Genomic DNA, 45,394 nt, shown 5'->3' with positions numbered 1-45,394 from the left:
CTCGATCTACGCCACACCACAAACCTCAAACTGTTCCCTCTCCGGCACCCCCCCAACCCCGGCACGGCTATTGCTACTCCGCTGGCACCACACCGTTTTTATGACGGTCAGCCACGCGAGAGAGCACGATGCCCCAGGCCGCCCACTTTTCCCGAGTCCCTGATCCGCAGGGGCGTACCCCGGTCGAACAGGAGAGTCGACAGGGGCTGGAGCAGGCGTTTGCCCTGTTCAATCAGGTTTCCACTCAGCTCAACCAGTCCTACAGCATGCTCGAAGCCCGCGTCAGCGAGCTCAAGGGCGAGCTGGCAGTGGTCGGTGCGCAGCGCATGGCCGAGTTGAACGAAAAGGAGCGCCTGGCCAACCGCCTGCAGAACCTGCTCGACCTGCTGCCGGGCGGGGTGATCGTGATCGACGACCAAGGCCTGGTGCGCGAGGCCAATCCGGCAGCCTGCGAAATGCTCGGCGAGCCTGTGGTCGGCCAGCTGTGGCGCCAAGTGATCGCGCGCAGCTTCGCCCCGCGCAAGGACGACGGCCATGAGGTCTCGCTGCGCGATGGTCGGCGGTTGTCGATCGCCACGCGTTCGCTGGATGCCGAACCAGGTCAGCTGGTATTGCTCAACGACCTGACTGAAACCCGTCGTTTGCAAGACCAGTTGGCCCGGCATGAGCGCTTGTCTTCGCTGGGGCGCATGGTCGCCTCGCTGGCGCACCAGATCCGTACGCCGCTGTCGGCCGCCATGCTCTATGCCAGCCACTTGGCCGACGGTGAGCGCGAGCTCGCGCCAGAAACCCGCCAGCGCTTCGCCGGCAGCCTGAAAGAGCGCCTGCACGAGCTGGAGCACCAGGTGCGCGACATGCTGGTGTTCGCCCGTGGCGAGCTGCCGCTGGGGGATCGGCTGACCCCCAAAGCCCTGTTCCAGGCCCTGCAGCAAGCGGCTCAGCCCCATGTGCAAGGGCACGCCGTGCGCTGGCAGTGCGACAGCCACCTGGGTGAGTTGCTGTGCAATCGCGACACCCTGGTCGGTGCCTTGCTCAACCTGATCGAGAACGCCTTGCAGGCCAGCGACAGCCCGGCGCGGCTCAAGGTGCACCTGTTCCGCCGTGAGCGCACCTTGCACCTGAACATCAGCGATGCCGGCAGTGGCATCGATGCCGAGTTGCTGGGGCGCCTGGGCGAACCGTTCCTCACTACCAAGGCCACCGGCACCGGGCTCGGGCTGGCGGTGGTCATGGCCGTGGTGCGTGCGCACCAGGGCAAGTTGCAGCTGCGCTCGAAGGTCGGGCGTGGCACCTGTGTAAAAGTTGAGCTGCCGTTGATCGACGGGCAGGCAACGGAGGTCGTGTGATGGCAATCAAGGTGCTGCTGGTCGAAGATGACCGCGTATTGCGCCAGGCGCTGGGCGATACCCTGGAGATCGGTGGCTTCGCCTTCGATGCCGTCGGCAGTGCCGAAGAGGCGCTGCAGGCAGTGGCAGGCGAGGCTTACAGCCTGGTGGTCAGTGACGTGAACATGCCGGGGATGGATGGTCATGAGCTGCTGGCGCAGCTACGCCGTCATCATCCCCAGTTGCCGGTGTTGCTGATGACCGCCCACGCGGCCGTCGAGCGTGCGGTGGAGGCCATGCGCCAAGGGGCTGCGGATTACCTGGTCAAGCCGTTCGAGCCCAAAGCCTTGTTGAGCCTGGTCGAGCGCCACGCCGCCGGGCGCCTGACGGCCACTGACAATGAAGGGCCGGTAGCCTGTGAGGCCGCCAGTCGACAGCTGTTGGAGCTGGCTGCACGCGTGGCTCGCAGCGATTCGACCGTACTCATTTCCGGTGAGTCGGGCACCGGCAAGGAAGTGCTGGCGCGCTATATTCACCAGCAATCGCCGCGGGCGGCGCAGCCGTTCGTTGCGATCAACTGCGCGGCGATCCCGGACAACATGCTCGAGGCCACGCTGTTCGGCCACGAGAAGGGGGCCTTCACCGGCGCCATCGCCGCCCAGGCCGGCAAGTTCGAGCAGGCCGAGGGTGGCACCTTGCTGCTCGACGAGATTTCCGAGATGCCCCTGGGGCTGCAGGCCAAGCTGCTGCGCGTGCTGCAGGAGCGCGAGGTGGAGCGGGTCGGTGGGCGCAAGCCGATCGCTCTGGATATTCGTGTGCTGGCCACCAGCAACCGCGACATGGCGGGCGAAGTGGCGGCGGGGCGCTTCCGCGAAGACCTGTACTACCGGCTTTCGGTTTTCCCGCTGGCCTGGCAGCCACTGCGCGAGCGCGCTGGCGATATCCTGCCGCTGGCCGAGCGCCTGCTGGCGCGCCACGTGGCGAAGATGAAGCACGCGCCAGTGCGGCTGTCTGCCCAGGCCTGCGCCTGCCTGCAGGCGCATGCCTGGCCGGGCAACGTGCGTGAGCTGGACAACGCCTTGCAACGGGCGCTGATCCTGCAGCAGGGCGGGGTGATCGAGGCGGCGGATTTTTGTCTGGCGGGCGCCATTCCATTGTCAGTCGGGGCGGCGGCCACTGTATCGCCACTATCCGCGGAAGCGGTGGGCGACTCCGGAGGCCTGGGCGACGATATGCGTCGTCATGAATTCCAGATGATCATCGATACCCTGCGCACCGAGCGCGGGCGGCGCAAGGAAGCTGCCGAAAAGCTGGGCATCAGCCCACGTACCCTGCGCTACAAGCTGGCGCAGATGCGTGATGCCGGGCTCGACGTGGAAGCCAGCCTGTTCGGCTGAAGCATTCATTTGTATGTTTGCGCAGGGCTGGCACACGTGTTGCTAGTTCAGGGCTATCCGCCGCATGAGTGTCAAAAAAATGCGGCCGCCGGAGAGAGAAGGTCATGAGCCAAGGTGTTGAATTCAATCGTCTGATGCTGGACATGCGTGCCATGCAGGCCGATGCCATGTCGTTGCCCAAAGCCACCGCCGCCCCCGAGCTGGCGCCTGGCCAAAGCACCTTTGCCGACATGCTCGGCCAGGCCATCGGCAAGGTCAACGAGACCCAGCAGGCGTCGACCCAGCTGTCCAATGCCTTCGAGATCGGCAAGAGCGGCGTTGACCTGACCGACGTGATGATCGCCTCGCAGAAAGCCAGCGTGTCCATGCAGGCGTTGACCCAGGTACGCAACAAGCTGGTCCAGGCGTACCAAGACATCATGCAGATGCCGGTTTGAGGACGGAAGTAAGTCATGGCTGATGCAGTTGTCGATAACGCCCCTGCCAAGAGCAGCGCGCCAGGTTCCAAGCCGCCGCTGTTGAACATGGCGTTTCTGGAAAACATCTCGCAGATGCCCATGCTGCGTCAGGTCGGCCTGCTGGTCGGGTTGGCGGCCAGCGTGGCGATCGGCTTCGCCGTGGTGCTGTGGTCGCAGCAGCCGGATTACCGTCCGCTGTACGGCAGCCTGGCCGGCATGGACACCAAGCAGGTCATGGATACCCTGGCCTCCGCAGACATTCCCTATCATGTCGAGCCCAACTCCGGTGCTCTGCTGGTCAAGGCCGACGACCTCTCCCGTGCGCGCCTGAAACTGGCGGCGGCCGGCGTGGCGCCGAGCGATGGCAATGTCGGCTTCGAGCTGCTCGACAAAGAGCAAGGGCTGGGTACCAGCCAGTTCATGGAAGCCACCCGCTATCGCCGCAGCCTGGAAGGTGAGTTGGCGCGTACCGTTTCCAGCCTGAACAACGTCAAGGCCGCCCGCGTGCACCTGGCTATTCCGAAAAGCTCGGTTTTCGTGCGTGACGAGCGCAAGCCAAGCGCTTCGGTGCTGGTCGAACTGTACCCGGGCCGTTCGCTGGAAGCGGGCCAGGTGATGGCGATCGTCAACCTGGTCGCCACCAGTGTGCCGGAGCTGGACAAGTCGCAAGTCACCGTGGTCGACCAGCGCGGCAACCTGCTCTCCGAGCAGTTGCAGGACACCGCGCTGACCATGGCCGGCAAGCAGTTCGACTACAGCCGCCGCATGGAAGGCATGCTCACCCAGCGTGTGCACAACATCCTGCAGCCAGTGCTGGGCAATGACCGCTACAAGGCCGAGGTTTCCGCCGACCTGGACTTCAGTGCGGTCGAATCGACGTCCGAACAGTTCAACCCGGACCAGCCGGCGCTGCGCAGCGAGCAGGCGGTCAACGAGCAGCGCGCGAGCAGCCAGGGCCCGCAGGGCGTACCCGGCGCGCTGAGCAACCAGCCGCCAGGCCCGGCGTCGGCACCGCAAACCACCGGTGGCGCTGCCGCGCCGGCCGCTGCAATCCAGCCTGGCCAGCCGCTGGTGGATGCCAACGGCCAGCAGATCATGGACCCGGCCACCGGCCAGCCGATGCTCGCCCCGTACCCGTCGGACAAGCGTGAGCAGACTACCAAGAACTTCGAGTTGGACCGCTCGATCAGCCACACCCGCCAGCAGCAGGGTCGCCTGACCCGCCTGTCGGTGGCGGTGGTGGTCGACGACCAGGTCAAGGTTGGCGCCAATGGCGAGAGCACCCGTGCCCCATGGGGCGCTGAAGACCTGGCGCGCTTCACCCGCCTGGTGCAGGACGCGGTGGGCTTCGATGCCAGTCGCGGTGACAGCGTGACGGTGATCAACGTGCCGTTCGCCGCCGACCGTGGCGAGGAGATCGCTGATATCGCGTTCTACCAGCAGCCGTGGTTCTGGGACATCGTCAAGCAGGTGCTGGGCGTACTGTTCATCCTGGTGCTGGTGTTCGGCGTGCTGCGTCCGGTCCTGAACAACATCACCGGTGGCGGCAAGCAGGCTGCTGCGGACAGCGACATGGAACTGGGCGGGATGATCGGTCTGGATGGCGAACTGGCCAACGACCGTGTCAGCCTCGGTGGCCCGTCAAGCATTCTGTTGCCGAGCCCGAGCGAGGGTTACGAAGCACAGCTCAACGCAATCAAAGGCCTGGTGGCCGAAGACCCGGGCCGCGTGGCCCAGGTCGTGAAAGAGTGGATCAACGCCGATGAGTGACAATCGAGCCATTACCGCCAAGCTGAGCCGCGTCGACAAGGCTGCGATCCTGCTGCTGTCGCTCGGTGAGACCGATGCTGCGCAAGTCCTGCGTCACATGGGCCCGAAAGAAGTGCAGCGGGTCGGTGTGGCCATGGCGCAGATGGGCAACGTGCACCGTGAGCAGGTCGAGCAGGTGATGAGCGAGTTCGTCGAGATCGTCGGCGACCAGACCAGCCTGGGCGTGGGCTCCGATGGCTACATCCGCAAGATGCTCAACCAGGCCCTCGGCGAGGACAAGGCCAATGGCCTGATCGACCGTATCCTGCTCGGTGGCAACACCAGCGGCCTGGACAGCCTCAAGTGGATGGAGCCGCGCGCCGTGGCCGATGTGATCCGCTACGAGCACCCGCAGATCCAGGCCATCGTGGTCGCTTACCTCGACCCTGACCAGGCCGGTGAAGTGCTGAGCAACTTCGACCACAAGGTGCGCCTGGACATCATCCTGCGCGTTTCCTCGCTGAACACCGTGCAACCGGCAGCGTTGAAGGAGCTGAACCAGATTCTCGAGAAACAGTTCTCGGGCAACTCCAATGCCGCGCGCACCACCCTGGGTGGCATCAAGCGTGCCGCCGACATCATGAACTTCCTCGACAGCTCCGTGGAAGGTGCGCTGATGGACTCGATCCGCGAGATCGACAACGACCTGTCGGAGCAGATCGAAGACCTGATGTTCGTCTTCAACAACCTGGCCGATGTCGACGACCGCGGTATCCAGGCGCTGCTGCGCGAAGTGTCGTCCGACGTGCTGGTGGTGTCGCTCAAGGGCGCCGACGAGCGGGTCAAGGACAAGATTTTCAAGAATATGTCCAAGCGTGCCTCGGAACTGCTGCGCGACGACCTCGAGGCCAAGGGCCCGGTGCGCGTCAGCGACGTGGAAACGGCGCAGAAGGAAATCCTCACCATCGCCCGTCGCATGGCCGAGGCCGGCGAGATCGTGCTCGGCGGCAAGGGTGCCGAGGAAATGATCTGATCCATCAGGTGACACGACCCCCCTGTGGGGGCGGCCTTGCCGGGACGCCGGACCGGTCGGAAAGGGCTGCGAAGCAGCCCCAGCAATTTATGCGACAACGCTGAAATCCTGGGGCTGCCTCGCAGCCCTTTCGCGACACAAGGCCGCTCCTACAAGGATCGTGTCGCTCGCAGATGAGTAGCCGAGAACATGCCCACCAAAGAATCCCACCCCAGCGACCTGATCCGTGCCCGCGACCTCGAGGGCGTCGACGTCTGGGCGCTGCCCAGCTTCGACCCGGAGCCTGAGCCGGAACCTGAGCCTGCGCCGGAAGTGGTCGAGGAAGAAGTCGAGGAAGTGCCGCTGGAAGAAGTCCAGCCACTGACCCTCGAAGAGCTCGAAGCGATCCGCCAGGAGGCCTACAACGAAGGCTTTGCCACCGGTGAGCGTGAGGGATTCCACAGCACGCAGCTGAAGGTGCGCCAGGAGGCCGAGGAAGCGCTCGCCGCCAAGCTGGCCAGCCTGGAGCAGCTGATGGGGCACCTGCTCGACCCGATCGCCGAGCAGGACACGCAGATCGAACGCAGCGTGGTGCACCTGGTCGCGCACATGGCGCGCCAGGTCATCGGCCGGGAACTGCGCAGCGACTCCAGCCAGATCACCCAAGTGTTGCGCGAAGCGTTGAAGCTGTTGCCGATGGGGGCCGATAACATCCGCATCCACCTCAACCCGCAGGATTTCGAGCTGGCCAAGGCCCTGCGCGAGCGCCATGAAGAAAGCTGGAAGCTGCTCGAAGATGAGGCCCTGCTGCCAGGTGGCTGCCGGATCGAGACCCTGCACAGTCGCATCGACGCGACCATGGAAACCCGCATCGAGAAAGCCGTGGCGCAGTTGTTCGACCAGCTGCACGATCAGGCCTTGCACCCGGCGGCGGCGGACATGTCGGTCGAACTGGACGCCAGCGATGCGCCTTGACCGCACCAGCTTCGGCAAACGCCTGGGCGGCTACGCCGACGCGATCGGGCTGCCGGTGCAACCGGTGGTCGAAGGCCGCCTGCTGCGCATGGTCGGCCTCACCCTTGAAGCCGAAGGCCTGCGCGCCGCGGTAGGCGGACGTTGCCTGGTCATCAACGACGACAGCTACCACCCGGTGCAGGTCGAGGCCGAGGTGATGGGCTTTGCCGGCAACAAGGTGTTCCTGATGCCCGTGGGCAGCATTGCCGGCATCGCGCCGGGCGCGCGCGTGGTGCCGCTGGACGACAGTGGTCGCCTGCCCATGGGCATGAGCATGCTGGGCCGAGTGCTCGACGGCGCCGGGCGCGCCCTCGACGGCAAGGGCGGCATGCGTGCCGAGGATTGGGTGCCGATGGATGGGCCGATCATCAACCCGCTCAACCGTGACCCGATCAGCAAGCCGCTGGACGTGGGGATCCGCAGCATCAACGGCCTGCTCACCGTCGGCCGTGGCCAGCGCCTGGGCCTGTTCGCCGGTACCGGCGTCGGTAAATCGGTGCTGCTGGGCATGATGACCCGCTTCACCGAAGCGGACATCATCGTGGTCGGCCTGATCGGTGAGCGGGGCCGCGAGGTCAAGGAGTTCATCGAGCACATCCTCGGTGAAGAGGGGCTCAAGCGCTCGGTGGTCGTGGCATCGCCTGCTGACGACGCACCGCTGATGCGTTTGCGCGCGGCCATGTATTGCACGCGCATTGCCGAGTACTTCCGCGACAAGGGTAAGAACGTCCTGCTGCTGATGGACTCACTGACCCGGTTCGCCCAGGCACAGCGCGAAATCGCCCTGGCCATCGGCGAGCCACCTGCCACCCGCGGCTACCCGCCGTCGGTGTTCGCCAAGCTGCCCAAGCTGGTGGAGCGCGCCGGTAACGGCGAGCCCGGTGGCGGCTCGATTACCGCCTTCTACACGGTGTTGTCCGAGGGTGACGACCAGCAGGACCCGATCGCCGACTCGGCGCGGGGTGTGCTCGACGGCCACTTCGTGCTGTCCCGGCGATTGGCCGAAGAGGGCCATTATCCGGCCATCGACATCGAAGCCTCGATCAGCCGGGTCATGCCGCAGGTGGTGGATCCCGACCACTTGCGCCAGGCACAGAAATTCAAGCAACTGTGGTCGCGGCTGTCGCAGAGCCGTGACCTGATCAGCGTCGGCGCCTACGTGGCCGGTGGTGACCCGGAAACCGACCTGGCGATCGCCTTGCAGCCGCGGCTGGTGGACTTCCTGCGCCAGGGGCTGGACGAAAATGTCGGCATGGGCCAGAGCCGCGACGAGCTGGGGGCGATCTTCACGCCGCCGGCGAAGGGTTGATAGGCCATGAGCCTGCCCGGTCGCGCTGCCCGCCTGGCCCCTGTGGTCAACATGGCCGAAGAGGCTGAACGCAAGGCCGCCCAGCGCGTGGGGCACTTCCAGCAGCAGATGGTTCAGGCCCAGGCCAAGCTGGCTGAGCTGGAGTCGTTCCGCGAAGGTTATCAGGCCCAGTGGATCAGCCGTGGCGGGCAGGGCGTGAATGGCAGTTGGCTGCTCAATTACCAGCGCTTCCTGGCTCAGTTGGAAACGGCCATGACCCAGCAACGGCAGAGCCTGGCCTGGCATGAGAACAACCTGAAGAACGCCCGCGGCACCTGGCAGCAGGCCTATGCCCGGGTGGAGGGGCTGCGCAAGCTGGTGCAGCGCTATCTGGAGGAGGCGCGACGGGCGGAAGACAAGCGCGAGCAGCGTTTGCTGGACGAACTGTCGCAGCGCTTGCCCAGGCAAGGTCATCTGTAACCTGTGCCGGCCTCTTCGCGGGTAAACTCGCTCCCACGGGAACAGCGCAAGGCCCGGGAGCAGTGCGGTCGCTGTGGGAGTGGGCTTGTCGGGGGGGCCGAGCCGCCGCGAAGGGGCCTGTGCCGGCTTGCCTTGATAGTCCAGCCGCGGGCTGCTAAACCTTGAAGAGTTGCATTCGCCATCATCGAAGGAATCGCTAGCATGGCAGTCGAGACTGATTTTTCGCAGGACGGGAAAAAACTCACGATCAAGGTCAAGGGGCGCTTCGATTTCGGCAAGCATCAGGAATTTCGTGATGCCTATGAGCGCCACCCTAAAAAGCCCGACTCGGTGGTGGTCGACCTGAAGGACGCCACCTACCTGGACAGCTCCGCGCTGGGCATGCTGCTGTTGCTGCGTGACCATGCCGGCGGTGACGACTCGGACGTGCGCGTGGTACATGCCAGTTCTGACGTGCGCAAGATCCTGGCCATTTCCAATTTCGAAAAACTGTTCGATATCAGTTGAGTGCCCAGATGCCGGCCGAGCAGGCGTTGACCGTACTGGTGGCTGAGGACGGGGCGGTCGACCGCCTGCTGCTGGCGCAGATCGTCCGTCGCCAGGGTCACCAGGTATTCACGGCGGAAAATGGCGAACAGGCCGTCGCGTTGTTTGCCGAGAAGCGCCCGCAGCTGGTCTTGCTCGACGCCTTGATGCCGGTGATGGATGGTTTCGAGGCCGCGCGCCAGATCAAGGCATTGGCCGGCGAGGCGCTGGTGCCGATCATCTTCCTGACCTCGCTGAGCGAGGAGGATGCCCTGGTGCGTTGCCTGGAGGCTGGGGGTGACGACTTCATGGCCAAGCCCTACAGTGCGGTGATCCTCGGTGCCAAGATCCGCGCCATGGACCGCCTGCGTCGCTTGCAGGCGACCGTGCTCGAGCAGCGTGACCAGATCACCCGCCACCATCACCACCTGCTCAACGAGCAGCGGGTGGCCAAGGCGGTGTTCGACAAGGTCGCCCACTCCGGTTGCATCACTGCGCCGAACATCCGCTACCTGCAGTCGCCCTATGCCCTGTTCAATGGTGACCTGCTGCTGGCTGCGTTCACCCCGGCCGGGGACATGCGCGTGCTGCTCGGCGATTTCACCGGCCATGGTTTACCTGCTGCAGTCGGTGCGATGCCGCTGGCGGAAGTGTTCTACGGCATGACTGCCAAAGGCTACGGCATGCCACAGATGCTGCGCGAGATGAATGCCAAGCTCAAGCGCATCCTGCCGGTGGACATGTTCTGCTGCGCACTGCTGCTAAACATGAGCGTGCAGCGCGGTGCCGTGGAAGTGTGGAATGGCGGCATGCCGGATGGCTACCGACTGTCGGCTGGCGGGCAAGTGCTGGGTTGCCTGGGGTCGCGGCACCTGCCGCTTGGCATTCTGGCGCCAGAGCGCTTCGACGACAGCACCGAAGTGCTGCCACTGGCGGCGGGGGAGCGGCTGTTGTTGCTGTCCGATGGCGTGGTCGATACCGCAGACGAGCAGGAGCGCCTGTTCGGTGTCGAGCGCTTGCGCGAGGTGCTGGCTGCCAATCGCGACCCGGCGCGGCTGTTCGATGAGGTCATGCAGGCCCTGGAGCGTTTCGGCGGGCGCCCGCGGGATGACATCAGCCTGTGTGACATTCGTATGTTCAGTGGCGATGACCGGGTACCTGCTCCGACCCTGTATTCCGATAGCGGGCGCTCCAGCCCGCTGGACTGGTCACTGGGGTTTGAATTGCGTGGCGAAAGCCTCAAGCGTTTCAACCCGGTGCCCTACCTGGTGCAGTTGTTGCAGGAGATCCATGGCTTGCGGCCGCGCACCGGCGCCTTGCACAGTGTGCTCAGCGAGTTGTATTCCAATGCCCTGGAGCATGGTGTGCTGGGCCTGGATTCGCAGCTCAAGCGTGATGTGCAGGGGTTTGCCGACTACTATCAGGAGCGGGCCCGGCGCCTGCTGGCGTTGGCCGAAGGTTTCGTGCGCATCGACCTGAAGGTGGAACCGTCAGGGGCGGGCGGGCGTCTTACCATCGAGGTCCGCGACAGTGGCGCGGGGTTCGATGTGTGCGGCGTGTTGTCGCGCCCGTCCCTTGAGCAGGACTTGAGCGGTCGCGGGCTGAAGCTGGTGCAGCGGCTGGGCAGCCGCGCCGAATGGCGCGAAGGTGGCCGTTGCGCCCACGTTCAGTTCGATTGGTGATGCGCCTGGAGGGCCGCAGGGCGGCTCAGGCATAATCCGGCTTGATCAAGGAGTGAGCAAGTGACTGACATGCATATTGACCACAAGGTACTCAGCGATTTGCAGGAGGTCATGGAAGATGGCTACCTGCAGCTGCTGGAAACCTTTCTGGAAGACTCCGAGCGGCGTTTGAGCCAGCTCCATGAGGCCAAAAGCGCCGATGAACTCGGCATGGCCGCGCACAGCTTCAAGGGCAGCAGCAGCAACATGGGGGCTGTTGGCCTCGCCCGGTTGTGCGAGCAACTGGAAGAGCGGGTAAAGGTGCGACCGATGTATGGCATCGAAGACCTGATCAACCGGATCGACGAGGAATATCTGGAAGTGCAGTGCTTCTATCGCGGCGAGCGTGAGCGCGTCTCAGCGAGCTGATGGCAAGTTGGCGCGACTTTTGCCTCTCTGTGGCCAGATGATATTCCAGTTTCTGGCGCGGAGACCGCTCAATGCCTGTCGCACCCAACCCTTTGATGCAAGCCAACACCGTGAGCAAGGTGTCGAACGCAGGTTCCTCGCGGGCGGACAAGCCGCTGCAGGCGGCGGGCGGGCTGGGCGGCGGCTTCGATAAGGTCATGGCCGGGCAGGGGCGTGACAAGGTGCCTGCGGGCAACGACAAGGTTGCTCAGCCCGGCCCGAAAGACAAACCCGACATTGCCCAAGGCGGCAAGAAGCAGGACGCCGATAAACCGGCGGTTGCCGATGACGGCAACAAATTGCCAGCAGACGATGCAGCGCCGGATACTGCCGATGCTGCAGCGCCCAGCGATTCGGGGTCGCTTGATGCCAACCTGGTTGCTGGCCAGGTGACCGATGCACAGCCCGGCGCGCAGTTACTGCAGGCTCAGGCCGAGGCAGTCGCGCCGGTGTTGCAGGCCGCGATGCAGCAGCCGGTGGCCGAGGTTGCCGCGCCGTTGCCGGCAGCGCCCGAGGCCGATGCTGATGCCTTCGACCCGGATGCCGATCCTTTGGCCAACCTGCCGACCTTGCGCCTGGCCTTGGAGCAGACTGCTCAGGCCAAAGGTACGACCTCGGCGCATGCTGCCGACGCCTCCAAGGCGCAGCCCGAAGATGGTCAGGCGGCCGTCAATCCGTTGGCGACCCTGATCGACAAGGTCGAGGGCCAGGCAGGCAAATCCGAGACCGGCGACAAGGCCTTCGGCGCCTTGCTCGAAGACGGGCTCAAGGACACCAAGAGCGCCAGCAGCGATACCCGGGTCGATGACTTTGCCAACCGCCTGGCCAGCCTGACCCAGGCAGTTACCGCGAAGACCGCCAATGCCCTGCCGGTAAGCGCCAACCCTTTGCATCAGCCCTTGCAGATGAACCAGGGAGCGTGGGCCGAAGGCCTGGTCAACCGGGTCATGTACCTGTCCAGCCAGAACCTCAAGTCGGCGGATATCCAGCTGGAGCCGGCCGAGCTGGGTCGCCTCGATATCCGCGTCAATGTCGCGACTGACCAGTCCACCCAGATCACCTTCGTCAGCGGCCATGCTGGCGTACGAGATGCATTGGACAGCCAGGTGTATCGCCTGCGCGAGCTGTTTGCTCAGCAGGGGCTGGCGCAGCCGGACGTCAATGTCGCCGATCAGTCCCGCCAGCAACAGCAGCAGGCGCAACAGGATGGCTCGCAGTTGTCCGGGGTCGCCGCCCGGCGGGCGCAGGGTGGCGGGGGCGAGCAGGGTGAGCCGGCTGAAGTTTCCCGGCCAGTGGAGCAGCAGGTGGTGATTGGCGACAGTGCGGTCGATTATTACGCTTGATGGGTTTGGCTTTGGATATGCAGCGGCTGTGAGATCGAGCGCCGCCCGCGCGGCGCATCGCGGATGAATCCGCTCCTACATTTGTTGCAACGTGCCGAACCTGTCACGCCATGGTCGCCTGCCTTGGCGCATGTCTTGAGCCTTGCAAACAAGGCTGACAACCATGGCCTTTCAGGCATGGCCACGTTGCAACAGATGTAGGAGCGGATTCATCCGCGATGCGCCGCGCGGGCGGCGCTCGATCTCGCAGGCGCCACACCTCTCAAGCCAAACCCCTCACAATCCAAATCTGGCATAACACTTGCTCAAGCCACGTCATCCTCCTTTGAAACCCCGATGGACGACGGATTATTGGCATGGCGAAGAGCGACGCAGTGAAAGACCCCGCCGCAAAAGGCAAACTCAAGCTGATCCTGCTGCTGGTGCTGGCGCTGCTGCTGGCGGTCGGCCTGTCGGTGGGCGCCACCTGGTTCATCATGCACAAGAGTGAATCGGCACCCGCCCCTGAAGCGGCCGCTACCAACGTCAAGGCCGCCGCGATCTACGTGCCGCTGGCGCCCGCCTTCGTGGTCAACTTCAACCAGAACGGCCGCCAGCGCTACATGCAGCTGAGCATCACCATGCAGGGCCGTAATCAGGCCGACCTGGACGCACTCTCGGTGCACATGCCGGTCATCCGCAACAACCTGGTGATGATGTTCTCCGGGCAGGGCTTCGATACCCTCGCGGCCAGTTCGGTGGGCCAGGAGATGCTGCGTCAGAAAGCCACCGCAGTGGTTCAGGAAGTGGCGCAGAAAGAAGTCGGCAGGCCGGTGGTCGACCAGTTGCTGTTCACCAATTTCGTATTGCAGTAGGAGTCCGCAATGGCCGTACAGGACCTGCTGTCCCAGGATGAGATCGATGCCCTCTTGCATGGCGTCGACGATGGGCTGGTACAGACCGAGAGCGTTGCCGAGCCTGGCAGCATCAAAAGCTACGACCTGACCAGCCAGGATCGGATCGTGCGTGGTCGCATGCCGACCCTGGAAATGATCAACGAGCGTTTCGCCCGCTACACCCGCATCAGCATGTTCAACCTCCTGCGGCGTTCGGCCGACGTGGCGGTGGGCGGCGTGCAGGTGATGAAGTTCGGCGAGTACGTGCATTCGCTGTACGTGCCGACCAGCCTCAACCTGGTCAAGATCAAGCCGCTGCGCGGCACCGCGCTGTTCATTCTCGACGCCAAGCTGGTGTTCAAGCTGGTGGACAACTTCTTCGGGGGTGACGGCCGTCACGCCAAGATCGAGGGCCGTGAATTCACCCCCACCGAGCTGCGCGTGGTGCGCATGGTGCTGGACCAGTGCTTCGTCGACCTCAAGGAAGCCTGGCAAGCGATCATGCCGGTCAACTTCGAGTACATGAACTCCGAGGTCAACCCGGCCATGGCCAACATCGTCGGCCCGAGCGAGGCAGTGGTAGTGTCGACCTTCCATATCGAACTGGACGGCGGTGGCGGCGACCTGCATGTGACCATGCCCTATTCGATGATCGAGCCGGTGCGCGAAATGCTCGATGCCGGCTTCCAGTCCGACCTCGATGACCAGGACGAGCGCTGGGTCAAGGCCCTGCGCGAGGACGTGCTGGACGTTTCGGTGCCGCTGACCGCCACGGTTGCTCGCCGCCAGCTGAAACTGCGCGACATCCTGCACATGCAGGCTGGCGACGTGATCCCGGTGGAGCTGCCCGAGCACCTGGTACTGCGCGCCAATGGCGTGCCGTCGTTCAAGGCGCGCCTGGGCTCGCACAAGGGCAACCTGGCCCTGCAGATCATTGACCCGATCGAACGCCGCTGACTGCGTGCCGGTCGCTCTTTACGAATTGAATGCCTGTCGAGGACATCATGGCTAACGAAAACGAGATCACTTCCGCGGAAGACCAGGCCCTGGCCGATGAGTGGGCCGCGGCCCTGGAAGAAACCGGTGATGCCGGCCAGTCCGACATCGACGCACTGCTCGCCGGTGACGGCGGCAAACCCGGTGCCGGCCGCCTGCCGATGGAAGAGTTCGCCAGCTCCCCGCGGCCGAACGAAAACGTCAGCCTCGAAGGCCCGAACCTGGATGTGATCCTGGACATTCCGGTGAACATCTCCATGGAAGTGGGCAGCACCGAAATCAACATCCGCAACCTGCTGCAGCTCAACCAGGGCTCGGTGATCGAGCTCGACCGCCTGGCCGGTGAGCCGCTCGATGTGCTGGTCAACGGCACGCTGATCGCCCATGGCGAAGTGGTTGTGGTCAACGAGAAGTTCGGCATCCGCCTGACCGACGTGATCAGCCCAAGCGAACGCATCAAGAAGCTGCGCTGAGTGAAAGGCACGATGCGGGCCATGATGGCCCTGGCCGCGCTATTGGCCAGTGAAATGGCCATCGCCGCCGCCACGCCTGCTGCCAGCCCGGTTGCAGCGCCGGCCGCTGCGCCCGGCAGCCTGGGTGGGCAGCTGGCGCAGATGGTGTTCGGCCTGCTGCTGGTGGTGGGGCTGATCTTCTTCCTGGCCTGGGCGTTGCGCCGCATGCAGGGCGCCGCGCCCAAGGGTGGGCAGGTGATCGAGGTCGTCGGCAGCCGTGCCATCGGCCCGCGTGACCGGCTGTTGCTGGTGCAGGTTGGCAAGGAGCAGATCCTTATCGGCCACACCCCGGGCAGCATCGAGGCGTTGCATGTGCTGGCCGAACCCGTCGAAGTACCTGCCAGCGCGCGCCAGGCGACGCCGGAGTTTGCCCAGCGGCTGATGGAGCTGATGGGCAAGGATCAGAAGGACAAGAAGTGATGACCCGCGCCTTGCGCCTGCTGTTGAAAAGAACCTTGAGCACAATGTTGCCACTTGCGCTGCTGCTGGCTGCGCCGCTGGCCCTGGCGGCAGACCCGTTGTCGATTCCGGCCATTACCCTGTCCAACACCGCGGACGGGCAGCAGGAGTATTCGGTCAGCCTGCAGATCCTGCTGATCATGACGGCGCTCAGCTTCATCCCGGCGTTCGTCATCCTGATGACCAGCTTCACCCGCATCATCATCGTGTTCTCGATCCTGCGTCAGGCCCTGGGCCTGCAGCAGACGCCGTCGAACCAGGTGCTGACCGGCATGGCACTGTTCCTCACCCTGTTCATCATGGCGCCGGTGTTCGACCGGGTGAACCAGGATGCCCTGCAGCCGTACCTGAGCGAGCAGATGACAGCCCAGCAGGCCATCGAAAAGGCCCAGGGGCCGCTCAAGGACTTCATGCTGGCACAGACCCGGCAGAGTGACCTCGACCTGTTCATGCGCCTGTCCAAGCGCACCGACATCGCCGGCCCTGATCAAGTGCCGCTGACTATCCTGGTGCCGGCGTTCGTCACCTCGGAGCTGAAGACCGCATTTCAGATCGGCTTCATGATCTTCATCCCGTTCCTGATCATCGACATGGTGGTGGCCAGTGTGCTGATGGCCATGGGTATGATGATGTTGTCGCCGCTGATCATCTCGCTGCCGTTCAAGATCATGCTGTTCGTTCTGGTCGATGGCTGGGCGCTGATCATGGGTACCTTGGCCGGCAGTTTCGGCGGCGTCTGACGCCGCCTAGGAGAGCCCCGCATGACACCTGAAGTAGCTGTCGACCTGTTTCGTGACGCGCTGTGGCTGACCACCCTGATGGTTGCCGTGCTGGTGGTGCCGAGCCTGCTGGTCGGCCTGATCGTGGCCATGTTCCAGGCCGCCACGCAGATCAACGAACAGACCTTGAGCTTTCTCCCGCGTCTGCTGGTGATGCTGGTCACGCTGATCGTCGCCGGGCCCTGGCTGGTGCAGAAGTTCATGGAGTACATCACCGGCCTGTACACCAGCATCCCGCAGCTGATCGGTTGAGCCTGCCATGCTGGAGTTGACCGACGCGCAGATCGGCACCTGGGTCGCCACCTTCATCCTGCCGCTGTTCCGGGTGACTGCGGTGCTGATGACCATGCCGATCTTCGGTACGCGCATGCTGCCGGCGCGCATCCGCCTGTACGTGGCGGTGGCCATCACCGTGGTCATCGTACCGGCGCTGCCGCCGCTGCCGGAGTTCGACCCGCTGAGCCTGCGCGGCCTGCTGCTGTGTGGCGAGCAGGTCATCGTCGGCGCGTTGTTCGGGTTCTCCCTGCAGTTGCTGTTCCAGGCCTTCGTCATCGCCGGGCAGATCATCGCCGTGCAGATGGGCATGGCCTTCGCCTCGATGGTCGACCCGGCCAACGGGGTCAACGTTGCCGTGGTCAGCCAGTTCATGACCATGCTGGTGAGCGTGTTGTTCTTGCTGATGAACGGGCACCTGGTGGTGTTCGAGGTCATGACCGAGAGCTTCACCACCTTGCCGGTGGGCCATGCCCTGGTAGTCAGCCATTACTGGGAAATGGCCGGCCGCCTGGGGTGGGTGTTCGGTGCCGGCCTGCTGCTGATCCTGCCGGCGATCACCGCGCTGCTGGTAGTGAACATCGCCTTCGGCGTGATGACCCGTGCCGCGCCACAGCTGAACATCTTTTCCATCGGTTTCCCGCTGACCTTGGTGCTGGGCATGGGGATCTTCTGGATCGGCCTGGCCGATGTGCTTTCGCACTACCAGACGTTGGCCAGCGAAGCGCTGCAATGGCTGCGTGAACTGGCGAGGGCGCCCTGAACATGGCAGAGAGCGAGAGCGGCCAGGACAAGACAGAAGACCCCACCGACAAGCGCAAGCGCGACGCGCGCGAAAAAGGTGAGATCGCCCGATCCAAGGAGCTCAATACCGTTGCCTCGACCCTTGCCGGCGCCGGTGCGCTGCTGGCATTCGGCGGCAATCTGGCGGAAACGTTGATGACGCTGATGCGGATGAACTTTTCCCTGACCCGCGAGGTGCTGACCGACGAGCGCTCGATGGGCATGTTCCTGCTGGCCTCGGGCAAGATGGCGATCTGGGCAGTGCAGCCCATTCTCATGCTGCTGTTCGTCATCGCCTTCGTTTCACCCATCGCCCTCGGCGGGTTCATTTTCTCGGGTAGCCTGTTGCAGCCCAAGTTCAGCCGGATGAACCCATTGTCGGGTATCAAGCGGATGTTTTCGCTGAACTCGCTTACCGAGTTGCTCAAGGCCATGGCCAAGTTCATGGTCATCCTGATCGTCGCGCTGGTGGTGTTGAGCAATGACCGCCAGGCGCTACTGGCCATTGCCAACGAGCCGCTGGAGCAGGCGATCATCCACAGTGTTCAGGTGGTTGGCTGGAGTGCCCTGTGGATGGCTGCCGGCCTGCTGCTGATCGCGGCGGCGGACGTGCCGTTCCAGCTGTGGCAGACCCACAAGAAGCTGAAGATGACCAAGCAGGAGATCAAGGACGAGTACAAGGACAGCGAAGGCAAGCCCGAGGTCAAGCAGCGCATCCGTCAGCTGCAGCGCGAGGTGTCGCAGCGGCGCATGATGGCTGCCGTGCCCGAGGCTGATGTGATCATCACCAACCCGACGCACTATGCCGTGGCCCTGCAGTACGACCCGGAGAAGGGTGGGGTGGCGCCGTTGCTGGTGGCCAAGGGCACCGACTTCATTGCCTTGAAGATTCGCGAGATCGGCGTCGAGCACAAGGTGCAGATCCTCGAATCGCCGGCCCTTGCGCGGGCGATCTACTACTCCACCGAGGTCGAAGGGGAAATTCCGGCGGGGCTGTACCTGGCGGTAGCGCAGGTGCTGGCCTATGTGTTCCAGATTCGACAGTACCGCTCCGGCAAGGGCAAGCGGCCTGAGCCGCTCAAGGAAGACCTGCCGATTCCGCCAGACCTGCGGCGTGATAGCTGACAGGTATTCGCCTTGGTGCTTTTGGCGCCTGTGAGATCGAGCGCCGCCCGCGCGGCGCATCGCGGATAAATCCGCTCCTACATTTGTTGCAACGTGGCCATGTCTGTGAGGCCATGGTTGTCAGCCGGTTCGCACGGCTCAAGTCATGCGTCAAGGCTGGCAACCATGGCGTTTCAGGTTTGGTAGGTTGCAACGAATGTAGGAGCGGATTTATCCGCGATGCGCCGCGCGGGCGGCGCTCGGTCTCACAGGCGCCAAATACCTAGAGGCGGGCAAAGTTGGAAGGCTTCTTGCAAAGCCACGCCCAAGCGCCCCTTGGGCGTCAAAGTTTTGCATGAAGAGGAATCGCGGTGGATCGCACTCAGTTAATCAGCAACGCCCGCAACAACCTGGCCGGGCTCGGTCGGGGCAACCTGGGCGTGCCGTTGCTGCTGCTGGTGATGTTGGCAATGATGATGTTGCCGATACCGCCGTTCCTGCTCGACGTGTTCTTTACCTTCAACATCGCCCTGTCGATCGTGGTTTTGCTGGTCTGCGTGTACGCCCTGCGTCCGCTGGACTTCGCCGCATTCCCGACCATCCTGCTGGTGGCGACTTTGCTGCGCCTGGCGCTGAACGTGGCGTCCACCCGCGTGGTCATGCTCCATGGCCAAGAAGGCCATGGCGCCGCGGGCAAGGTGATCCAGGCCTTCGGCGAGGTGGTGATCGGCGGTAACTACGTGGTGGGTGCGGTGGTGTTCGCCATCCTCATGATCATCAACTTCGTGGTGGTGACCAAGGGCGCCGGGCGCATTTCCGAAGTCAGCGCGCGCTTCACCCTCGACGCCATGCCAGGCAAGCAGATGGCCATCGACGCCGACCTCAACGCTGGCCTGATCGACCAGGCCCAGGCCAAGGCGCGCCGCGCCGAAGTGGCCCAGGAGGCTGAGTTCTACGGTTCGATGGACGGTGCCAGCAAGTTCGTCCGCGGTGACGCCATCGCCGGCCTGCTGATCCTGTTCATCAACCTGATCGGCGGCATGCTGATCGGTATGCTGCAACACAACATGTCGTTCAGCGATGCGGGCAAGGTTTACGCCTTGCTGACCATCGGTGACGGTTTGGTGGCGCAATTGCCATCACTGCTGCTGTCCACTGCCGCCGCGATCATGGTCACCCGTGCCTCGGGCTCCGAGGACATGGGCAAGCTGATCAACCGCCAGATGTTCGACTCGCCCAAGGCGCTGGGTGTGTCTGCTGCGCTGATGATCATCATGGGCCTGGTACCCGGCATGCCACACATCGCCTTCCTCAGTCTCGGCCTGCTGGCCGGGGGGGGTGCCTACCTGGTGTGGAAGAAGCAGCAGAAGGTCAAGATTGATGCGCAGAAGGAGGCGCAGCGCCAGCAGGACCTGCTGCCCTCGCCGCAGCGCGCACTGGAGACCAAGGAGCTGGGCTGGGACGACGTCACGCCGATCGACATGATCGGCCTGGAAGTCGGCTACCGGCTGATTCCGCTGGTCGACCGCAACCAGGGTGGCCAGCTGCTGGCGCGGATCAAGGGGGTGCGCAAGAAGCTGTCCCAGGACCTGGGCTTCCTCATGCCGACCGTGCATATCCGCGATAACCTCGACCTGCAGCCCAGCGCCTATCGCCTGACGCTGATGGGCGTGATCCTCGCCGAAGCTGATATCTATCCGGACCGCGAGCTGGCGATCAACCCTGGCCAGGTGTTCGGCACCCTCAACGGCATCGCCGCGCGCGACCCGGCATTTGGCCTGGAGGCGGTGTGGATCGACGTCGGCCAGCGCGCCCAGGCGCAGTCGCTGGGGTACACGGTGGTTGACGCCAGTACCGTGGTTGCCACCCACCTCAACCAGATCCTGCAGAAGCACTGCCATGAGCTGATCGGCCACGAAGAGGTTCAGCAGCTGTTGCAGGTATTGTCCAAGGCTTCGCCTAAACTTGCAGAAGAGCTGGTGCCCGGTGTCATTTCCTTGTCGGGGCTGCTCAAGGTCCTGCAGGCATTGTTGTCCGAGCAAGTGCCGGTGCGTGACATCCGCAGTATTGCCGAGGCCATCGCCAATAACGCTGGCAAGAGTCAAGATACCGCCGCGCTGGTGGCTGCGGTACGCGTCGGATTGTGTCGTGCCATCGTCCAAAGCATTGTCGGTGTTGAGCCCGAGCTGCCTGTGATCACCCTTGAGCCAAGGTTGGAACAGATCTTGCTCAATAGTTTGCAAAGGGCCGGGCAAGGTCAGGAAGACGGTGTTCTTCTTGAACCAAGCATGGCCGAAAAGCTGCAGCGTTCGCTGATCGACGCCTGCCAGCGCCAGGAAATGCAAGGCCAACCGGCCATTCTCCTGGTAGCTGGCCCGATCCGTGCCATGTTGTCGCGCTTCGGTCGTCTGGCTGTACCGAATTTGCATGTTCTGGCGTATCAGGAAATACCGGATAACAAGCAAGTCACCATCGTTGCCACAGTGGGCCCCAACGGCTGAGGTAGTGGGTTATGCAAGTCAAGCGTTTTTTCGCCGCCGATATGCGTCAGGCCATGAAGCTGGTTCGTGATGAGCTGGGCTCCGATGCCGCCATCATTGGCAACCGCCGCATCGCCGGTGGTGTCGAACTGACCGCCGCGCTGGACTACAAGCTGTCCGCGCTGGCCCCGCGCGTGCCCAATGCCGAGCTGGAAGAAGAGCTGCGCAAGACCCAGTCGCGCATCGCCACTGCCCAGGCCGAGCTGGACAACCGCGCCGAGGCCAGCGAAGGCAACCGCCAATTGTTTGCCGGCCAGTCGCTGACCGCGTCCGAGCCATTGATCGAGCCGCACGTCGATGCACCGGCCCCGGCGCCTGCGCCGGCGCAGCCGGCCGTCGACCCGCGCCTGTTCGACGCCATGCGTTCGGAGCTGTCGGGCCTGCGTGAGCTGCTCGAAGTGCAGCTCGGCTCGCTGGCCTGGAACCAGCTGCAAGGCAGCAAGCCGGCACAGGCCAACCTCTGGCGCCGCCTGCAGCGCATCGGCCTGTCCGGGCCGATCTCCCGTGAACTGCTTGACCTGACCAGCGAGATCGAAGAGCCCCGCCAGGCCTGGCGCATGCTGTTGGCGCACCTGGCGCGGATGATCGAAGTGCCAGAGGCCGAACCGATCGAAGAGGGCGGTGTGATCGCCATGGTCGGCCCGGCCGGCATGGGCAAGACCACCACCCTGGCCAAGCTGGCGGCGCGCTATGTGCTCAAGTACGGCCCGCAGAACCTGGCGCTGGTGAGCATGGATAGCTTCCGCATCGGTGCCCAGGAGCAGCTCAAGACCCTGGGGCGCATCCTCAATGTGCCGGTGACCTATGTCGACCCGGGCCAGTCGCTGGCCGCTGCGCTGGAGCCACTGCTGCGCAAGCGCGTGGTGCTGATCGATACCGCCGGCCTGCAGGCCAGTGACCCGGCCCTGCGCATGCAACTGGAAACCCTGGCCGGGCGTGGCATTGCCGCGAAGAACTACCTGGTGCTGGCCACCACCAGCCAGAAGCAGGTGCTGACCGCCGCTTACCACAGCTACAAGCGCTGCGGCCTGGCCGGCTGCATCCTGACCAAACTCGATGAAACGGCGAGCCTCGGCGATGTGCTGAGCCTGGCCATCAGTCATGAATTGCCCGTGGCCTACCTCACCGATGGCCCCCGCATTCCTGACGACCTGCACCTGCCGCGCCCGCACCAGCTGGTGACCCGCGCAGTCAACGTGCAGTTGCAGGACGAGCCCAGCGAAGAGGCGATGGCCGACATGTTCGCTGATCTCTACCACAACCCGCGGCGCGCGGGTTGAGGATGAAGCGTATGCAAAGTACCTACATTCCGGGGCTGGCAGTGTCGCCCCGCGTGTGGCTTGGGTCCAGGCAAGACAAGGTAAACAACGAACATGGGTAGCATGCATCCCGTACAGGTGATCGCCGTCACCGGTGGCAAAGGTGGCGTCGGCAAGACTAACGTTTCAGTGAACCTGTCCCTGGCGCTGGCCGAACTCGGCCGCCGGGTGATGCTGCTGGACGCCGACCTTGGCCTGGCCAATGTCGACGTATTGCTGGGCCTCACCCCGAAACGCACCCTGGCCGATGTGATCGAAGGCCGCTGCGAGCTGCGCGATGTGCTGTTGCAGGGGCCTGGCGGTGTGCGCATCGTGCCGGCCGCCTCCGGTACCCAGAGCATGGTGCACCTGGCGCCGGCGCAGCATGCCGGGCTGATCCAGGCCTTCAGCGAGATTGGCGACAACCTCGACGTGCTGGTGATCGACACCGCTGCGGGCATTGGTGACTCGGTAGTCAGCTTCGTTCGCGCGGCCCAGGAAGTGCTGCTGGTGGTGTGCGACGAGCCGACCTCGATCACCGACGCCTACGCGCTGATCAAGCTGCTCAACCGCGACTACGGCATGAACCGTTTCCGCGTGCTGGCCAACATGGCGCAGAGCCCGCAGGAAGGGCGCAACCTGTTCGCCAAGCTGACCAAGGTCACCGACCGCTTCCTCGACGTCGCCCTGCAATACGTCGGCGCCGTGCCGTACGACGAGTGCGTGCGCAAGGCAGTGCAGAAGCAGCGCGCGGTGTACGAGGCTTTCCCTCGCTCCAAGTGCGCCCTGGCCTTCAAGGCCATCGCGCAGAAGGTCGACAGCTGGCCGCTGCCCGCCAACCCGCGCGGGCATCTTGAGTTCTTCGTCGAACGCCTGGTGCAACCCACCAGCGCAGGGCCCGTGCTATGAACGCGAGCGGCTTCAAGATGTACAGCAAGGCGTCCAAAGACGCCCAGTTCGAGCTGGTGGAACGTTATGCGCCGCTGGTCAAGCGCATTGCCTACCACTTGCTGGCACGCCTGCCAGCCAACGTCCAGGTTGAAGACCTGATCCAGGCGGGCATGATCGGCCTGCTGGAAGTGGCCAACAAGTACGACGCCAGCAAGGGCGCCAGCTTCGAAACCTACGCCGGCATCCGCATCCGCGGGGCAATGCTCGACGAGGTCCGCAAGGGCGATTGGGCGCCGCGTTCGGTGCACCGCAATACGCGCATGGTCAGTGACGCGATGCGCGCCGTTGAAGCAAGAACTGGCCGCGACGCTAAAGATCATGAAGTTGCTGCCGAACTCCAGTTGAGTCTCGATGATTACTACGGGATTTTGAACGATACCTTGGGGAGCCGCCTGTTCAGCTTCGACGACCTGTTGCAGGACGGCGAGCACGAAGGGCTGCACGAGGACGGCGCCAGTGGCCAGATCGAGCCGTCGCGCGATCTGGAGGACGAGCGCTTCCAGGCTGCCCTGACCGATGCGATCGCCAACCTGCCAGAGCGTGAGCGGCTGGTGTTGGCGCTGTACTACGACGAAGAGCTGAACCTCAAGGAAATCGGTGAGGTGCTGGGAGTCAGCGAATCGCGTGTCAGCCAGTTGCACAGCCAGTGTGCCGCGCGCCTGCGCAGCCGCCTGGGGGAATGGCGGGCGCGTTGAGCCCGGGGTCGTTGCGGTCGTTATCCACGTTCGTTTTCCATGTTGTACCGAATTGAATGAATGCGCGCGCTCGGGGCCGAGCGCGTTTGAGACTGCTTGGAGGTCTACTTGAACAAAGACATGAAAATCCTCATCGTTGACGACTTTTCGACGATGCGGCGGATCATCAAGAACCTGTTGCGTGACCTGGGCTTCACCAACACCGATGAAGCCGATGACGGCACCACTGCGCTGCCGATGCTCGAAAGTGGCCATTACGACTTCCTGGTGACCGACTGGAACATGCCCGGCATGTCCGGTATCGACCTGCTGCGCAAGGTCCGTGCCCACGATCGCCTGAAAGGCATGCCGGTGCTGATGGTGACCGCCGAAGCCAAGCGCGACCAGATCATCGAAGCGGCCCAGGCCGGGGTCAATGGTTACGTGGTCAAGCCGTTCACCGCCCAGGTGCTCAAAGAAAAGATCGAGAAGATCTTCGAACGCGTCAACGGCTGAGTCACGTCAGGGGGCGCCATGGAATCAACACAAACGTCTTTGGGGGAGTTCGAAACGACCCTGAAGAAACATGCCCAGGAGCTGGTCGAGAGCCTGGAGCGGGGGCGTTTCGGCGAGGCGGTGCAGCTGATCCATCAGCTCAACCAGACCCGCGACCGTGGCCTGTACCAGGAAGTCGGCAAGCTCACCCGTGAGCTGCACAGCGCGATCGTCAGTTTCCAGATCGACCCGCGCATGCCGCAGGCCGAGGAAGTTTCGCAGATCACCGACGCTACCGAGCGCCTCTCGTACGTGGTCAAGCTCACCGAGGGTGCCGCCAACCGCACCATGGACCTGGTGGAGGAGAGCACCCCGGTGCTCAACGACCTGGCGAGCGAGGCACAAGGCCTGAGCGTCGACTGGCAGCGTTTCATGCGCCGCGAAGTCGCCGCACCTGAGTTCCGCGAGCTGGTCAAGCGTGTCGACAGTTTCCTGACGCACAGCGCCGAGGGCAACCGCAAGGTCGCCGGCCACCTCAACGACATTCTGCTGGCTCAGGACTATCAGGACCTGACTGGCCAGGTGATCAAGCGCGTGACTGCGCTGGTGACCGAAGTGGAAAGCAATCTGCTCAAGCTCGTGCTGATGGCCAGTCAGGTCGACCGCTTTGCCGGTATCGAACATGACCACCAGCAGCTGCGCGCTGAAAAAGATCAAGAAAAACATCCGACTCGGGGTGAAGGTCCGCAGATTCATGCCGATAAGCGTGAAGACGTTGTGTCCGGTCAGGACGACGTCGACGATCTGCTGTCCAGCCTGGGTTTTTAAGGAGCACGTTTAATGAGCTTCGGCGCCGATGAAGAAATCCTTCAGGATTTCCTGGTAGAAGCCGGCGAAATTCTTGAGCAACTGTCCGAGCAACTGGTCGAGCTGGAAAGCCGGCCCGACGATGCCGACCTGCTCAATGCGATCTTTCGCGGTTTCCACACTGTAAAAGGGGGCGCCGGCTTCCTTCAGCTGAACGAGCTGGTGGAGTGCTGCCACATCGCCGAGAACGTGTTCGACATCCTGCGCAAAGGTGAGCGCCGGGTCGACGCGGAACTGATGGATGTGGTGCTTGAGGCACTGGATACGGTCAACAGCATGTTCGGCCAGGTGCGTGAGCGCAGTGAAGTGACCCCGGCCACGCCGGAGCTGCTGGCGGCCCTGTCGCGCCTGGCGGAACCTGCCAGCGGCGACACCCCTGCGGCGGTGGTCGAAGCGGCGCCGGAGCCTGTGGCCAGTGAGGCCGACATCACCGACACCGAGTTCGAACAGCTGCTCGACTCGCTCGATGCGGTCAAGGCTGAAGCGGCCGCTGCCGAAGAGCAGATGCAGGGCGAGACCCTCAGTGGCTCGGATGATGACATCACCGACGCCGAGTTCGAATCGCTGCTCGACCAGTTGCATGGCAAGGGCCAGTTCTCGCCCGAAGTGGCTGCCGCCGAAGCGGTGGTCGTTGCCAGCGCGCCGGTGAGCGACGAGATCACCGACGAAGAATTCGAGTCGTTGCTGGACCAGCTGCACGGCAAGGGCACCTTCCAGGCCGATGCCTTGCCAGCCGCCACGGTTGCCGTGCAAAGCGCTGTCGCGCCTGCCAGCAGTGACGAGATCACCGAGCACGAGTTCGAAGCGTTGCTCGACCAGTTGCACGGCAAGGGCAAGTTTGCCGCTGAGACCGTTGCTGGCGAAGCGCCTGTCGCGGTAGCTGCGCCGGTTGCTGCCAAGGCTGAAAGCAAGCCAGCCGCCAGGCCTGCAGCAGCCCCCGCGGCCGCTGCACCGGCTGTTGCCAAGCCTGCCGCGCCAGCCCGCACCCCGGCACCGGCTGCGGAAAAGCATGCCAGCGAAGCGGAAACCACCGTGCGCGTCGACACCGCGCGCCTGGACGAGATCATGAACATGGTCGGCGAACTGGTGCTGGTGCGTAACCGCCTGGTGCGCCTGGGCCTGAACAGCGGCGACGAGGCCATGTCCAAGGCCGTGTCCAACCTCGACGTGGTCACTGCCGACTTGCAGACCGCGGTGATGAAGACCCGCATGCAGCCGATCAAGAAGGTCTTCGGGCGCTTCCCGCGCCTGGTCCGCGACCTGGCCCGGCAGCTGAAGAAAGAGATCAACCTGGAGCTGGTCGGTGAAGAGACCGACCTCGACAAGAACCTCGTCGAGGCCCTGGCCGACCCGCTGGTGCACCTGGTGCGCAACGCCGTCGACCATGGCGTCGAGATGCCGGACGAGCGTGAAGCCGCCGGCAAGGCACGAACCGGCCGCGTGGTGCTGTCGGCTGAGCAGGAAGGTGACCACATCTTGCTGTCGATCTCCGACGACGGCAAAGGCATGGACCCGAACATCCTGCGCGCCAAGGCCGTGGAAAAGGGCCTGATGGACAAGGACGCCGCCGATCGCCTGAGCGAATCGGACTGCTACAACCTGATCTTCGCCCCGGGCTTCTCGACCAAGACTGAGATTTCCGACGTCTCCGGCCGCGGTGTCGGCATGGACGTGGTGAAGACCAAGATTTCCCAGCTCAACGGCTCGATCAACATCTTCTCGGCCAAGGGCCAGGGCTCGAAGATCGTCATCAAGGTGCCGCTGACCCTGGCGATCATGCCGACCCTGATGGTGATGCTGGGCAACCAGGCATTCGCCTTCCCGTTGGTCAACGTCAACGAGATCTTCCACCTCGACCTGTCGCGCACCAATGTGGTGGACGGCCAGGAAGTGGTGATCGTGCGCGACAAGGCACTGCCGCTGTTCTACCTCAAGCGCTGGTTGGTTCAGGGCCAGGTGCACGAGGAGCAGCACGAGGGCCATGTGGTGATCCTGTCGGTCGGTACCCAGCGTATCGGCTTCGTGGTCGACCAGCTGGTGGGCCAGGAAGAGGTGGTGATCAAGCCGCTGGGCAAGATGCTGCAGGGCACCCCGGGCATGTCCGGCGCCACCATCACCGGTGACGGTCGCATCGCGCTGATTCTCGACGTGCCGAGCATGCTCAAGCGTTACGCGGCACGGCGTATCTGATTTTCGGCGGCGCACCCTGGCGGGTTGCGCCGCCTAATGGAGTGTTTATGGCAGTCAAGGTCCTGGTGGTGGATGATTCCGGTTTCTTCCGCCGCCGCGTTTCGGAAATCCTCTCGGCGGACCCGACGATCCAGGTGGTCGGCACTGCGACCAACGGCAGGGAAGCGATCGACCAGGCACTGGCGCTCAAACCCGATGTCATCACCATGGACTACGAGATGCCCATGATGGATGGCATCACCGCAGTGCGGCACATCATGCAGCGCTGCCCGACGCCAGTGTTGATGTTCTCCTCGCTGACCCACGAAGGCGCCCGCGTCACCCTTGACGCGCTGGATGCCGGTGCGGTGGATTACCTGCCGAAGAACTTCGAAGACATCTCGCGCAACCCGGAGAAGGTCAAGCAGCTGCTGTGCGAGAAGGTGCATACCATTTCGCGCAGCAACCGCCGTTTCGGCGGCTACGCCAGCCACGCGCCGGCCACCGCGCCAGCGCCGGCCAGCAGCCATGCCCCCGCCAGCAGCCTGGCCAGCGCAGCGCCGGCACGTAGCGCCGCGCCAGCCCGTGCAGCGGCACCGGCGCCTGCTGTAGCGCATGCGCCGGCCCCCAAGCGCAAGCCTTACAAGCTGGTGGCGATCGGCACTTCCACGGGGGGGCCGGTGGCCCTGCAGCGGGTGCTGACCCAGCTGCCGGCGAACTTCCCGGCGCCGATCGTGCTGATCCAGCACATGCCCGCGGCCTTCACCAAGGCCTTTGCCGAGCGCCTCGACAAGCTGTGCAAGATCAGTGTCAAGGAAGCCGAGGATGGCGACATGCTGCGCCCGGGCCTGGCACTGTTGGCCCCTGGCGGCAAGCAGATGATGATCGACGGCCGTGGTGCGGTGAAGATCCTGCCAGGCGACGAGCGTCTGAACTACAAGCCGTGCGTGGACATCACCTTCGGCTCGGCGGCCAAGTCCTACGGCGACAAGGTGCTGTCGGTGGTGCTCACCGGCATGGGCGCCGACGGCCGTGAAGGCGCGCGCCTGCTCAAGCAGGGCGGCAGTACCGTGTGGGCCCAGGATGAGGCCAGCTGTGTGATCTACGGCATGCCCATGGCCATCGTCAAAGCCAACCTGGCCGACGCGGTGTACAGCCTGGATGAAATCGGCAAACACCTGGTCGAGGCTTGTGTCTGATGGATGTGCTCAGCCTGATTGGCCTGATTCTGGCGTTCGTCGCCATCGTTGGCGGCAACTTCCTTGAAGGTGGCCACGTCGGTGCCTTGCTCAACGGCCCTGCCGGCCTGATCGTGCTCGGCGGCACCCTGGCGGCGGCATTGCTGCAGTCGCCGCTGTCGGCCTTCAAGCGCGCGCTGCAGATCCTGCGCTGGATCTTCTTTCCGCCACGGGTCGACCTGGCCGGCGGTATCGACCGGGTGGTCAACTGGAGCCTGGTGGCGCGCAAGGAAGGCCTGCTCGGCCTGGAAGGCGTGGCCGATGCCGAACCTGACCCGTACGCCCGCAAGGGCCTGCAGCTGCTGGTCGATGGCGCCGAGCCGGAATCGATCCGCAGCATCCTCGAAGTCGACTTCCTGACCCAGGAAAGCCGTGATATCCAGGCCGCCAAGGTGTTCGAGAGCATGGGCGGCTACGCCCCGACCATCGGTATCATCGGTGCGGTCATGGGCCTGATCCACGTGATGGGCAACCTGGCCGACCCTTCGCAGCTGGGCAACGGCATCGCCGTGGCGTTCGTCGCCACCATCTACGGCGTGGCCAGTGCCAACCTGGTCCTGCTGCCTATCGCCAACAAGCTCAAGGCCATCGTGATGCGCCAGTCGCGCTACCGCGAGATGCTGCTTGAAGGCCTGCTGTCGATTGCCGAGGGCGAGAACCCGCGTTCGATCGAGCTGAAGCTGCAAGGCTTCATGGAGTAAGCCATGCGCCGTCGCCGTCATACCGAGGAACACGAGAACCACGAACGCTGGCTGGTGTCGTACGCCGACTTCATCACCTTGCTGTTTGCCTTCTTCGTGGTCATGTATTCGATTTCCTCGATCAACGAGGGCAAGTACAAGGTCATCTCGCAAGCGCTGCTCGGGGTTTTCAACGACCCTGAACGCAGCATGAAGCCGATACCGGTCGGCGATGAGCAGCCGCTGAGCGTGAAACCGGCAGAACCCTTGATCAAGGACAGCGAGCAGACCGATGCGGGCCTTGCGCAGACCAACGTCGACCCGCTCAAGACCATCAGCGACGACGTGCGCGATGCCTTTGGCGACCTGATCAAGTCTGACCAGATGACCGTGCGCGGCAACGAACTGTGGGTGGAGATCGAGCTCAACTCGTCCTTGCTGTTCGGCAGTGGCGATGCCATGCCCAGTGACAAGGCGTTCGACATCATCGAAAAAGTCGGCAACATCCTCAAGCCGTTCGCCAACCCGGTGCACGTCGAGGGCTTCACCGACAACCTGCCGATTCGCACGGCGCAGTACCCGACCAACTGGGAACTGTCGGCGGCGCGGGCGGCGAGCATCGTGCGTTTGCTGGCCATGGAAGGGGTCAACCCGGCGCGCATGGCCTCGGTCGGCTATGGCGAATACCAACCGGTCGCCAGCAACGACACCGCCGAAGGGCGCGCGCGCAACCGGCGGGTGGTGCTGGTGATTTCCCGTAACCTTGAAGTACGCCGCAGCCTGACCGGCTCGGGCAGTGCCCATGCCACCCCGGATGCAGCGCTGCGCCGTGCTGGCACACAAAGTGCACCGCCAGCCCCAACAGCGACGACGGCCCAGTGAGCCGTCAATACTCTGTCATAGCTAACCTAATGGGGGCGGTTGTCTTGTCCGATTTTTCGAAGCCTGCGAGATCATTGTGGGCGCGGGTTCATCGAGACGTCGAACCGCCGCGAACACGGGCGAAGCCCGTGCCATCCACTGTGTCGCCTGCTTCGCGGGTAAACCCGCTCCCACATAAGACAAGAGTTGTTCTATGAGAGTCTGGGCAGTAGCCAATCAAAAAGGTGGCGTTGGCAAGACCACGACCACCATCGCCCTGGCCGGCCTGCTGGCCGAGGCGGGCAAGCGCGTGGTCGTCGTCGACCTCGACCCGCATGGCTCTATGACCAGCTATTTCGGGCACAATCCGGACGCCCTGGAGCACAGCTGCTATGACCTGTTCCTGCACAAGGGCAGCGTGCCTGAAGGCCTGCCAGGTCAGTTGTTGTTGCCCACCAGCGATGAGCGTATCTCGTTGCTGCCGTCGAGCACCGCGCTGGCCGTGCTGGAGCGTCAGTCGCCGGGGCAGAGTGGCCTGGGCCTGGTGATCGCCAAGAGTCTGGCGCAGTTGTGGCAGGATTTCGATTTTGCCCTGATCGATAGCCCGCCCTTGCTGGGCGTGCTGATGGTCAACGCCCTGGCTGCCAGCCAGCAGCTGGTGATCCCGGTGCAGACCGAATTCCTTGCGGTGAAGGGCCTGGAGCGCATGATCGGCACCTTGGCCATGGTCAACCGCTCGCGCAAGCAGGCATTGCCGTACCAGATCGTGCCGACCCTGTTCGACCGCCGTACCCAGGCTTCGCTGGGCACCCTCAAGGTGCTGCGCGACACCTATGAACACCAGGTGTGGCAGGGTTATATCCCGGTCGACACGCGCCTGCGCGATGCCAGCCGCAATGGCGTCACGCCGTCGCAGTTCGATGGCAAGAGCCGCGGGGTGATCGCCTACCGGGCACTGCTCAAGCACATGCTTACCTACAAGCCGGCCACGCAGGTGGCTTCATGAACCGGCCTGTCGGCACCAAGCCGCAACTGGCCCTGCAGTCGTACCTGGATGGGCTGTTGCAGGAGGCCACCGAGGCCGAAGCTATTCTCGACCTGCCCGCGCCGGCCGAGGTGCCCACGGCCAACGACGAATTCGCTGCTGCCGTGCGTGAAGAGCAGGCGCGTGATGCACGTAAGCCAGCACCGGTAGCCAGGCCTTTCGCCGAGCCACAGGTGAAGGTGCTGCCAGCCGTGTTGCCGGTCGAGCAGCCCGTGGTGGCACTGGTCGAGGCTGAGGTGGTAGCCGAGGCCAGCATCCCGGTGCTGACCGAGGCGCCAGCACCGGAGCCGGTCGCACCCTTGGTCGAAGTACACCTGCCTGCGGCAGGCATGGCAGACACACCGGTCCCGCCGGCCAGCATCGATGGCCGCCCGGCCTGGGCTGCCGAGCCGTTCGAATGCCTGCTGTTTGACGTTGCCGGGTTGACCTTGGCCGTACCGCTGGTATGCCTGGGCTCGATCTACAGCCTGGAAGGCCAGGAGCTGACACCGCTGTTCGGCCAGCCGGACTGGTTCCTTGGCATCCTCACTTGCCAGGCTGGCAACCTCAAGGTGCTGGATACCGCGCGCTGGGTCATGCCCGACCGCTACCGCGAAGACTTTCGCCAAGGCTTGAATTACGTGATTTCCGTGCAGGGCTACGAATGGGGCCTGGCGGTGCATCAGGTCAGCCGTTCGCTGCGCCTGGACCCGGCCGAGATCAAGTGGCGCAGCCAGCGTGGTCAGCGCCCCTGGTTGGCCGGCACGGTCATCGAACACATGTGTGCACTGCTCGACGTCGCCGAACTGGCCGAGCTGATCGCCAGCGGCGCGGTCAAGCAGTTGCACGCCAAACAGAAATGACACCGAACACAACCGTTAACAGCGGATTTAGAGGGCTAGGGGAATGAAAAAGTCGTCTGCGCAAGGTTCTGAAGATCCGATCCTGCAGTGGGTAACCTTCCGTCTGGACAACGAGTCCTACGGCATCAACGTCATGCAAGTGCAGGAAGTGCTGCGCTACACCGAGATCGCACCGGTGCCGGGCGCACCTAGCTACGTGCTGGGCATCATCAACCTGCGCGGCAACGTGGTGACGGTGATCGACACCCGCCAGCGCTTTGGCCTGATGCCATCGGACGTGACCGACAACACCCGTATCGTGATCATCGAGGCTGACAAGCAAGTGGTTGGCATCCTGGTCGACAGCGTTGCCGAGGTGGTGTACCTGCGTCAGTCGGAAATCGAGACGGCGCCGAACGTCGGTAACGAAGAGTCGGCCAAGTTCATCCAGGGCGTATGCAACAAGAATGGCGAGCTGCTGATCCTGGTCGAGCTGGACAAGATGATGACCGAGGAAGAGTGGTCCGAGCTGGAGAACATCTGAGTTGATCTTCGAGGTGGCGGTAATTTTCCTGGCGCTGCTGTGGGCTGTGAGCCTGTGGTTCTTTCTCAACTACATCAAGCGCCAGCGCGAACTGGCGGCGCAGCAGGCCGCGGGCGATGCCCTGCGCGACCAGCGCATCAAGGACCTGGGCAAGCGCCTGGACGACTACCAGAACGGTACCGTGCGCATGGGTGAGGCCATCCACGAGCTGCGCGCGGCAGTGGCGACCTTGCCTGACCGCCTGGAACGCCTGGAGCAGCGCGACCCCAACAACGTCACCTTCAGTCAGGCCGCCAAGCTGGTGGGGATGGGGGCGAGTGTGTCGGAATTGACCGAGACCTGTGGCTTGACCCAGGCCGAGGCGGAGCTGATGCGCAAGTTGCACCGCTCGCAATGACAGAAGAAAGGCGACCCTGAGGTCGCCTTTTTTGTGCCTGCTTCAGGTGCTGGCCCACGAGTGCAGGCCGCCAACCCTTGCCAGGCGGTTGAGCGGCAGGCGTTCACGTTGCACGGCCTTGAAGGCGTCCAGGTCAATGTACAGGTAGCTGTTGATGCGCGGCATCATGTACAGGTTGTGCAACTGGCGCAATTGGTAAAGGTCAGGCAACAGCCTGTCTATCACGGCGCTTAACATCGCCGGGCCGGTCAGCTGGCTCAAGCGGCTGGCGTAACGGTAGAAGCCTTCCGGATCGTCGGCCAGTGTGGGGCGGGCGTGATAGAAATCGGTATTGAGCCTGTAGCGCGCATGCATCTCTTCGGAAATGGCCCGCAGTGTCGGGTTGCCCGGGTGGCTGCCGATCATGCTGGTGTTGTACAGGCTGTTCATGCCCAGCTTTTCGTTTTGCAGGGGCGGATGCAGCAGCAGGCCATCATCGCTGGTTGCCAGTTCGAGCGTGTCGATGGCTGCACTGTCGTGCGGGCCGTCTACAGTCAGCGCCTGGCTCAGCAGTTGGTCATCGACGTCCATGTACAGCCCGCCTTCGGCATGCAGCATGGGGTAGCGCAACACGTCCGAGGCGGAAGCGTAGTTGGTGGCCACTCCGCCATTGCCGGCGATCGCGGCTTGATATTGGTCGAAGTACTCGCTCTGTGCGAAGGCCTCGAAAAACGGTTGTTCTTCCAGTGCCAAAACCTGCAAGCCAGGCACGTTTGCACTCAGCTTTTCGAGGTTTTGCGCGAACGCCTCCGGGTTTGCCTTCGACAGGAACAGCCGATACTGATAGGGGCTGTTTCGCAGCTTTGCCGCATTGGCTGCCAAGGTATCGATCAGCGCGTTGCCCAGCGCCTTGTCACCGACCCAAAGCGACGAGATCAGTTTGGGTATGGGGTGAGCGCCGTCGATTGCCGCAGCGGGGAGTTGCACCGGAAACTGCACATCGATGCCTAGCGCGCGAAGGGACGACATGCGCATCGCGTCCGTCACCTGCCGCCCTGCGTTGCTGACGATGCGCATGTTGCCGGTCCCTGGCTCGGCTTCATAGTAGGTCGGGCTTACTGCGTTGGTGCCTTCTTCGGTGATGAACAGGTCGGCCTGCACGTCGTAGACCAGGTCCAGTGTTTCCAAATACCCAGGGGGCTCTTCCAGATAGCCCAGGAGATGATCGACATCACCGTTGTAGCGTGCAAAGCGCTCCACCGAGTTGGCCACTGCGGCGTTGCCATCCGGCAATGGGGCGATTCGTACAGGGCGGCGGAAGTAGGGGGCGACATCCAGCTCGGGCAAGTGGGGCGGGCTGACTGGGCTCAGCGGGTAGCCCCATTGCTCGTTGACCTGGCGCGGCGCAACGAAACCGTCCTGCTGCCAGCTAAACAGGGCGTCGCCCTTGATTACTGCGTCAGCGGCCAAAGGCGTTGCATTCAACAGGCCGTAGGTAATGTTGCCTATGCCCTGCTTTTTATCTTGCAAGGTCTTGCCGTTGATTGCCTGGTCCAGGCCGAACCCGACCTGGGCGATGCCGCCCAGTGCCAGCAAAGGCGCGAGGCCCGGCACCACGAAGGTCAGGGGGGCCAGCAAGGTGAGTGTGGTGTTGAGGTAGCCCGCCCACCGGGACGTGATGACTTCGCTGTTGCTGGTAATCAGGAAGTCGGCATCGTCGTAGCTGCGCTGGCGCTGACGTTCGGCCATCGCCTGGAACAGGTCGCCGGTGATTCTGGGGTTGTACTTGCCGGGGCGGTAGTTGACGTAGGTACGCGGCGGCCAGGTACCGTCGTCATTGAAAAAGCCATGTTCCGGGGGCAGCCTGTGGTTACGCGGGTATACGCCCAAGCCTTCCAGTGCGGTGTCCAGGCCGCTGAAGTCGATACCCTGCGGGCCGTCGGCCAGGCGGAAATGCTGTTTCAACGCCTGACGCCCGGTCGCCTCCTTGCACTGCTGGCCAACCCAGTCCTTGAGCAGGTTTTCACTGGCGAATTCCAGCAGGGGCGAACTGTTGCCGGGCGCGTACAGCAGTGTGAGGTCGCTGCTGGCATCGTTGATGTAGAGCAGGTCGCTGGCCGCATAGCCATAAATGCTCAACGTGCTCAGGCGCAAGCCCTTGCCTCGGGGAATCAGCTCGGCTGCACGCCAGGCCAGCTTGCGTGCGGCATCGCTCAGGCTACCTTCGGCGACCTGCTGGTTGCAGGCCGCGATGAAATTGAGTTTGCAGCATAGGCGGTAGTCCTGAAGGTGCTGGTGCCAGAACGTGTCGAGCGAGGCCTTGTAGCGGGTGTGGAAGTCGAGCGCCTCGATATGCGCATACAGGGCTTCGGCGCGAATATCGAGCAGTGTCGAGTGATCGTAGCGGGCGGGCGCCGAGCGCCTGAACAGGCCGTTGAACACTTCGTACCATGCACCGTTATCGGCAATGGGTTGTTGAGGCAGTTTGTCGACGACAGCGATCGGGCCATCATCAGGAAGCTGCCCGGCCCAGGGTTGCCTGAACAGCCCACCGAAAAAATCATTGTTGGATTCGCCTTGCCAGTTCGTCAGTACGGCCTGGGTCAGGCTGAGGCGCTGGACCACAACTGCCTGGTAGCTGGCGATCCCGGCTCGGTGGACATGCAGCGTGACGACGTCGATCTGGTCGGGGTCAAGGTTCACGCCTTGTGCCGACAGCCAGCTGCTTATCGCGTGGCTGGCCTCTCGGTCGGGGCGGGGCAGAGCGGCCAGGTGGTTGCGAACGAACTGCACACCGGCAGCATTGATTGGGGGGGTAGGCATTGCGGTCTCCGTGGCAAGCAAAAGGCCACAGAGTCGAACGATCGGTTAGCTGCAAAGCGGTAAATAGTGCTGGCCGCGGCGATTCAGGCGGATGGCCCGGCCAGACGTGGTTGCACCTCGGTCACGTCACGTTCCCCCTGGGGCGCATCCTCGAAGCCGTACGGCACCTTGCCGCGCAGCTGCCAGGCAAAGGCGATGATTTCGGCAATGGTCAGGTACAGCGCCTCGGGGATCTGTTCGCCCAGCTCCAGGCGTGCCAGCAGGCGCACCAGTTCGGCATTCTCGTAGATCGGTACTTCGTGCTCGCGGGCCAGGGCGAGAATAGCCTCGGCCAGCTCGTCATCGCCCTTGGCGGTCAAGGTCGGGGCCTGCTGGCCGTCGTAGCTCAGGGCGATGGCCTGGCGTGGTTGCTTGTCGATCATGCGTTTTCGTCCACCCAGCGTTGTTCCACCCGTGTGCGCGGGCCTTGTGGTGGAATGCCAGCGTGGCACTCCAGGTCGCCGACATCCAGGCCACGGGCCAGCAGGCGTTCGCGCAGGGCGCCGAGCTGGCTGTCGATCAGCCGTGCGGTCTGTTCGCGCTCGGCCCACAGATGGCCGGACAAGCGCCCCTCGAGCAGTTGTGCCTGCACCTGCAATGGGCCCAGGGGGGCCAGGTCGAACGCCAGGTCGATCCGCCACAGTGCCTGCAGCGGGTCCGGCTGTTCGCGTTGCTGGCGTTTGCCCTGCTGCTCCGGGGTTTCTTCGCGCTGCAGCTTCACTTGCAGGGGGATGAACTCCTGGCCGTGGCGCACCGGCACTTCGGTCTGCCAGGTGGTCTGCAGGTTGCCGTTATCCAGCGTGCCGGATTGCTGCAAGCTGCTCAGTGCGTGGCTCTGCAGGCGCGAAATGGCGGCGGCGGCCAAGCGCAGCAGCTGTTGCAGGTCACCTTCATTTTCCATGGCCTGCAGCAGGCGTGACGGTAGCGGGAATGCGCCCGGTAGTGTTCTCGGGCTGACCCGGTCGAGCATGCCCAGGGCGCTGCGGGCCATGGCCGGCAGGGCCTGGGCCAGGGCAGTGCTGGCGACCACCGGACTGGTCGGCGCGCTCACGGTGGCCTGGGCCACCAGCCGGATCAGCTGCGCCTTGAGGTCAGTGGGCACGGCGCTACCGAGGCCGCCCAGCAGTTTTGCTTCGAGGAAGGTGCCACTGTTGTTCAGGGCCTGGGCCAGTGCTTTGCCGTCGCTGAGCTGACGGGCATCCGGCAGGCTGGCCAGCAGGCTGCTGGCGGTGCTGCGCAGTTCGCCGTCGCTGCTCGGGCTGCTGGCTATCTGCTGCAGCGCAGCGAGCAGGCCGGGCAGGGACGCCTGGCGGCCTTGCTGGGTCAGCAACTGCTGGGCAATGTTCAGTTGTTCCTGGCGACCGCTGAGCGGCACGAAACGCAGCGACTGATCGCCCTGCACCAGGGCGCTGAGCAGGCTGCCGATCGGCAGTGGGCGCGGGCTGTCGATGCTGAGTATGGCGCCAGCCTGAGCCGTGTTGAGCAGGCTGACCAGCGAGCGGAAGCTGGCCGCCTCGCCCGCAGCCTGAGGCAACGGTTGGTTGGTCAACACCTTGCCCTGCAGCAGGGTACCAACCGGCACCTTGCTGGTGTCGAGCTGGGTGAGGGCGGCGACATTGCTGGCACTGGCCTGCTGCACCATGATGGCCAGGCGGCTGCCTTCGGGCTGGCTGACGGTGAGCTGGCTGCCCTGTGGAATGGGCTGATTGGCACTGGCCTGGACCTGGGTCTGGCTGCCGTTGGCCTGAATCACTTGCAGCACCAACTGGAAGGTACTGCCGCTCTGGCGCATGGTCAGCACTTCGGCCTGAGCGGTTTCGCCTGGCTTGAGCAAGCCGGGTTGGGCCTGGGTCAGGTTGAGCAGTTCACCGGTCAGCTGGGCCTTGATCGCCTGCGGATTGATGGCGGTTTGTGCGCCGAGACTATTGATTTCAGTCATGATTGTATACAACCTGTGGAGCCCGCCCTCTTGGCAGCGCGGCAGCACATGTAATAATGCCTGCCGCCCGCCACTGCCAGTATAACGGCCGCGGGGTGGGCGACTTGAGAAGCATATAGAAAAGGCGAATCCGTGACCCTTCACCTCCAAGCCGTGGGCCTGGCCTGCGAGCGCGACTGGCGCCTGTTGTTCGAGCACCTCGATTTCGAGTTGCGCCCCGGCGACATGCTGCAGATCAGCGGCCCCAACGGCAGCGGCAAGACCAGCCTGTTGCGCCTGTTGGCCGGGCTGATGCAGCCGACTGCCGGGCAGATCCTGCTGGGTGGCAAGCCACTTGGCGAACAGCGCCATGCCCTGGCCAGCATCCTGCTGTGGATCGGCCACGCCGCCGGCATCAAGGACCTGCTCACCGCCGAGGAGAACCTCACCTGGCTCTGCGCCCTGCACCAACCGGCCACCCGTGAAGCCATCTGGGCGGCACTTGCGGCGGTCGGCCTGCGCGGTTTCGAAGACGTCCCCTGCCATACCTTGTCCGCCGGGCAGCAGCGCCGTGTGGCACTGGCCCGGTTGCACCTGAGCAGCCCGCCGTTGTGGATTCTCGACGAACCCTTCACCGCCCTCGACAAGCAGGGCGTGGCCCAGCTCGAAGCGCACCTGGCCGCCCACTGCGAACAGGGCGGTACGGTCGTGCTGACGACGCACCATAGCCTGGAACGCAAGCCGAGCGGCTACCGCGAACTCAACCTGGGGCAGTGGGCGGCATGAGCGTATTTATCCTGTTGCTGCGCCGCGAAGCGCGCTTGCTGTTCCGCCGCCCGGCAGAACTGGCCAACCCATTGGTATTCTTCGCCATCGTCGTGGCCCTGTTCCCGTTGGCAGTTGGCCCTGAAAGCCAATTGTTGCAAACCTTGTCGCCTGGGCTGGTCTGGGTCGCGGCCTTGTTGGCCGTGCTGCTGTCGCTCGATGGCCTGTTTCGTAGTGATTTTGAAGATGGATCGCTGGAGCAGTGGGTGCTGTCACCGCATCCGCTGGCCATGCTGGTGCTGGCCAAGGTGCTGGCGCACTGGATCTTTTCCGGGCTGGCGCTGGTATTGTTGGCGCCATTGCTGGCACTGATGCTGGGGTTGCCCAGCCATTGCCTGCCGGTGCTGCTCGGCTCACTGCTGCTGGGCACGCCGGTTTTGAGCCTGTTGGGGGCGGTCGGCGCTGCGCTGACGGTCGGTCTCAAACGTGGTGGTTTGTTACTGGCGTTGCTGATTCTGCCGTTGTATATCCCTGTATTGATCCTGGGCAGTGGCGCGTTGCAGGCGGCATTGCAGAATATGCCAGCCACCGGCCATCTGCTCTGGCTCGCCAGCCTTACAGCCCTGGCGGTTACCCTGGCACCCTTTGCGATAGCGGCCGGCCTGAAGATCAGCGTCGGCGAATAACGAGTCCCGGGCTCCCAAGCCCGGCTAATACCGGATGTACCTGATGAAAATTAGCTGGACGTGGTTCCACAAACTGGGTTCGCCGAAATGGTTCTATGCCATCAGCGGCCGCATGCTGCCATGGCTGGCCATCTCTGCCGCCCTTTTGCTGGTCACCGGTGTGGTCTGGGGCCTGGCGTTCGCCCCCGAGGACTATCAGCAGGGCAACAGCTTCCGCATCATCTATATCCACGTGCCTGCGGCCATGCTGGCACAGTCCTGCTATGTACTGCTGGCTGTGGCTGGCGCGGTGGGGCTGGTGTGGAAGATGAAACTGGCCGATGTCGCCCTGCAATGCGCAGCGCCCATTGGCGCCTGGATGACCGCCGTGGCGCTGGTCACCGGGGCCATCTGGGGCAAACCGACCTGGGGTAGCTGGTGGGTCTGGGACGCCCGGCTGACCTCGATGCTGATCCTGCTGTTCCTGTACTTCGGCATCATCGCCCTTGGCCAGGCCATCAGCAACCGTGACAGCGCCGCCAAGGCCTGCGCGGTGCTGGCCATCGTCGGGGTGATCAACATTCCGATCATCAAGTACTCGGTGGAGTGGTGGAACACCCTGCACCAGGGCGCCACCTTCACCCTCACCGAAAAACCGGCGATGCCAGCCGAAATGTGGCTGCCGCTGCTGTGCACGGCGCTGGGCTTCTATTGCTTCTTCGGTGCCGTGCTGCTGCTGCGCATGCGCCTGGAAGTGCTCAAGCGCGAGGCGCGCGCCAGTTGGGTGAAGGATGAAGTGTTGAACAGCCTGGGGCGGAGGGCCGCGCGATGAGTTTCGCTTCCTTTGGCGATTTTCTCGCCATGGGCCACCATGCCCTGTATGTCTGGTCGGCCTATGGCATCTGCCTGGCGGTGCTGGCGCTGAATGTCGCCGCCCCCCTGTTGGCCCGTCGCCGCTACCTGCAAGATGAGGCGCGCCGTTTGCGCCGGGAGAACAACCAGTGAATCCGCAGCGCAAGAAACGCCTGTTCCTGATCCTCGGCTTGCTGGTCGGGGTTGCGGTTGCCGTCGGCTTTGCCTTGAGCGCCCTGCAGCAGAATATCAACCTGTTCTACACACCCACCCAGATCGCCAACGGCGAGGCGCCGCTGGACACGCGCATCCGTGCCGGTGGCATGGTCGAGAAGGGCTCGGTGCAGCGTTCATCGGATTCGCTCGACGTGCGTTTCGTGGTTACCGACTTCAACAAGTCCGTGCCGATCACCTACCGCGGCATCCTGCCGGACCTGTTCCGTGAAGGGCAGGGCATCGTTGCCCTTGGCAAGCTCAACGGTGACGGTGTGGTGGTCGCCGACGAGGTGCTGGCCAAGCACGACGAGAAGTACATGCCGCCGGAGGTTACCAAGGCCTTGAAAGAAAGCGGCCAGGCGGCCAGCGGCGCGGGGGCCAAGCCATGAATGCGGCACTGGTGATTCCCGAACTCGGCCAGCTGGCGATGATCCTGGCGATCTGCTTTGCCGCCGTGCAGGCCACGCTGCCGCTGCTCGGTGCCTGGCGCGGTGACAGCCTGTGGATGAGCCTGGCGCGCCCGGCAGCCTGGGGCCAGTTCACCTTCCTGGTGTTCGCCTTTGCCTGCCTGACCCACGCGTTCATGACCGACAATTTCTCGGTCGCCTACGTGGCCAGCAACTCCAACAGCGCCTTGCCCTGGTACTACAAGTTCAGTGCGGTATGGGGCGCCCACGAAGGCTCGCTGCTGCTGTGGGCGCTGATCCTCGGTGGCTGGACCTTTGCCGTGTCGATCTTCTCCCGCCAACTGCCGCAGGTCATGCTGGCCCGTGTGTTGGCGGTGATGGGCATGATCAGCGTCGGCTTCCTGAGCTTCCTGATCATCACCTCCAACCCGTTCCAGCGCCTGCTGCCGCAGGTGCCGACCGACGGCCGTGACCTCAACCCGCTGTTGCAGGACTTCGGCCTGATCGTCCACCCGCCGATGCTGTACATGGGCTATGTGGGCTTCTCGGTGGCCTTCGCCTTCGCCATCGCCGCACTGCTGGGCGGGCGGCTGGACGCGGCCTGGGCGCGCTGGTCGCGGCCCTGGACCATCGTCGCCTGGGCCTTCCTCGGCGTCGGCATCACCCTTGGTTCGTGGTGGGCCTACTACGAACTGGGCTGGGGCGGCTGGTGGTTCTGGGACCCGGTGGAGAACGCCTCGTTCATGCCTTGGCTGGTGGGCACCGCGCTGATTCACTCGTTGGCGGTGACCGAAAAACGTGGGGTATTCAAGAGCTGGACCGTATTGTTGGCGATCGCTGCGTTCTCGCTGAGCCTGCTGGGAACCTTCCTGGTCCGCTCCGGCGTGCTGACCTCGGTGCACGCCTTCGCTGCCGACCCGGCGCGCGGCGTGTTCATCCTGATCTTCCTGCTGTTCGTGGTCGGTGGCTCGCTGACCCTGTTCGCCCTGCGCGCCCCGGTGGTCAAGAGCCAGGTCGGCTTTGCCCTGTGGTCCCGTGAAACGCTGCTGCTGGCCAACAACCTGGTGCTGGTGGTGGCGGCCTCGATGATTCTGCTGGGCACCCTCTATCCGCTGGTGCTCGATGCCCTGACCGGGGCCAAGCTGTCGGTCGGCCCACCTTACTTCGATGCCCTGTTCCTGCCGTTGATGGCGCTGCTGATGGTGGTGCTGAGCCTGGGCGTGGTGGTGCGTTGGAAAGACACCCCGGTCAAATGGCTGGTCAGCATGATGACCCCGGTACTGATCGGCAGCGCGGTGCTAGCGCCAATCGCCGGCTTCATGGTCGACGACTTCGACTGGCCGGTGCTCAGCGCCTTCGCCCTGGCGGCCTGGGTGGTGCTGGGCGGCTTGCGTGACATTTTCGACAAGACCCGCCACAAAGGCCTGGCCAAGGGCGTGCGCGGCCTGACCCGCAGCTACTGGGGCATGCAGCTGGCGCACTTGGGCCTGGCGGTGTGTGCCCTGGGTGTGGTGCTTTCGAGCAACAACAGCGCCGAGCGCGACCTGCGCCTGGCGCCGGGCGAAAGTGTCGAGCTTGGCGGTTACCACTTCCTGTTCGAAGGGGCGAAGCACTTCGAAGGGCCGAACTTCATCTCCGACAAGGGCACCATCGTGGTCACCCGTGACGGCCGTGAAGTGACCACCCTGCACCCGGAAAAGCGCCTGTACACCGTGCAGCAATCGATGATGACCGAAGCCGGCATCGATGCCGGTTTCACCCGTGACCTGTACGTCGCCCTGGGCGAGCCGCTGGAAAACGGCGCCTGGGCAGTGCGCGTGCATATCAAGCCTTATGTCCGCTGGATCTGGCTGGGCGGTCTGCTGACTGGCCTGGGCGGGTTGCTGGCGGCCTTCGACCGGCGCTATCGCGTCAAGGTCAAGACCCGGGTGCGTGAGGCCCTGGGCGTGTCTGGAGCTGCTGCATGAAGCGTTGGATCATGGTCGTGCCACTGGCGGTGTTTCTGCTGATGGCGGTTTTCCTCTACAAGGGGCTGTTTCTCAAGCCCGACGAGCTGCCGTCGGCGATGATCGGCAAGCCGTTCCCGGCGTTCGCTCTGGCTTCGACGCAGGGTGACCGCAACCTGACCCAGGCCGACCTCCAGGGGCGGCCGGCACTGGTCAATGTGTGGGCCACCTGGTGCCCGTCGTGCAAGGTCGAGCACCCGTACCTGAACCAGCTGGCCCAACAGGGCGTGGTGATCCACGGCATCAACTACAAGGACGACAACGCCGCCGCGCAGAAGTGGCTGGCCGAGTTCCACAACCCGTACCAGCTGGATATCCGCGACGAGCAGGGCAGCCTGGGGCTGGACCTGGGCGTGTATGGCGCGCCGGAAACCTTCCTGATCGACGCCAAGGGCATCATTCGCTACAAGCACGTCGGCATCGTCGATGCCAGCGTGTGGCGCGAGCAGCTGGCACCGCTGTACCAGGGCCTGGTCGACGAGGCCAAGCCATGAAGCGCTGGCTGGCAGCCGCCGTGCTGGGCCTGAGCCTGGCCGGTGTGGCCAGGGCGGCCATCGATACCTACCAGTTCCGTGACGACGCCGAGCGCGAGCGTTACCAGCAGTTGACCAAGGAACTGCGCTGCCCCAAGTGCCAGAACCAGGACATCGCCGACTCCAACGCACCGATTGCCGCCGACCTGCGTCGCGAGATCTTCCGCATGCTCGGCGAAGGCAAGAGCAACCAGCAGATCGTCGACTTCATGGTCGACCGCTATGGCGACTTCGTGCGCTACAAGCCGGCGCTCAGTGGCCGCACCTGGTTGCTGTGGTTCGGCCCGGGCATTCTGTTGGCGGGTGGTTTCGTGGTGCTGGCGGTGATCGTCCGCCGGCGCCGTGGCCCGGCCGCCCAGGTTGCACAGCAACTGTCCGTCGAAGAACGCGAACGTCTCGCCAAACTGCTGGAAAAAGAACAGACCCATGACTGAATTCTGGCTTAGCGCGGGCCTGTTGCTGCTCGCCGCCCTCGGCTTTCTGCTGATTCCGATCCTGCGTGGCCGTCGCCAGCAGCAGGAAGAAGACCGCACCGCCCTCAACGTCGCCCTGTACCAGGAACGCGTCGCCGAACTGGCCGCCCAGCAGGCCGCCGGTGTACTCGATGAGGCGCAGATGGCCAAGGGCCGTGACGAAGCTGCCCGCGAGCTGCTGGCCGACACCGAAGGCGCCGAACCTGCGCGTCAGGGGCACCTGGGCAAGGCCTTGCCATTGCTCGCGGCCGTGCTGGTGCCCGCACTGGCACTGGGGCTGTACCTGCACTTTGGTGCGGCGGACAAGGTTGAACTGACCCAGGAATTTGCCGCGGCGCCGAAAACCATGGACGAAATGACCACGCGCCTCGAGCGCGCCGTGGAGGCTCAGCCGGACTCGGCCGAAGGCCTGTACTTCCTTGGACGGGCCTACATGGCCCAGCAACGCCCGGCCGATGCGGCACGTGCCTACGAGCGCGCCGTGGCCCTTGCCGGCCGCCAGCCCGAGCTGCTTGGCCAGTGGGCCCAGGCGCTGTACTTCGCGGCGGACAAGCAGTGGAGCCCCCAGGTGCAGGCGCTGACGGACGAGGCACTGAAGGCCGACCCGAACGAGGTCACCAGCCTTGGCTTGCGGGGCATCGCCGCCTTCGAGGGCGAGCGTTACCAGGAAGCCATCGACTACTGGAACCGCCTGCTGGCGCAACTGCCCGAAGGCGATGCCTCGCGGGCGGCGCTGCAAGGTGGCATCGACCGAGCGGCAGAGCGACTGGGTGGCGCCGGTGGCACCAAAGCGCAGGCCACTTCGCCAGCCCGCCTGAAGGTGCGGGTGGAGCTGGCAGCGGCGCTCAAGGACAAGGTCAAGCCTGACGATACCGTGTTCATCTTCGCCCGTGCCAGCAACGGCCCGCCAATGCCGCTGGCGGCCAAGCGGGTGACCGTGGCGCAGTTGCCACTGGAGGTGGAATTGTCTGACGCTGACGCTATGCTGCCGCAGATGAAACTGTCCCAGTTTGCCGAAGTCCAACTGGTTGCACGTGTTTCCCGCGCCGGCCAGCCGACCCGCGGCGAGTGGATCGGCCTGGGCGCGCCCCTGGCCAATACCACCCAGGCTACCCAGCACCTGACCATCGACAGCCCCGACCCGTAAGAGAGCCACGCCATGCATAGCGCCGTCCGCCTGACCCTGATCACCCTGGCCGTGGGTTTGTCCGCGTGTACGGCGCATCAACCGTACGAGCAGCCGTCGCCGCCGATCGAGACCGTGCCACCGCATCAAGGGCCAGCGGTAAAGCCGCTGCCGGGTGGCCAGCCGTCGACACAGCCGAGCAAACCGGCGGCGATCCCCAAACCGATGCCGCGTACCTCTGCCAGTTTCGCACCACCACCGGGTGGAGCGAGCCACTGGGATCCGAAGCTTGGGGTGTATGTGCTGGAGAAAAAGACCAATGTCTTTTACCGGCAGCGCACCTACTACCGCTATGACAATGGCTGGAGCTGGTCGCTCAACCCGGATGGGCCATGGCAGGAAACTGACAGCAGCGGTGTGCCCGGGGGGCTGGGGCGCGCTTACGGGCAATAAATTTGTTGAGGCTTGTGGGTGTTCGCCGTTAGAAGTTGGGTGCCTGTGAGATCGAGCG

Annotated in this window: 47 protein-coding genes; 44 read left to right on the top strand and 3 right to left on the bottom strand. The window is 64.1% G+C overall.

Annotated features, from left to right (window positions below):
• The first annotated feature begins 128 nt into the window (after positions 1–128).
• The 34 genes from APH27_RS20800 (at position 129) to APH27_RS20635 (ending at position 33,081) form a co-directional block, all read left to right on the top strand.
• Entirely contained in the window at positions 129–1,346 is a 1,218-nt protein-coding gene (locus APH27_RS20800; protein ID WP_060485780.1) for a PAS domain-containing sensor histidine kinase, read from the top strand.
• On the top strand, positions 1,346–2,722 hold the full coding sequence (locus APH27_RS20795; RefSeq protein ID WP_060485779.1) for a sigma-54 dependent transcriptional regulator: 1,377 nt from the start codon (positions 1,346–1,348) through the stop codon (positions 2,720–2,722). The genes APH27_RS20800 and APH27_RS20795 overlap by 1 nt, the downstream gene beginning before the upstream one ends.
• Before the next feature lie 104 nt (positions 2,723–2,826).
• On the top strand, positions 2,827–3,159 hold the full coding sequence (gene fliE / locus APH27_RS20790) for a flagellar hook-basal body complex protein FliE (RefSeq protein ID WP_027921179.1): 333 nt from the start codon (positions 2,827–2,829) through the stop codon (positions 3,157–3,159).
• 15 nt (positions 3,160–3,174) lie between these two features.
• Positions 3,175–4,950 (top strand): flagellar basal-body MS-ring/collar protein FliF, encoded by a 1,776-nt coding sequence (fliF, locus tag APH27_RS20785; RefSeq protein WP_027921180.1) that lies wholly within the window; start codon positions 3,175–3,177, stop codon positions 4,948–4,950.
• Positions 4,943–5,962 carry a flagellar motor switch protein FliG gene (gene fliG, locus APH27_RS20780; protein WP_027921181.1) on the top strand — a complete coding sequence of 340 codons (1,020 nt, stop codon included), beginning with the start codon at positions 4,943–4,945 and terminating at the stop codon, positions 5,960–5,962. The genes fliF and fliG overlap by 8 nt, the downstream gene beginning before the upstream one ends.
• A gap of 189 nt (positions 5,963–6,151) precedes the next feature.
• The gene (fliH, locus tag APH27_RS20775; protein WP_027921182.1) at positions 6,152–6,916 is read left to right on the top strand and encodes a flagellar assembly protein FliH; all 765 of its coding nucleotides are present in this window, start codon (positions 6,152–6,154) and stop codon (positions 6,914–6,916) included.
• Entirely contained in the window at positions 6,906–8,264 is a 1,359-nt protein-coding gene (gene fliI, locus APH27_RS20770) for a flagellar protein export ATPase FliI (RefSeq protein WP_060485778.1), read from the top strand. Before fliH ends, fliI begins: the two co-directional genes overlap by 11 nt.
• A gap of 6 nt (positions 8,265–8,270) precedes the next feature.
• Positions 8,271–8,723 (top strand): flagellar export protein FliJ, encoded by a 453-nt coding sequence (gene fliJ, locus APH27_RS20765; RefSeq protein WP_027921184.1) that lies wholly within the window; start codon positions 8,271–8,273, stop codon positions 8,721–8,723.
• A gap of 201 nt (positions 8,724–8,924) precedes the next feature.
• Positions 8,925–9,230, top strand: a complete 306-nt coding sequence (locus tag APH27_RS20760) for an STAS domain-containing protein (protein ID WP_027921185.1) — start codon at positions 8,925–8,927, stop codon at positions 9,228–9,230.
• Between the two features lie 8 nt (positions 9,231–9,238).
• The gene (locus APH27_RS20755; RefSeq protein ID WP_027921186.1) at positions 9,239–10,930 is read left to right on the top strand and encodes a fused response regulator/phosphatase; all 1,692 of its coding nucleotides are present in this window, start codon (positions 9,239–9,241) and stop codon (positions 10,928–10,930) included.
• A 60-nt stretch (positions 10,931–10,990) separates the two neighbouring features.
• The gene (locus tag APH27_RS20750; protein ID WP_060485777.1) at positions 10,991–11,338 is read left to right on the top strand and encodes an Hpt domain-containing protein; all 348 of its coding nucleotides are present in this window, start codon (positions 10,991–10,993) and stop codon (positions 11,336–11,338) included.
• Between the two features lie 71 nt (positions 11,339–11,409).
• A complete protein-coding gene (locus tag APH27_RS20745; RefSeq protein WP_060485776.1) occupies positions 11,410–12,720 on the top strand; it encodes a flagellar hook-length control protein FliK in 1,311 nt (436 codons plus the stop codon).
• A gap of 356 nt (positions 12,721–13,076) precedes the next feature.
• On the top strand, positions 13,077–13,574 hold the full coding sequence (fliL, locus tag APH27_RS20740) for a flagellar basal body-associated protein FliL (RefSeq protein WP_027921189.1): 498 nt from the start codon (positions 13,077–13,079) through the stop codon (positions 13,572–13,574).
• 9 nt (positions 13,575–13,583) lie between these two features.
• Positions 13,584–14,552 carry a flagellar motor switch protein FliM gene (gene fliM, locus APH27_RS20735; protein ID WP_027921190.1) on the top strand — a complete coding sequence of 323 codons (969 nt, stop codon included), beginning with the start codon at positions 13,584–13,586 and terminating at the stop codon, positions 14,550–14,552.
• Between the two features lie 47 nt (positions 14,553–14,599).
• Entirely contained in the window at positions 14,600–15,064 is a 465-nt protein-coding gene (gene fliN / locus APH27_RS20730; protein ID WP_027921191.1) for a flagellar motor switch protein FliN, read from the top strand.
• 12 nt (positions 15,065–15,076) lie between these two features.
• On the top strand, positions 15,077–15,523 hold the full coding sequence (gene fliO / locus APH27_RS20725; RefSeq protein ID WP_060485782.1) for a flagellar biosynthetic protein FliO: 447 nt from the start codon (positions 15,077–15,079) through the stop codon (positions 15,521–15,523).
• Between the two features lie 44 nt (positions 15,524–15,567).
• Positions 15,568–16,302: a flagellar type III secretion system pore protein FliP gene (fliP, locus tag APH27_RS20720; protein WP_156335901.1), complete on the top strand. Its 735-nt coding sequence runs from the start codon at positions 15,568–15,570 to the stop codon at positions 16,300–16,302.
• Between the two features lie 21 nt (positions 16,303–16,323).
• Positions 16,324–16,593, top strand: a complete 270-nt coding sequence (gene fliQ / locus APH27_RS20715; protein ID WP_027921194.1) for a flagellar biosynthesis protein FliQ — start codon at positions 16,324–16,326, stop codon at positions 16,591–16,593.
• Positions 16,594–16,600: 7 nt separating this feature from the next.
• Positions 16,601–17,377, top strand: coding sequence for a flagellar biosynthetic protein FliR (gene fliR, locus APH27_RS20710; protein WP_027921195.1), 777 nt, complete (start codon positions 16,601–16,603; stop codon positions 17,375–17,377).
• A 2-nt stretch (positions 17,378–17,379) separates the two neighbouring features.
• Positions 17,380–18,522: a flagellar biosynthesis protein FlhB gene (gene flhB, locus APH27_RS20705; protein WP_027921196.1), complete on the top strand. Its 1,143-nt coding sequence runs from the start codon at positions 17,380–17,382 to the stop codon at positions 18,520–18,522.
• 350 nt (positions 18,523–18,872) lie between these two features.
• Positions 18,873–21,002, top strand: a complete 2,130-nt coding sequence (gene flhA / locus APH27_RS20700) for a flagellar biosynthesis protein FlhA (RefSeq protein WP_027921197.1) — start codon at positions 18,873–18,875, stop codon at positions 21,000–21,002.
• Positions 21,003–21,013: 11 nt separating this feature from the next.
• Complete coding sequence (gene flhF, locus APH27_RS20695; RefSeq protein ID WP_027921198.1) at positions 21,014–22,321, top strand: flagellar biosynthesis protein FlhF; 1,308 nt, start codon at positions 21,014–21,016, stop codon at positions 22,319–22,321.
• Between the two features lie 93 nt (positions 22,322–22,414).
• The gene (gene fleN, locus APH27_RS20690; RefSeq protein ID WP_016393812.1) at positions 22,415–23,248 is read left to right on the top strand and encodes a flagellar synthesis regulator FleN; all 834 of its coding nucleotides are present in this window, start codon (positions 22,415–22,417) and stop codon (positions 23,246–23,248) included.
• On the top strand, positions 23,245–23,985 hold the full coding sequence (gene fliA / locus APH27_RS20685; RefSeq protein ID WP_027921199.1) for an RNA polymerase sigma factor FliA: 741 nt from the start codon (positions 23,245–23,247) through the stop codon (positions 23,983–23,985). The genes fleN and fliA overlap by 4 nt, the downstream gene beginning before the upstream one ends.
• A 120-nt stretch (positions 23,986–24,105) precedes the next feature.
• On the top strand, positions 24,106–24,480 hold the full coding sequence (locus APH27_RS20680; protein ID WP_104881405.1) for a chemotaxis response regulator CheY: 375 nt from the start codon (positions 24,106–24,108) through the stop codon (positions 24,478–24,480).
• An 18-nt stretch (positions 24,481–24,498) separates the two neighbouring features.
• Positions 24,499–25,287: a protein phosphatase CheZ gene (locus tag APH27_RS20675; protein ID WP_027921200.1), complete on the top strand. Its 789-nt coding sequence runs from the start codon at positions 24,499–24,501 to the stop codon at positions 25,285–25,287.
• 12 nt (positions 25,288–25,299) lie between these two features.
• Positions 25,300–27,516, top strand: a complete 2,217-nt coding sequence (locus tag APH27_RS20670; RefSeq protein WP_060485774.1) for a chemotaxis protein CheA — start codon at positions 25,300–25,302, stop codon at positions 27,514–27,516.
• 47 nt (positions 27,517–27,563) lie between these two features.
• Entirely contained in the window at positions 27,564–28,694 is a 1,131-nt protein-coding gene (locus tag APH27_RS20665) for a chemotaxis response regulator protein-glutamate methylesterase (protein ID WP_027921202.1), read from the top strand.
• Entirely contained in the window at positions 28,694–29,434 is a 741-nt protein-coding gene (locus APH27_RS20660; RefSeq protein WP_027921203.1) for a flagellar motor protein, read from the top strand. The genes APH27_RS20665 and APH27_RS20660 overlap by 1 nt, the downstream gene beginning before the upstream one ends.
• A gap of 3 nt (positions 29,435–29,437) precedes the next feature.
• Complete coding sequence (motD, locus tag APH27_RS20655; protein ID WP_027921204.1) at positions 29,438–30,295, top strand: flagellar motor protein MotD; 858 nt, start codon at positions 29,438–29,440, stop codon at positions 30,293–30,295.
• A 193-nt stretch (positions 30,296–30,488) separates the two neighbouring features.
• Positions 30,489–31,280: a ParA family protein gene (locus APH27_RS20650; protein WP_027921205.1), complete on the top strand. Its 792-nt coding sequence runs from the start codon at positions 30,489–30,491 to the stop codon at positions 31,278–31,280.
• Positions 31,277–32,161 carry a CheW domain-containing protein gene (locus APH27_RS20645; RefSeq protein WP_060485773.1) on the top strand — a complete coding sequence of 295 codons (885 nt, stop codon included), beginning with the start codon at positions 31,277–31,279 and terminating at the stop codon, positions 32,159–32,161. Before APH27_RS20650 ends, APH27_RS20645 begins: the two co-directional genes overlap by 4 nt.
• A 43-nt stretch (positions 32,162–32,204) precedes the next feature.
• Complete coding sequence (locus APH27_RS20640) at positions 32,205–32,684, top strand: chemotaxis protein CheW (protein WP_016393802.1); 480 nt, start codon at positions 32,205–32,207, stop codon at positions 32,682–32,684.
• Between the two features lies 1 nt (position 32,685).
• Positions 32,686–33,081 (top strand): DUF2802 domain-containing protein, encoded by a 396-nt coding sequence (locus tag APH27_RS20635; protein ID WP_060485772.1) that lies wholly within the window; start codon positions 32,686–32,688, stop codon positions 33,079–33,081.
• A 42-nt stretch (positions 33,082–33,123) separates the two neighbouring features.
• Here the strand turns inward: APH27_RS20635 and APH27_RS20630 are convergent, their stop codons facing one another.
• The 3 genes from APH27_RS20630 to APH27_RS20620 all read right to left on the bottom strand — a co-directional run bounded on the left by APH27_RS20630 (position 33,124) and on the right by APH27_RS20620 (position 37,861).
• Entirely contained in the window at positions 33,124–35,883 is a 2,760-nt protein-coding gene (locus tag APH27_RS20630) for a dermonecrotic toxin domain-containing protein (protein ID WP_060485771.1), read from the bottom strand.
• An 83-nt stretch (positions 35,884–35,966) separates the two neighbouring features.
• The gene (locus APH27_RS20625; RefSeq protein ID WP_060485770.1) at positions 35,967–36,305 is read right to left on the bottom strand and encodes an EscU/YscU/HrcU family type III secretion system export apparatus switch protein; all 339 of its coding nucleotides are present in this window, start codon (positions 36,303–36,305) and stop codon (positions 35,967–35,969) included.
• Positions 36,302–37,861, bottom strand: coding sequence for a flagellar hook-length control protein FliK (locus APH27_RS20620; protein ID WP_060485769.1), 1,560 nt, complete (start codon positions 37,859–37,861; stop codon positions 36,302–36,304). The genes APH27_RS20625 and APH27_RS20620 overlap by 4 nt, the downstream gene beginning before the upstream one ends.
• Before the next feature lie 132 nt (positions 37,862–37,993).
• Between APH27_RS20620 and ccmA the strand changes: the two genes are divergently transcribed.
• Genes ccmA through APH27_RS20570 form a run of 10 tightly spaced genes read left to right on the top strand, consistent with a single transcriptional unit; the run spans position 37,994 to position 45,336 of the window.
• The gene (ccmA, locus tag APH27_RS20615) at positions 37,994–38,626 is read left to right on the top strand and encodes a cytochrome c biogenesis heme-transporting ATPase CcmA (protein WP_060485768.1); all 633 of its coding nucleotides are present in this window, start codon (positions 37,994–37,996) and stop codon (positions 38,624–38,626) included.
• The gene (gene ccmB, locus APH27_RS20610) at positions 38,623–39,291 is read left to right on the top strand and encodes a heme exporter protein CcmB (RefSeq protein WP_008096270.1); all 669 of its coding nucleotides are present in this window, start codon (positions 38,623–38,625) and stop codon (positions 39,289–39,291) included. Before ccmA ends, ccmB begins: the two co-directional genes overlap by 4 nt.
• Positions 39,292–39,334: 43 nt before the next feature.
• Positions 39,335–40,102: a heme ABC transporter permease gene (locus tag APH27_RS20605; protein WP_060485781.1), complete on the top strand. Its 768-nt coding sequence runs from the start codon at positions 39,335–39,337 to the stop codon at positions 40,100–40,102.
• The gene (gene ccmD, locus APH27_RS20600) at positions 40,099–40,275 is read left to right on the top strand and encodes a heme exporter protein CcmD (protein ID WP_027921213.1); all 177 of its coding nucleotides are present in this window, start codon (positions 40,099–40,101) and stop codon (positions 40,273–40,275) included. The genes APH27_RS20605 and ccmD overlap by 4 nt, the downstream gene beginning before the upstream one ends.
• The gene (gene ccmE / locus APH27_RS20595; protein WP_027921214.1) at positions 40,272–40,727 is read left to right on the top strand and encodes a cytochrome c maturation protein CcmE; all 456 of its coding nucleotides are present in this window, start codon (positions 40,272–40,274) and stop codon (positions 40,725–40,727) included. The genes ccmD and ccmE overlap by 4 nt, the downstream gene beginning before the upstream one ends.
• Before the next feature lie 11 nt (positions 40,728–40,738).
• Positions 40,739–42,712: a heme lyase CcmF/NrfE family subunit gene (locus APH27_RS20590; RefSeq protein ID WP_177331701.1), complete on the top strand. Its 1,974-nt coding sequence runs from the start codon at positions 40,739–40,741 to the stop codon at positions 42,710–42,712.
• Positions 42,709–43,245, top strand: coding sequence for a DsbE family thiol:disulfide interchange protein (locus APH27_RS20585; protein ID WP_027921216.1), 537 nt, complete (start codon positions 42,709–42,711; stop codon positions 43,243–43,245). The genes APH27_RS20590 and APH27_RS20585 overlap by 4 nt, the downstream gene beginning before the upstream one ends.
• Complete coding sequence (locus APH27_RS20580; protein ID WP_027921217.1) at positions 43,242–43,718, top strand: cytochrome c-type biogenesis protein; 477 nt, start codon at positions 43,242–43,244, stop codon at positions 43,716–43,718. The genes APH27_RS20585 and APH27_RS20580 overlap by 4 nt, the downstream gene beginning before the upstream one ends.
• Positions 43,711–44,904, top strand: coding sequence for a c-type cytochrome biogenesis protein CcmI (gene ccmI / locus APH27_RS20575; RefSeq protein WP_060485766.1), 1,194 nt, complete (start codon positions 43,711–43,713; stop codon positions 44,902–44,904). The genes APH27_RS20580 and ccmI overlap by 8 nt, the downstream gene beginning before the upstream one ends.
• 12 nt (positions 44,905–44,916) lie before the next feature.
• A complete protein-coding gene (locus tag APH27_RS20570) occupies positions 44,917–45,336 on the top strand; it encodes a hypothetical protein (protein WP_027921219.1) in 420 nt (139 codons plus the stop codon).
• Positions 45,337–45,394: the final 58 nt, after the last annotated feature.

This window comes from Pseudomonas sp. NBRC 111123 (assembly GCF_001320205.1).
Classification (GTDB): Bacteria; Pseudomonadota; Gammaproteobacteria; order Pseudomonadales; family Pseudomonadaceae; genus Aquipseudomonas; species Aquipseudomonas putida_J.
The sequence above is the reverse complement of the archived record's forward strand: the minus strand, read 5'-3'. Positions and strand labels throughout refer to the sequence as shown.

What these genes read in the sequence shown, in the direction of transcription:
- APH27_RS20800 (WP_060485780.1), top strand. Translation starts at nt 129, where the DNA reads ATGCCCCAGGCCGCCCACTTTTCCCGAGTCCCTGATCCGCAGGGGCGT.
- APH27_RS20795 (WP_060485779.1), top strand. Translation starts at nt 1,346, where the DNA reads ATGGCAATCAAGGTGCTGCTGGTCGAAGATGACCGCGTATTGCGCCAG.
- fliE (WP_027921179.1), top strand. Translation starts at nt 2,827, where the DNA reads ATGAGCCAAGGTGTTGAATTCAATCGTCTGATGCTGGACATGCGTGCC.
- fliF (WP_027921180.1), top strand. Translation starts at nt 3,175, where the DNA reads ATGGCTGATGCAGTTGTCGATAACGCCCCTGCCAAGAGCAGCGCGCCA.
- fliG (WP_027921181.1), top strand. Translation starts at nt 4,943, where the DNA reads ATGAGTGACAATCGAGCCATTACCGCCAAGCTGAGCCGCGTCGACAAG.
- fliH (WP_027921182.1), top strand. Translation starts at nt 6,152, where the DNA reads ATGCCCACCAAAGAATCCCACCCCAGCGACCTGATCCGTGCCCGCGAC.
- fliI (WP_060485778.1), top strand. Translation starts at nt 6,906, where the DNA reads ATGCGCCTTGACCGCACCAGCTTCGGCAAACGCCTGGGCGGCTACGCC.
- fliJ (WP_027921184.1), top strand. Translation starts at nt 8,271, where the DNA reads ATGAGCCTGCCCGGTCGCGCTGCCCGCCTGGCCCCTGTGGTCAACATG.
- APH27_RS20760 (WP_027921185.1), top strand. Translation starts at nt 8,925, where the DNA reads ATGGCAGTCGAGACTGATTTTTCGCAGGACGGGAAAAAACTCACGATC.
- APH27_RS20755 (WP_027921186.1), top strand. Translation starts at nt 9,239, where the DNA reads ATGCCGGCCGAGCAGGCGTTGACCGTACTGGTGGCTGAGGACGGGGCG.
- APH27_RS20745 (WP_060485776.1), top strand. Translation starts at nt 11,410, where the DNA reads ATGCCTGTCGCACCCAACCCTTTGATGCAAGCCAACACCGTGAGCAAG.
- fliL (WP_027921189.1), top strand. Translation starts at nt 13,077, where the DNA reads ATGGCGAAGAGCGACGCAGTGAAAGACCCCGCCGCAAAAGGCAAACTC.
- fliM (WP_027921190.1), top strand. Translation starts at nt 13,584, where the DNA reads ATGGCCGTACAGGACCTGCTGTCCCAGGATGAGATCGATGCCCTCTTG.
- fliN (WP_027921191.1), top strand. Translation starts at nt 14,600, where the DNA reads ATGGCTAACGAAAACGAGATCACTTCCGCGGAAGACCAGGCCCTGGCC.
- fliO (WP_060485782.1), top strand. Translation starts at nt 15,077, where the DNA reads ATGCGGGCCATGATGGCCCTGGCCGCGCTATTGGCCAGTGAAATGGCC.
- fliP (WP_156335901.1), top strand. Translation starts at nt 15,568, where the DNA reads ATGTTGCCACTTGCGCTGCTGCTGGCTGCGCCGCTGGCCCTGGCGGCA.
- fliQ (WP_027921194.1), top strand. Translation starts at nt 16,324, where the DNA reads ATGACACCTGAAGTAGCTGTCGACCTGTTTCGTGACGCGCTGTGGCTG.
- fliR (WP_027921195.1), top strand. Translation starts at nt 16,601, where the DNA reads ATGCTGGAGTTGACCGACGCGCAGATCGGCACCTGGGTCGCCACCTTC.
- flhB (WP_027921196.1), top strand. Translation starts at nt 17,380, where the DNA reads ATGGCAGAGAGCGAGAGCGGCCAGGACAAGACAGAAGACCCCACCGAC.
- flhF (WP_027921198.1), top strand. Translation starts at nt 21,014, where the DNA reads ATGCAAGTCAAGCGTTTTTTCGCCGCCGATATGCGTCAGGCCATGAAG.
- fleN (WP_016393812.1), top strand. Translation starts at nt 22,415, where the DNA reads ATGGGTAGCATGCATCCCGTACAGGTGATCGCCGTCACCGGTGGCAAA.
- fliA (WP_027921199.1), top strand. Translation starts at nt 23,245, where the DNA reads ATGAACGCGAGCGGCTTCAAGATGTACAGCAAGGCGTCCAAAGACGCC.
- APH27_RS20680 (WP_104881405.1), top strand. Translation starts at nt 24,106, where the DNA reads ATGAAAATCCTCATCGTTGACGACTTTTCGACGATGCGGCGGATCATC.
- APH27_RS20675 (WP_027921200.1), top strand. Translation starts at nt 24,499, where the DNA reads ATGGAATCAACACAAACGTCTTTGGGGGAGTTCGAAACGACCCTGAAG.
- APH27_RS20670 (WP_060485774.1), top strand. Translation starts at nt 25,300, where the DNA reads ATGAGCTTCGGCGCCGATGAAGAAATCCTTCAGGATTTCCTGGTAGAA.
- APH27_RS20665 (WP_027921202.1), top strand. Translation starts at nt 27,564, where the DNA reads ATGGCAGTCAAGGTCCTGGTGGTGGATGATTCCGGTTTCTTCCGCCGC.
- APH27_RS20660 (WP_027921203.1), top strand. Translation starts at nt 28,694, where the DNA reads ATGGATGTGCTCAGCCTGATTGGCCTGATTCTGGCGTTCGTCGCCATC.
- motD (WP_027921204.1), top strand. Translation starts at nt 29,438, where the DNA reads ATGCGCCGTCGCCGTCATACCGAGGAACACGAGAACCACGAACGCTGG.
- APH27_RS20650 (WP_027921205.1), top strand. Translation starts at nt 30,489, where the DNA reads ATGAGAGTCTGGGCAGTAGCCAATCAAAAAGGTGGCGTTGGCAAGACC.
- APH27_RS20645 (WP_060485773.1), top strand. Translation starts at nt 31,277, where the DNA reads ATGAACCGGCCTGTCGGCACCAAGCCGCAACTGGCCCTGCAGTCGTAC.
- APH27_RS20640 (WP_016393802.1), top strand. Translation starts at nt 32,205, where the DNA reads ATGAAAAAGTCGTCTGCGCAAGGTTCTGAAGATCCGATCCTGCAGTGG.
- APH27_RS20630 (WP_060485771.1), bottom strand. Translation starts at nt 35,883, where the DNA reads ATGCCTACCCCCCCAATCAATGCTGCCGGTGTGCAGTTCGTTCGCAAC.
- APH27_RS20625 (WP_060485770.1), bottom strand. Translation starts at nt 36,305, where the DNA reads ATGATCGACAAGCAACCACGCCAGGCCATCGCCCTGAGCTACGACGGC.
- APH27_RS20620 (WP_060485769.1), bottom strand. Translation starts at nt 37,861, where the DNA reads ATGACTGAAATCAATAGTCTCGGCGCACAAACCGCCATCAATCCGCAG.
- ccmB (WP_008096270.1), top strand. Translation starts at nt 38,623, where the DNA reads ATGAGCGTATTTATCCTGTTGCTGCGCCGCGAAGCGCGCTTGCTGTTC.
- APH27_RS20605 (WP_060485781.1), top strand. Translation starts at nt 39,335, where the DNA reads ATGAAAATTAGCTGGACGTGGTTCCACAAACTGGGTTCGCCGAAATGG.
- ccmD (WP_027921213.1), top strand. Translation starts at nt 40,099, where the DNA reads ATGAGTTTCGCTTCCTTTGGCGATTTTCTCGCCATGGGCCACCATGCC.
- APH27_RS20585 (WP_027921216.1), top strand. Translation starts at nt 42,709, where the DNA reads ATGAAGCGTTGGATCATGGTCGTGCCACTGGCGGTGTTTCTGCTGATG.
- APH27_RS20580 (WP_027921217.1), top strand. Translation starts at nt 43,242, where the DNA reads ATGAAGCGCTGGCTGGCAGCCGCCGTGCTGGGCCTGAGCCTGGCCGGT.
- ccmI (WP_060485766.1), top strand. Translation starts at nt 43,711, where the DNA reads ATGACTGAATTCTGGCTTAGCGCGGGCCTGTTGCTGCTCGCCGCCCTC.
- APH27_RS20570 (WP_027921219.1), top strand. Translation starts at nt 44,917, where the DNA reads ATGCATAGCGCCGTCCGCCTGACCCTGATCACCCTGGCCGTGGGTTTG.